This is a genomic window from Streptomyces sp. P17 (assembly GCF_032436805.1).
In the GTDB taxonomy this organism is placed as follows: domain Bacteria; phylum Actinomycetota; class Actinomycetes; order Streptomycetales; family Streptomycetaceae; genus Streptomyces.
In genome coordinates, this window is the sequence record NZ_JAVRBF010000038.1 from 1 (window position 1) to 56,495 (window position 56,495).

The following is a 56,495-nucleotide window of genomic DNA, read 5'->3' on the forward strand; positions in this document are numbered from 1 at the left end:
ATGTTCTTGCCCGCGGTCAGCCACGGGAACAGGGCGTGCTCCTGGAACATCAGCGCCGGGCGCCCGTCGGTCGTGATCGCGCCGGCGCTGGGCCTGTCCAGGCCCGCGACCAGGTTGAGCAGCGTCGACTTGCCGCAGCCCGAGGCTCCCAGAAGGGTGACGAACTCGCCGGGCGCGACATCGAGGGTGATGTCGTCGAGGACGAGTTGCTGTCCGGCCGGGCCGGCGAAGGACTTCGACACGTGGTCGATGCGCGCGGCGTGCTCCACGGACGTATCCGTGTCGGCGGCCTTGGCGAGGGCGGTTGCCATGGTCGTCACCTCCTGGGAACTCATCTGGACTCGTGGCTCACTTGACGCCGAGGCCGGCGTCGTCGGCCTCGGGTGCGCCCTCGGCTTTGAGGACCCTGTTCAGCGGTGTCAGGTCGTAGATGCCGGTCAGGTCCGGCTTCTCCAGCAGGCCCGCCTTGAGCGCGTGCTTCGCCTGCGCGTCGAGCGTGGCCGCCAGCGGATCGTCGGTGAACCGGATGGACGGCCAGGCCTGGTCGATGACCTCGGCGGGCAGCGCCTTGCCGGTGTCCGCCGCCAACTGGGCATTGGCCGCGGCCTTCGCCCTCTCCGGATCGGCGTTGATCCACTGGTTGGCCTCGACGGAGGCCTTGAGCACCGCCTCGACGGCCTTCGGGTGCTCCTTGAGGAACTCCTGCCGGACGATGACGTTCGTGATCACGAACTTCTTGTCCGGCCACAGGGAGGCCTCGTCCAGCAGTACCTTTCCGCCCTCGGCGACCAGCTTCGAGGCGGTCGGCTCCGGCACCCAGGCGCCGTCGATCGAGCCGGACCGGTAGAGGTCGGGTGTGACCTTGTTGTCGGAGCGGACGACGGACACATCGCCCTCGCCGCTCTGCGCGTCGACCTTCCAGCCCTGCCCGGCGGCCCAGTTCAGGAACGCCACGTCCTGCGTGTTGCCGAGCTGCGGAGTGGCGATCCGCTTGCCCTTGACGTCCTTCAGGGACTTGATCTTCTCCGGGTTCACGACCAGCTTCACCCCGCCGGACGCCGAACCGGAGACGATCCGCAGGTTCTTGCCGTTCGCCTTGATGTACCCGTTGATCGCGGGCGAGGGCCCGATCCACCCGATGTCGATGGACCCCGAGTTCAGCGCCTCGATCTCGGACGGACCGGCGTTGAACTCGGCGTACTTGGCCGTCGTACCGCCCAGCTGCTTCTGGAAGATCCCCTGGTGCCGGCCCACCAGCGCGGTGGCGTGGGTGAGGTTCCCGAAGTAGCCGATGCGCACCGAGTCCAGCCCGTCGACCTTCGCCGCCCCCGGTATCGCGCGCTCGGTGTTCTCCACGGCCTGGGAGCCGTAACCGCACGCGGCCGCGAGCGCCAGCAGCGGCAGCACGGTCAGTACCGCGAGGGTACGGCGCAGGGCGGGGGTGGCAGGCACGGGAGGTGTTCCTCTCGGTGGCCCGGCTCTGACGCCCTTACCGAGCGTGGCCGGGAGTACGGCAGATGTACGAGTACGGGGTCAGCGCGGACATCGCCGCACCCCGGCCTCCGAGGCCGAGTTCATGGTCAGAAGTCCCAACCGTCGTCCTCGGCCTCGTCCTTGACGGGCTCCGGGGAGGCGAACGACTCGCCGACCATGCCGGCGGTGAGCGTCGTACCGTCGCTCGGGTCGATCAGGATGAACGAACCCGTGCGCCGCGAGTCGGCGTAGGAGTCGACGGGCAGCGGCTCGGCGGTACGGATCTTCACCCGGCCGATGTCGTTGGCGACGAGCTGTCCCGGGTGCGGGTGCAGGGACAGGTCGTCCAGCGTGAGCCGGGACGGGATGTCCTTCACGATCGCCTTGACCGTGCGGGTGCCGTGCTTGAGCAGCACCCGGTGGCCGACGGTGAGCGGGGCGTCGGCGACGTGGCAGACGGTCGCCTCGATGTCCTGGGTGGTCGGCGGCGCGTCCTTGCTGGGCACGATCAGGTCGCCGCGCGAGATGTCGATGTCGTCCTCCAGCAGGAGGGTCACCGACTGCGTCGTCCAGGCGACATCGACCGGCTCGCCGAGCAGGTCGATACCGGAGATCTTCGTGGAGCGGCCGGACGGCAGCACGGTGATCTGCTCGCCGACGCGGAACGAACCGGCGGCGATCTGACCGGCGTAACCGCGGTAGTCGGGGTGCTCGGCGGTCTGCGGGCGGATCACGTACTGCACGGGCAGGCGCGCGTGGCAGTGGCTCAGGTCGTGGGTGACGGGCACGGTCTCCAGGTGCTCCAGCACCGTCGGGCCGCCGTACCAGTCCATGGTGGCGGACGGTTCCACGACGTTGTCACCGGCGAGCGCCGAGATCGGGATCGCGGTGACCTCCGGGACGCCCAGTTCGAGCGCGTACGCCGTGAACTCCTCGGCGATGGCGGCGAACACGGACTCCTGGTAGTCGACGAGGTCCATCTTGTTGACGGCGAGGACGACATGCGGGACACGCAGCAGCGCGGCCAGCGCGGCATGCCGGCGGGTCTGCTCGACGACGCCGTTGCGGGCGTCGATCAGGATCACCGTCAGCTCGGCCGTGGAGGCGCCGGTGACCATGTTCCGGGTGTACTGCACATGGCCCGGGGTGTCGGCGAGGATGAACCGGCGCCGGGCCGTCGCGAAGTAGCGGTACGCCACGTCGATCGTGATGCCCTGCTCCCGCTCGGCCCGCAGACCGTCGGTGAGCAGCGCGAGGTCCGGGCCCTCCTGGCCACGGTTCGCCGAGGCGCGCTCCACGGCCTCCATCTGGTCGGTGAGGACCGACTTGGAGTCGTGCAGCAGCCGGCCCACGAGGGTGGACTTGCCGTCGTCGACGGAACCGGCGGTGGCGAACCGCAGCAGGGTCGTCTCGGGGAGTTCCGTGGTCGTGCTCATGGTTAGAAGTACCCCTCGCGCTTGCGGTCTTCCATCGCGGCCTCGGACATCTTGTCGTCGGCGCGGGTCGCGCCCCGCTCGGTGAGCCGGGAGGCGGCGATCTCGGTGATCACGGCGTCCAGCGTGGTGGCGTCGGAGTCGACGGCACCCGTGCAGGACATGTCACCGACGGTCCGGTAGCGCACGAGCCGCTTCTCCACGGTCTCGCCGTCCTTCGGGCCGCCCCACTCGCCCGCCGTCAGCCACATGCCGTTGCGGGCGAACACCTCACGCTCGTGCGCGAAGTAGATCTCCGGCAGCTCGATGCCCTCCCGGGCGATGTACTGCCAGACGTCCAGCTCCGTCCAGTTGGACAGCGGGAACACGCGGACGTGCTCACCGGGAGCGTGCCGCCCGTTGTAGAGGTTCCACAGCTCGGGCCGCTGGCGGCGCGGGTCCCACTGCGAGAACTCGTCGCGCAGCGAGAACACCCGCTCCTTGGCGCGCGCCTTCTCCTCGTCCCGGCGCCCGCCGCCGAAGACCGCGTCGAACTTCTCCGCCTGGATCTTCTCCGTCAGCGGCAGCGTCTGCAGCGGGTTACGGGTGCCGTCCGGCCGCTCCTTGAGCACCCCGCGGTCGATGTAGTCCTGCACGGAGGCGACATGCAGCCGCAGCCCGTGCCTGGCCACCGCGCGGTCCCGGTAGTCGAGCACCTCGGGGAAGTTGTGCCCGGTATCCACATGCAGCAGCGAGAACGGCACCGGCGCCGGCGCGAACGCCTTCAGCGCCAGATGCAGCATGACGATCGAGTCCTTGCCACCGGAGAAAAGGATCACCGGCCGCTCGAACTCGCCCGCCACCTCGCGGAAGATGTGCACCGCCTCGGACTCCAGGGCGTCCAGGTGGGAGAGGGCGTACGGAGTCTCCGTGCCCTCCTCGACCGAGGAGACGGTCGTCGTCATGCCAGGCCCCTTTCGCTGAGCAGGGCGTACACGGCCGCCGCGGACTCCCCCACGGTCTGGTTCTGCGACTCGATGCGCAGGTCGGGCGAGTCGGGCTCCTCGTAGGGGTCGTCGACCCCGGTGAGCCCGGACAGCTCGCCAGCCGCCTGCTTGGCGTACAGGCCCTTGACATCGCGTACGGAGCACACCTCGACCGGAGTGGCCACGTGGATCTCCAGGTACGCCGCCCCGCTCTCCTGGTGGCGCTTGCGCACCGCCTCACGGCTGTCGGCGTACGGCGCGATCACCGGCACCAGCGCCTTGACGCCGTTACGGGCGAGCAGGTCGGCGAGGAAGCCGATGCGCTGGACGTTGGTGTGCCGGTCCTCGCGGCTGAAGCCGAGGCCCGCGGAGATGAACTCGCGGATCTCGTCGCCGTCGAGCACCTCGACACGGTGGCCCTCCTCGCGCAGCCGGCCGGCCAGCTCGTACGCGATGGTGGTCTTGCCGGCACTCGGCAGACCCGTGAGCCAGACGGTGGCTCCGGTCGTCACGTGGTTCTCCTTGTTCTCCGGGGCGGTCTCCGGAAACGGGTTCGTGGTCACAGGTGCAGCCCGCACTCGGTCTTGGCGCGGCCCGCCCAGCGGCCGGCGCGCGCGTCCTCGCCCTCCAGGACACGGCGGGTGCAGGGGGCGCAGCCGACGGAGGTGTAGCCGTCCATCAGCAGCGGGTTGGTGAGGACACCGTGCTCGGCGACGTAGGCGTCCACGTCCTGCTGGGTCCACTTGGCGATGGGCGAGATCTTGACCTTCTGCCGCTTCTCGTCCCAGCCGACCACGGCAGTGTCCGCCCGGGTCTCGGACTCGTCGCGGCGCAGGCCCGTCGCCCAGGCCAGATAGCCCTTGAGGCCCTCCTCCAACGGCTGGACCTTGCGCAGCTTGCAGCACAGGTCCGGGTCGCGGTCGTGCAGCTTGGGGCCGTACTCCGCGTCCTGCTCGGCGACCGTCTGACGCGGGGTGAGGGTGATGACGTTGACGTCCATCACCGCCTCCACCGCATCACGTGTACCAATGGTCTCGGGAAAGTGGTAGCCGGTGTCGAGGAACACCACGTCAACACCGGGCAACGCGCGGGAGGCGAGATGGGCGACGACCGCGTCCTCCATGGAGGAGGTCACACAGAAGCGCCGGCCGAAGGTGTCGGCTGCCCACTGGAGGATCTCCAGCGCGGAGGCGTCCTCCAGATCACGGCCCGCCTGCTCGGCGAGCGCCTTCAAGTCCTCGGTGGTGCGGTCTTCCTGAGTGGTCGTCATATCTCGTCTCCCCCTGCTTCGGTCGGCTGAAGACCCCGGGCCAGCAGCCCGAGGAACTTCAGCTGGAAGGCCCGGTTGCACGCCGCGCATTCCCACGCGCCGTGTCCCTGCTCACTCGGACGCAAGTCCTCGTCGCCGCAGTAGGGGCAGTAGAAGGGGGCGGCCCGCTCGCTCATACCGCGTCCTCTGTTTCGTTCGCTGCGCTCACGAAAGGGCCTCCTCGGAAGCACGCGCGGCCCAGGCGGCGAAGCGCTCGCCGTCCTCGCGCTCGGCCTGGAACCGCTTGAGGACCCGCTCGACGTAGTCGGGCAGTTCCTCCGAGGTCACCTTCAGACCGCGTACCTTGCGGCCGAAGCCGGCCTCCAGGCCGAGCGCGCCGCCCAGGTGCACCTGGAAGCCCTCGACCTGCTCGCCGCGGTCGTTGACGACCAGCTGGCCCTTGAGACCGATGTCCGCGACCTGGATACGGGCGCAGGCGTTCGGGCAGCCGTTGATGTTGATGGTGATCGGCTCGTCGAACTGCGGGATCCGGCGCTCCAGCTCGTCGATCAGCGAGGATCCGCGCGCCTTGGTCTCGACGATGGCGAGCTTGCAGTACTCGATGCCGGTGCAGGCCATGGTGCCGCGCCGGAAGGGGGAGGGCTTGACCGTCAGGTCCAGCGCCTCCAGGCCCTCGACGAGCGAGTCGACCTGGTCCGGCTCGACGTCGAGCACGAGCATCTTCTGCTCGGCGGTGGTGCGCACCCGGCCCGAGCCGTGTGCCTCGGCCAGCTCGGCGATCTTCGTCAGGGTGGTGCCGTCCACGCGGCCCACGCGCGGGGCGAAGCCGACGTAGAAGCGGCCGTCCTTCTGCGGGTGCACACCGACGTGGTCGCGCCAGCGCTCGACGGGCTGCGCGGGGGCGGGACCGTCGATGAGCTTGCGCTTGAGGTACTCGTTCTCCAGCACCTCGCGGAACTTCTCCACGCCCCAGTCGGCGAGCAGGAACTTCAGGCGGGCACGCGTACGAAGGCGCCGGTAGCCGTAGTCGCGGAAGATCGAGATGACGCCCTCGTAGACATCCGGGACCTCGTCGAGGGGGACCCAGGCGCCGAGGCGCTGGCCGATCTTCGGGTTGGTGGACAGGCCGCCGCCGACCCAGACGTCGAAGCCCGGGCCGTGCTCGGGGTGGTCGACCCCGACGAAGGCGATGTCGTTGATCTCGTGCGCCACGTCCAGCAGCGGCGAGCCGGAGATCGCGGACTTGAACTTGCGGGGCAGGTTCGAGAAGTCCTTGTTGCCGATGATCCGGCGCTGGATCTCGTCGATGGCCGGGGTGCCGTCGATGATCTCGTCGGCGGCGATACCGGCGACGGGCGAGCCGAGGATCACTCGCGGGGTGTCACCGCAGGCCTCGGTGGTGGACAGGCCGACCGCCTCCAGGCGGTTCCAGATCTCGGGCACGTCCTCGATCCGGATCCAGTGGTACTGGACGTTCTGCCGGTCGGTGATGTCGGCGGTGCCGCGCGCGAACTCCTGCGAGATCTCGCCGATGACACGCAGCTGCTCGGTGCTGAGCCGGCCGCCGTCGATGCGGACGCGCAGCATGAAGTACTCGTCGTCCAGCTCCTCCGGCTCCAGGATCGCGGTCTTGCCGCCGTCGATCCCGGGCTTGCGCTGGGTGTACAGACCCCACCAGCGCATCCGGCCGCGCAGGTCGTTGGGGTCGATCGAGTCGAAGCCGCGCTTGGAGTAGATCGTCTCAATGCGTGTCCGCACATTGAGACCGTCGTCGTCCTTCTTGAACTGTTCGTTGCCGTTCAGCGGGGTGAAGTGCCCCGCGGCCCACTGGCCCTCGCCGCGGTGACGGCTCGCCTTGCGGCGGACAGGCGCGGCAGCGGGGTTCTCAGGGGTGGCGGCCATGGTTCTACGTCCTTCGGGACAGGCGGGAAAGCGGCTCTGGCCTGCGCGTGCGCGCACGGCAGCGGTGCGCGTCCTTGCGCGGGAAAGCAGGCAAAGGGGGAGGCGTCGGGCGGTGCTGGAGTGCTCTCAGCGCGCCGGACAGATGGCGCTGGACATGCGGCCGAGGTCGACGTGCCGCCGACTCACCAAGGCAATTCCAGTTCCAGACATGACGGAAGCGTGGCACGGCGATCTGGACACAGTCCAGCTTCGTCCGACATGTGGACACCCTTGTCCCGAGGAGCGAGACAAGGGTGTCCTTGGTCACATGGCGGAGAAATGCCGCCTTGTGCAGGTCAAACGGCGTATGCCCCCGGCCACGGTCCCGGAGCTGTCACTTCCGCCCGCTCCTCGGCCTTGGTGTCGAACAGCTTGAAGCCACGACGCTGGTAGTTGTCCATCGCGTGCTCGCCGTCCAGGCTGCAGGTGTGCAGCCACACCCGCTTGGTTTGCGCCCGTCCGGGCCAGCGGTCGGCGAGGTCCCAGGCCCGGGCGGCGCCGTACGAGAGCAGGTGACCGCCGATGCGGCGGCCCCGGAAGGCCGGGATCAGGCCGAAGTACTCGATCTCCACGACCCCGTCGTCCTGCGGGCCCAGCTCCACGTACCCGGCGGGCGTGCCGCGGTCGTAGGCGACCCAGGTCTCCGCGCCCGGCCGGTCCAGGTGCTCCTGCCACTGGGCGTAGCTCCAGCCCAGCCGGTCGATCCAGCAAATGTCGCCGCCGACGGAGGCGTACAGGAAGCGGCTGAACTCGGGGGAGGGGACCTCGGAGCGGACGATCCGCACGTCCCCTTCGGGGGCGGCGGCCGGCAGCAGGTCGGAGGGGTCCGTCTGCTCCAGGGACCAGGTGGTCACGGGGATGTTGGGCATGTCGCCCAGGGAATCATCTACCCCAGCGATCTGTCGATCGTGTTCAGTGGCAGCGAAAACAGCGTCCGCCCCGACTGCGACCAGACCTCGCCGGTCTCCTGCCAGTAGGAGAGGGAGGCCGTCTTCCTGCTCCAGCACAGCCGCGTCTCGTCGGACCCGCACCGCGTGGCCTCGGCCCCGCTCGTGCTCTGCCGCCACAGCAGGCCGCGCTGCTCGCCCGGCTGTGTCAGGTACCAGCGGGAGCCGTACGACAGCACTCCGCCGGGCCCCTCCGCCTTCGTCGCGTACGCCTCGGTCGCGTCCCCGGTGGCGAGCAGCCCGGTGCGGCCCGGGTCCGTGCTGAACGCGTACCGCCACAGCCGGTCACCGCCGCGCGCCACCAGGCTGTCCGGCGAGGTGCCGCGGTCCAGCGAGAGGCCCACGGGGCGCTCTCCGGCCGTCCGGTACGCGCCGACGGCCGGCATCACGAAGCGGGGACCGTCCGCACCGGTCGCGCGAAGCACGCGGTGCATGTCGTAGACGTACAGCCCGTCCCGCGCGGTGACCAGCAGCTTGTCCTGGTACCAGACCATGCCCGAGACCGCCGAGCGCAGCGCGCGCCAGTCACGGCCGTCGTCCGTGGGGACGGCGAGCCGCACCCAGGTGTAGCGGAGGCGGTCGAGGTCGTTCGCGTCGACGAAGGCGACCCGGGAGCCCTTGCCGCCGGACCAGGCCGACAGCACCACACGGTTCTCGCCCCAGCGGCCGTCGTCGTCGGCGTCCCCGGAGGTGGTGACCGCGCCGGACCGCAGGCCGCGGGTGTCGGCGGTGTCCCAGCAGTACGCGTGCGTGGCCGCGGGCGCCACGGGCAGCGCCGCGCGCTCGGTGGCCGTGCAGTCGGCCGGGTCGCGCAGGGTGCCCTCGGCGTCGTCGAGCACCGCGCCGACGCCGACGGGCCGGCCCAGCTCGGCGGGCAGCCGGTCCAGGGTCCGCTCCGGCACCAGGTCCTCGTGCAGCCGCAGAGTGTTCAGCTCGGCGCGGGAGGTGAGGGGCTTCAGCGCCCCGGGGTCGCGGTCGGCCGTGGCCTGGGAGGCGCTGATCATGGTGGCGGCCGCGGTGAGCGCGAGGGCGGTTGCGGCCAGCACTCCGCGCAGCGCACGGCCCCGCTTGCGCCGGCGGTGTCTGCCGCGATGCTGTTTCATGACGTCCTCCCGAGGCGGGCCAACTGCGCCTGTTGATCCGTGCGTTGACCAAGGAGCAGGTGGGGTGGCCCGTAGGGGATGCTACGGCAGTGGGAGGGGGCGTGGACGAAGACCTCGCAAATATGCGGAAGATGACACCTTGGGGGCTTCAGCCGGTACGTCCGTCCGCCACCCCCGGCGCCGTCGAGTGCGGCAGCAGATCCAGTGGGTCCTCGGGGAGCAGCAGCTCGACCCCGGCGTCCTCGCAGAAACGATACGGCCGGTGTTCCAGCAGGCCTCCGAGATAGCGCCGTACCCGTGACATCTCGGCCCTGACCGTCACCGTGCGGGCCGCGTCGCCGAACATCTCCTCGGCCAGGCCCGCCGCACTCAGACCGCCCCGGTGCAGGGCCAGCAGATAGAGCAACTCGGCGTGCCGGGGGCTCAGTTCATGGCTCCAGGTGCCCGCAGCGCCGGTCACCGCCACCGACCAGCGGCGCGGCTGCGACAGATCCAGCACGATCCGGGTGTCCCCGCGCGGCACCGGCTCGTCGGCGGGCCTGAGCAGCCAGCCGCCCGCCAGCGGCTCCACCGCGCACAGCCCGAGCGGCGGCAGCCACCGACGCCCCGCCGCAAGCGACTTGGGCAGCGCGACCCGGTTCGTGTACGGCATCCCCGACACCGCCGCGCACCAGCCGTCCCGGTCCACCACCAGCGCCCGCCCGGCGAGCCGGGACAACACCGGCGAGACCACCGCGCGCAGCCCCTCCAGCGAGGTCAGATGCAGCTCCCGCAACCGGGCCTCGGCGAGCTTGGCGACCGTGTCCACCCAGGCCAGGGTGGCCGGATGCATGGTCTCCAGCGGTCCGCTGACGTCCACCACACCGATCAGCCGGCCGTCCCGCGGATCCGTGATGGGGGCACCGGCACAGGTCCAGGTGGCGTGCGTGCGCACGAAGTGCTCGGAGGCGAAGACCTGAACCGGTCTGCGCACCACGGCCGGGGTGCCCACGCCGTTGGTGCCGACCACGTCCTCCCGCCAGTCCGCGCCGAGTTCGAAGCCGAGCCCGTCGGCCTTGCGCAGCACCGGCGAGCTGCCCTCCCGCCACAGCACCCGGCCGTCCTCGTCGGCGACGACCATGATGTGGTGGGCGACGTCCGCGACCGACAGCAACCCCTCGCGCAGCACCGGCAGCACATGCCGCAGCGCGCTGCTCTCCCGGCGCCGCTGCACCTCCTCGCGGGTCAGCAGCCCGGACCGGAAGTCATGGTCGGGATCGACCCCGCTGCGCAGCATCCGGCCCCAGGACTGCTCGATCACCGGTCGTGGCGCGACAGGCGCGCGCTGTCCGGAGAGCGTGGCGTTGCGCACCTCGTTCAGCACCCGCGCCGCGCGCACCGTGTCGACGGCGGCCAGCTGCGTCACGTCGTGCGGTGACAGCGCCACGAGTCCCTCCCCGGGGGTGCGTCGGTCGATTCCTGACTGTTCATCTCATAGTGACGTCCATCCTCGGCGGAGGGGCCCGCTCCGTCCACAGTGATTGACAAGTTGCAACCCCTTGCAACCCTGGTGGTCCGCGTTGGCCTGATTGAAACTTGAGCAACGCCGTCCCGAGCGGCGTTCGCGGCCTCGAACGGGCCAGTGCGGGGGTGGTGCCGTGTCGGCGCAGCACCACCCCCGTCATCTGTTGCGTCGGCGGCCGCGGGTTCGTCGTGGCTGCTCGCGCCCACGCGGCGGAGCCGCACATCGATACAGCCCCGCGCCCCTGAGGTCTCAGGCCTGCGGCCTGGACCTGTCCACTACCGCCCCCAGGTTCAAGGTTGACGGAAGTGTGCCGAACGTTGCGCCGCCGTCCTCGCCCAGCCGGGACGCACAGAAGGCGTCTGCCACCTCCGGTGGCGCGAAACGTACTAGCAGCGCTCCCTGCAGTACCCGCGCCAGGCGCTCCGTCACGCGCCTTGCCCGGCCCTCCACCCCCTCCAAATCGGCCAGTTCGGTCAGCAGGTCCTTGATCGCGGCGTCCAGGCGGTGGTCGGCGCCGCGGGCTCGGCCGATTTCCTGGAGGTAGGCGTCGAGGGCGTCCGGTTCTCGGCGCAGTGCCCGAAGGACGTCCAGGGCCTGGACGTTGCCCGCGCCCTCCCAGATGGAGTTGAGGGGTGACTCCCGTACCAGGCGGGGCATTCCGGACTCCTCGACGTAGCCGTTGCCGCCCAGGCACTCGGCCGCCTCGACCGTCACCGGTGCACAGCGTTTGGTCACCCAGTACTTGGCGGCGGGCACCGCGATCCGCAGCAGCGCCTTCTCCTGCTCGCCGCCGTCGTCGTAGGCCGCCGCGAGCCGCAGTGCGAGGGTGGTCGCGGCCTCGGACTCCAGGGCGAGGTCGGCCAGGACGTTGCGCATCAGCGGCTTGTCGACGAGCCGGCCGCCGAAGGCCTCGCGGTGGTCGCAGTGGTGGATCGCCTGGACGACGGCCTGCCGCATCAGTCCCGCCGAGCCCAGCACACAGTCGAGGCGGGTGGCCGCCACCATCTCGATGATGGTCCGCACCCCGCGCCCCTCCTCACCGACCCGGCGCGCCCAGGTCCCCGCGAACTCGACCTCCGCGGAGGCGTTGGACCGGTTGCCCAGCTTGTCCTTGAGCCGCTGGAGGTGGAACGGGTTGCGGGTGCCGTCCTCCAGGACCCGGGGGACCAGGAAGCAGGTCAGACCGCCCGGAGCCCGGGCGAGGGCCAGGAAGCCGTCCGACATCGGCGCCGAGCAGAACCACTTGTGCCCGGTCAGCTCGTAGGACTCCCCGTCGGGCAGCGGACGCGCGGCCGTCGTGTTCGCGCGTACGTCGCTGCCGCCCTGCTTCTCCGTCATGGCCATCCCGAACAGCGCCCCGGCCTTCTGGCGGGCCGGCCGCAGCTCCCGCTCGTAGATCATGGAGGTCAGCCGGGGCTCCCACTCGGCGGCCAGGTCCGGGTCGGTGCGCAGCGCGGGCACGGCGGCGTGGGTCATCGACAGCGGACAGCCGTTGCCGGCCTCGACCTGCGTCCACACCAGGAACCCGGCGGCCCGCCGCACCTGCCCGCCCGGGCGGTTCCAGGCCGCGGTCAGCCCCGCCGCCACGCCCTTGCCGAGCAGCCGGTGCCAGGCCGGATGGAACTCGACCTCGTCGACGCGGTTGCCGTAGCGGTCGTGGGTGCGCAGCCGCGGCGGGTTCTCATTGGCCTCCACCGCCCACTGCTGCAGCTGCGCCGAACCGGCCGAGCGCCCCAGCGCCGACAGGTCGCCGCGCGCCTCGTCGAGCAGGGCGGGGTCGAGGTGCCGTTCGACCGCGGAGGTCAGCGCCCGGTCGGCGGTGTAGACGTCGTACCCGACCAGGGGCGGGGGCTGGTTCGTCACGGTGTGGGTGGTGCCGTCCATGGGTGTGAACCTACCTCTCCGTATCGGGGCGGTCACCACACCGACGCGGCGGCCCCCGGGGCGGCACGGGAGCGGGCCTGACGGCGGATACCGTTAGGTCGTGCAGCCAGCAAGTGAACCCCCCCAGAGGCCCTCCGGCCGTCTCCACCGGGCGCGTGCCCTCTACCGGAACGTCTCGAAGCGCAGGACCGCCTGGCTGTTGCTCAAGGACACGGTCAACTCGTGCATCGAGTACCGGATCCTGGGGCTCGCGGCGGAGGCGGCCTTCTTCACGCTGCTCTCCGTCCCGCCGCTGCTGCTGAGCATGATCGGACTGCTCGGTTACGTCGACGACTGGACCGGCACCGACACCATCAGCAGCCTGGAGGCGAACCTCCTGGAGGCCTCGCGCACGGTCCTGTCGGACAAGGGCGTCCGCCAGATCGCCCAGCCGATCCTGGACGACGTGATGAAGGGCGGCCGCCCCGACGTCATCTCCATCGGCTTCCTGTTCGCCCTGTGGTCGGGCTCCCGCGCCGTGAACGTCTTCATCGACACCATCACCGTCATGTACGGCCTCGACGGCGTCCGCGGCATCGTGAAGACGCGGCTGGTCGCCTTCGTGCTCTTCCTGGTGGCCCTGGTGATCGGCTCGATCGCGCTGCCGCTGATGGTGGCCGGGCCGGACGCCGTACTGAACGTGCTGCCGTGGTCGGAGACGCTGGTCCAGGTTCTGTACTGGCCGGTGGTCATCCTGCTGTCCATCGCCTTCCTCACGACGCTGTACCACGTCTCCGTACCCGTCCGCTCCCCGTGGATCGAGGACGTCCCCGGCGCCCTGGTGGCCCTCGGCATGTGGGTCCTCGGCAGCTTCCTGCTGCGGATCTACCTCACCAACACGGTGGAGGGCGCCACGATCTACGGTTCCCTCGCCGCCGCCGTCGCCGTGCTGCTGTGGATCGGTGTGTCCGCGTTCGCGGTGCTCGTCGGGGCCGCGGTCAACGCCGCGATCGACCGGGTCTGGCCGGCCGCCGCGACGGCCGCGGCCCGTGCCGCCAACGAGCGGCTGCGCGAGGCCCAGGTCGCCGAGTACGTGGCCCGCGCCGCCGCCCACCGCGAGGCCGTCCATGACGACCCGGAGGACCCCGACATGCCCTCGGAGTTCCCGGAACGCTGGTCCCGCTTCCTGCCCCCGGACGACGTCTCGTCCCGCCTGCGCACCCATGTGAAGAGCACGCACACCCACCCGCCGCACAAGCCGGACGATTCCTGACCGGCGCGCTCACGCCTTCCAGGCACCGGCCGCCGCGGCCTCGCCGGCGAAGTCCGCGAAGTCGCGGGGGCCGCGCCCCAGGACCTGGTGGACGCCGTCGGTGAGACGGGCGTTGCGGCCGTCCAGGAGCGTCTCGAAGAGCTCCACCAGGAAGTCCGCCTCCTCCCGCGGGACCCCGAAGCCGATCAGATGCTCCCCGTACGCCCGCACCGGCACCGGGATGTACGTCAGCTCGGTGCCGGTGGCCGCGGAGACCTCCGCGACGGCCCGCCGGAAGGACAGCAGACGGGGACCGGTGAGCTCCAGGGTCTGCCCCACGTACCTGTCCCCGGACGTCAGCACGGTCGCCACCACGTCCGCGATGTCCCGTACGTCGATGAACGGCTCCTCGACCTCGCCCGCCGGGAAGACCAGCTCCCCGCCCTCGCGCAGCCCGTCCGCCAGCGGGCCCTCGCTGAAGTTCTGGGCGAACCACGCGGCCCGTACGATCGTCCAGTCCGCGCCCGACGCCTTCAGCGCCTCCTCGGTCGGCAGCGCCTGGTCCTCGCCGCGCGCCGACAGCAGCACCAGCCGCCGTACGCCGAGCCCGACCGCCTCCCGGGCCAGCGCCCCGACGCCCTCGGCCGCGGCCGGGGAGCCGACGTCGGTCGGGTACATCAGGTACGCGGCGTCGGCGCCGCGAAGGGTGTCCGCCCAGGTCGTCGGGTCCTCCCAGTCGAAGCCCCGGGACCGGGTCGCCTCCCGCACCTGTGAGCCGGCCGCCCGCACGGCCTGTGCCACCCGGCTTCCGGTACGGCCCGAGGCGCCGGTCACCATCACTGTCGTGTTCCGCGTGTTCGTCGTCATGTGACCAGTCAACGGCCGCGGGCTCCGACAACCCATCGCTGAACGGCTCATTCCCATGCGCGCGCGTCTACGCTGGCGCCATGGATGCCCTTGCCGGCCTTCTGGAGGGCCCACGCGCGCGTGGCGCCTTCATGATCCGCGCCTGCTTCGACCCGCCCTGGGCCGTGCGTATCGAGGACCGCGCCCCGCTGACCGTGATGCTGATGGTCCGCGGCGAGGCGTTGATCATGCCGGACACGGGGGAGCGGGTGCTGCTGCGCCCCGGTGATCTCGCGATCGCCCGCGGCCCCGACCCGTACACCTGCGCCGACGACCCGGACACGCCCCCGCAGGCGCTGATCCTGCCGGGCGGCGAGTGCCGTTATCCCGACGGCCGCTCGCTCAACGGCGTGATGGACCTCGGCGTGCGGACGTGGGGCGACCGGCTCGACGGCTCGGCCGTGATGCTGATCGGCACCTATCTGTGGCAGGGGGAGGTCAGCGGGCGGCTGCTGGACGCGTTGCCGCCGCTGCTGACGCTCACGGCCGAGGTGTGGGACTGCCCGCTCACGCCGTACCTGATGGAGGAGATCGTCCGCGACGAACCGGGCCAGGAGGTGGTCCTGGACCGGCTGCTGGATCTCCTGGTCATCGCGGCGCTGCGGGCCTGGTTCTCCCGGCCCGAGGCGGCGGCGCCCGCCTGGTACCGGGCGCTGGCGGATCCTGTGGTGGGGCGGGTACTGCGCCTCGTGCAGGACGATCCGGCGCATCCCTGGACGGTGGCGTCACTGGCGGCGAAGGCGGGGGTGTCCAGGGCCGCGCTCGCCCGGCGGTTCACCGAACTCGTGGGGGAGCCGCCGATGACGTATCTCACCGGCTGGCGCCTGGCCCTCGCCGCGGACGCGCTGCGGGACACCGAGGACACCCTCGACGCGATCGCCCGGCGGGTGGGGTACGGCAGCGCGTTCGCGCTGTCCAGCGCCTTCAAGAGGGTCTACGGGGTGAGTCCGCAGGAGCATCGAAGCCGTGTATAGCGAACGGCCGTCCCGGCTTTCGGGTGCCGTCGTATGGGCGAACACGGCGTCCGGCGGCGGGCTCGTCCTCCCCGACGGCTGCATGGACCTGCTCTGGCACGAAGGGCGGCTGATCGTCGCCGGTGCCGATACCCGGGCCTACGCCACCGACGCCGAGGAAGGCACCTGGTACGGCGTGCGCTTCTACCCCGGCTCCGCGCCCGCGTTCCTGGGCGTGCCCGCACACGAACTGCGTGACCGGCGCGTCGACCTCGCCGAACTGTGGCCGGCCTCGGAGGTACGGCGGCTGTCCCGCCGCGTCGAGGGCGCGGCCGATCTCCCGGCCGCCCTGGAGGAGGTCGTGCTGGAGCGCGCCGAGGCGCCCGACCCCTTGCTGCGACGGCTGGTGGGCGCCCTGGACGCGGGCCGGGCCGTCGGCGCCACCGCCGATGAACTCGGGCTCGGGACCCGGCAGTTGCACCGGCGGGCACTGGACGCGTTCGGGTACGGGCCCAAGACGCTGGCCCGGGTGCTGCGCTTCCGGCGCGCGCTCGGCCTGGCCCGCGCCGGGGTGCCGTTCGCTCAGGCGGCGGCCGGCGCCGGGTTCGCCGACCAGGCCCATCTGGCGCGGGACGTCAAGGAGTTGGCCGGGGTGCCGCTGGGCGAGCTACTCGGACGCGGGTAGCGGCGCGAACAGGTCGACGCCGTTGCCGTCCGGGTCGTGCAGGACCGCGTACCGCTGGCCCCAGAAGGCGTCCCAGGGCTTGAGCTCACCGTGGTAGCCGGCGCCGACCAGCTCCTCGTACACCGTGTCGACCTCGCCCGGATTGTCGCAGAGCAGGGCCAGCGAGTGCCGGGCGCCGGAGGGCGGTTGCCATCCGGGGTGGATGGAGCGGGCCATTTCCTCGGTGTCGAGCATCAGCCGCAGTCCGCCGGGCAGCCCGGCCTCCGCGTGCGGCTCGTTCTCCGCGCCTTCGGGGAAGGCGAAACCGAGGCGGCGGTAGAAGGTGACAGCGGCGGCCATGTCGGAGACGACCAGTCCGAAGGCATCGAATCGTGGAGTCATACGGCCACCGTAGGCAGCCGTCGAGCGGCCGGTCTTGAAGGAAACGGACATGATCCGGGGATCAGCCGAAGGTCACCGGCCCCTTCGGGGTGTCCAGCGTGAACGAGATCGACCTCGTTCACCGGCTCCCGGTCCAGCCGGGTCACCGCGGCCAGCAGTTCTCGGCGTACGGACGGATCGTCGGTGCCGTCCTTCTCCGTGAACCACAGATGGGAGTTGAGGCCGTCCCGGGCCACCTGCGGCATGGGGTCCACCACCGGCTTCAGCAGCCGCCACCGTGGCCCCGCCGCCGGGTCCAGCACGGCCACCCCGGACACCGGTCCCCGCAGGGCGAGATGGGGACAGCGCATCGAGGCGTCCACCGCGTCGGCCTCCCGCACCCAGGCGGTGGGGTCGGCGCGGCGGATCAACTCCTCCTGGAGCGCGTCGGTCCGCTGCCGCCAGTCATCGGTCATGCACGCATTGTCGTGGGCGCCCGCCGAACGAGAGGCCCGAACCAACCCAACCACCGGGCTTGTCGACGCGCAGGCCCTAGGCTCGTCGGCCATGGACCCACGACTCCTCGTTCACACCCGCACCACCGACTACCGGCACGACTCCATCCCGGCCGCCGTCGCCGCGCTGCGCACCCTCGGGGACTTCGCGATCGACCACACCGAGGACCCTGCCGCGCTCGCCGGGTCCTTGGAGCCGTACGCCGCCGTCGTCTTCCTCTCCACCAGCGGCGAGGTGCTGACCGCGGCCGGACGGGAGCGGCTGGCCGCGTATGTCGAGACGGGCGGCGGGTTCGTCGGGGTGCACGCGGCGGCCTGCACCGAGTACACGTGGCCCTACTACGGCGAACTGCTGGGCGCCCGCTTCGCCCGCCACCCCCGCTTCCAGCCGGGCCGCGCCCTGGTCGAGGACCACGACCACCCGGCGACCCGCCATCTGCCGCCCGTGTGGGACTTCACCGACGAGTGGTACGACTTCGACACCAACCCCCGGGACACGGCACGGGTGTTGCTGACCGCCGACGAGACGTCGTACGAAGGCGGTGGCATGGGCGCCGACCACCCGCTCGCCTGGTGCCGCGAACAGGGCGCCGGACGCGTCTTCTACACCGCCCTCGGCCATGCGGCTCAGGCCTACGACGACCCCGGCTTCCGCGCCCACCTGCGGGGCGGCCTCACCTGGGCGGCGCGAGCCTGAGCATCATCCCGCGCCAGGTCCACCCCGCGCCGAGGGCCACCTCCCGCAAGGGGTCCCTGACCTCCCGGGAGTCGAAGCGGAACGTCTCGACCTTCTGCCGCCGTCCGTCGGCCCCCTGCTCGTACGCCCACTGCCGCTCCACCCAGTTCACCTGCCCGACGGAGTGCTGGCGTGACACCACCCAACGCGGCGGGTTCCCGGCCCGCTTCACCTCCCACTGCTCGTCGACGCTGCGCACCTCGTGCCGCTCCGGGACCAGCAGCATCCGTGTCTTCACGGTCCGTTCCAGCCGACGGGAGGCGGATGGCGGGATCCGCCACTCCGCCACCAGGTCGGCCTTCTCCGCGGCCAGCGCGTTGCGTATGCGGTACGGCGCGTCCGGGCCGTTGAGCGCGAGCAGCGCGGTCCGGACGTCCGGCGCCGACAGCGGTACGACCCCGTCCTCGGGGTAGCGGGTGCCGGTCAGCTTGTCGATGAGGCCCATCGGGTCAACCTATGAACGGCTCACAGGACATGACAAACTTGGCGCCGCCGTGCTCGCCCGCTCCACCAGCCGTGTCGACAGTTCCGTGCGCGTGCTCTCCGGCCGGTCCCCGGCCATCATCCGCACCAGCAGCCGCAGGGCCGTCGCCGCCATCTCGGACAGCGGCTGGCGGACCGTGGTGAGCGGCGGGGTGATCCACCGGGACTCCGGCAGATCGTCGAAGCCCACCACGCTGATGCTGTCCGGGACGCTCAACTGCCGTTCGGCCAGCGCGGTGTAGACGCCGCGCGCCATCGGGTCCGAGCAGACGAAGAACGCCGTCGGCGGCTCGGGCAGATCCAGCAGCTCCAGCGTGCGGCGGCGGGCCAGGCTGTCGTCCGAACCCGCGTACCGGACGTACTCGGGCCGGTGCCGCACCCCCGCCGAGGCGAGGGCCGAGCGGTAGCCGGCGATCCTGGCGTCGCCGGCCATCGTGCGCTGGTGCCCCGCGACCACGGCGATCCGCTCATGCCCCAGGGCCAGCAGATGCTCGGTCGCCGTGACCCCGCCCTGCCAGTTCGCCGCGCCCACCGACACCACGCCCGGCGGCGGTTCGAGCACCGGGTCGATCATCACGAACGGAATGCGGTGCTGCTCCAGCCAGCCGTACTGGACGGTGGTCAGCTCGGTCAGGTTGAACAGCACCCCGGCGGAGCCGCGCGCCGTGAGCTTGTCCAGCCAGCCGCGCTCCGGACGGCCGCCGCCCGCCCGGGGCAGCCCGGACGAGACGACCACCTCCAGACCGGCGTCGTGCGCCGCCGCCTCCACCCCGTGCAGGACCGCGCCGGACCACGAGGTGTCCAGCGAGTGCACCACCAGATCGATGAACCCGGGTGTTCTGACCCCGTCGAAGCGGGGTCTGCGGACGTAGCCGAGCCGGTCCAGCGCCTCGGTGACCCGCCGCCGCGTCTCGGGCGCGACGTCCTCGCGGCCGTTGACGACCTTGGAGGCGGTGGGCACGGAGACCCCCGCCTCACGGGCGACGACCGCCAGGGTCGGCCCGGCCGCCACGTGCGCACTCCCCGTACGGACCATCGGGAACCACCTCTCCGGCCCGCCCGAGGGCCATCGAAAGTTTGGACCAGCGCGATAGTAAGCGCTTCCTACCCTAGGTTCGCCGCAAGTTGTCGGGAAGAGGCCGGAGTTCGCAGGACCCACGAGCTCCGGCTTTCGAGACCTTGAACGGGCTATCCGCAAGTGAGGCGGAACCCCGTGAAGCCGGCCGTGAATGCGGCGTCGACGAGGTCCACGGCGTGGATGCCGGCCATCGCCTCGGTGAACCGCAGCTTGGACCCGTGGTCGTCGGAGAGCCTGGAGATGTCCAGGGCGGGCCCGGCCGGTGTCCGGGCACCGTCGTGGACGTACCAGAACCGCGCCTCGGGGCCGTCGACCGTCACCCGAGAGTCAGCGGCCCCGCCGCGTCGACGTCGACCACGGCCGCCTGCCGGGTGCCGACCCGGAGGCGTCGGGACGTCGACCTCGACCGCCGGACGCGGACCCCCGTGCCGCATCCTCGGCCAGCCCTCCGTGTCCCAGGTCACCGGCTGGATCGCCGTCTCCCGCCCGAGCGTGCAGCGCGGGCCGTCCGGCGTCGCCACGGGCCGGGACGCCAGGTGGCTGAGCACCCAATCCCGTCCGGGGTTCGGACCAGCTCGCCATGACCTGCCTTCTGCAACGCCAGCGACGGATCGTCCCGGGAGGTCAGCAACGGCCGGTCGTCGACCTCGTACGGCTCGGTGAGCTCGCGGCTGCGTGCCACCAGCTGGGCTTCGGCACGTTGATGTACGCCAAGTAGCCCAGTGTTCACGCCCTGCACCGGAATACATCCGGGCGATGTGATGCTCTGATGTGAACGGTGCAGGAGCGTGGCGAAGGGCTGGTGGCCGGATGCCGACGGACTCGACGAACCCCGTGGTCAGCACCCTTTACGGGGCTGTACGCGGCAGATACGAGCAGGGAGTCGCCGTGTTCCGCGGCATCCCGTACGCGGCGCCCCCCTTCGGGCCCCGCCGGTTCCGGCCGCCGCTGCCGCCGGAGCCCTGGGACGGTGTGCGCGACGCCGGCGCCTTCGGGCCCACGGCGCCGAAACCGCCGTACTCCGAAGCCTTCGCCCAGTATCTGTCCGACCCGGTGGTGGCGGGGGACGACTGTCTGAACCTGAATGTGTGGACGCCCGAGCCCGGCCCGAGCGCCCGGCTGCCGGTCATGGTGTGGCTGCACGGTGGGGCTCTGACCCGGGGATCCTCAGGTGTGCCCGTGTACGACGGGCGGCACTTCGCCCGTGACGGAGTCGTCCTGGTGTCGGTCAATTACCGGCTGGGCGTCGAGGGGTACGGCCTGTTCCCGGACGCGCCCGCCAACCCCGGTCTGCGCGACCAGCTCGCCGCCCTGGAGTGGGTGCACGCCTCGATCGCCGCCTTCGGTGGTGACCCCGACCGGATCACCCTGTCCGGGCAGTCCGCCGGAGCCATCAGCGCCGGGGCCCTGCTGGCCGCCCCGCAGGCCCAGGGCCTGGTGCGGCGGGCGATTCTGCAGAGCGGGCCGCCGGAGGCCTCCGAGCGGGACAAGGTACGCAAGATGGTGCGCCGTATGGCCACCCGGCTGAAGATCCCCGCCACCGCAGCGGCCTTCGCCGAGGTCGACCGTGAGCTGCTGCTGCGCACCCAGGGCGAGGTCGGAAAGCTCAGCAGCCCGGTGCTCGGCGGGCCCGCCTTCGGGATCGTCGTCGACGGCGATCTCGTGCCGCGCGATCCCCTGGAAGCGCTGGTCGAGGGCGAGGCGGCGCGGGGCGTCGAGCTGATGACGGGCTGGACCCGTGAGGAATACCGGCTGTGGCTGGTGCCCGGCGGTCTGGTGGAGCGCGTCGACCGGCTCGGCCCTGTCGCACTGGCCGGTGCCATGGCCCGCTGCCGCTGCGGCGCCGAGGTGCCCCGCGGCTATCGCACCCTGCACCCCGAGGCCGGCACCGCCGAGATCGTCGGCCAGATGGTCACCGACCACCTGCTGCGGATCCCGCTGCACCAGCTGGCCGACGCCCGCCCGGACACCTCGTACGTGTACGAGTTCGCCTGGCCGTCCAACCGGCCGGGCCTCGGCGCCTGCCACGCCCTGGAGCTCGGATTCGTGTTCGACACCGGCGATGCCCCCGAGTCCGCGAAACTCGCGGGTGAGGGGGCTCCGGCCGAGCTCTCCGAGGCCATGCACCGCGCCTGGGTGCGGTTCGCCGAGGACGGGAACCCCGGCTGGCAGCACTGGGACGACACGCACCCGGTGCGGATCTTCGGCGACGGCGAGCCGCACACCGCGTACGGCCCCCGGGACCGCGAGCTGGCCCTGTGGACCGCCGACGTCACTCCCGAGGTACCCACACCCGCATCGCCCCCGGCCGACGGTTCGCCCATACGTGGTACGGAACTGCGGTCAGTCGTACGACGCCTTCGGCTCCCCGGCGCCGTCCGGCGGCAGTGACCACGCTCACCCCGCCCAGCAGCCCGGGCTCGTGCCGGACCGACAGCGCGGCGCCGTCGGGCAGGGTGAGCTCGTCGAAGGGCACGCCCGGCTCCTGGTCCACGCTCTCCAGACAGTGGACCAGCGGGCCGCGCTCGATCGCCAGGCAGCCCCGAACGGCGTCCACGCGCGGGTCGGGGCCGGTCAGGCGGGGGCCGAGGTCCAGGTCGACGGTGAACGTGTCCCCGGGCCTCCAGCGGCGGCGCAGCCGCAGCCAGCCCGGGTCATCCCCGGTGGGCGCGTCGCTGTTCGGCGCCGATGCCGTGAAGCCGGTGCACCAGGACGGGATCCGCACGGACAGCGTCCAGTCCCGGTCCGGCGCCTCCTCCACCGTGATCTCGATCCGCCCGTGCCAGGGGTACTCGGTCGCCACCCGGACCCGGCCGCCGGCCGCCTCGTACACGCCGGTCGCGTACTGGTGCAGTTGCAGCCCTTCCGCGTCGCCGCTCACCAGGTAGTGGGGGAGCGAGGCCAGCAGGCGCATCACGTTCGGCGGGCAGCAGGCGCAGCGGAACCACGGGGTGCGGCGAGCGGCCTTGTCGGCCTCGTTCGCCCCCTCGTACTCCTCGCGCACCTGGAGCGGGTTGACATACAGCCAGCTGTCCCCGTCCAGGCCCACGCCGGACAGGAAGCCGTTGTAGAGGGTGCGCTCGATGAGGTCGGAGTACTTCGCCTCGCCGGTCAGCAGGGCCATCCGCCAGGACCACTGGATCGAGGCGATGGCCGCGCAGGTCTCGGCATACGCCCGGTCCGGCGGCAGTTCGTAGGGCTCCCCGAAGGCCTCGCCCTCGTGGCGTGCCCCGACTCCACCCGTGAGATACGTCTTGGTGGCCACCATGTGGTCCCACAGCCGTTCGGCGGTCGCGCGCAGCTCCGGGTCACCGGTCTCGGCGGCCAGATCCGTGACGCCCGCCAGCAGATACAGCTGCCGGACGGCGTGCCCGGCGACCGACGCCGCCTCGCGCACCGGCGTGTGGTCCTGCCAATAGGCCCGGCCCAGATGGGGGTTGAGGTCGGCGTCCAGCGCGCCGTGGCCGCGCCGGTCCACGAAGGCGGCGGCCAGCTCAAGCCAGCGGCGCTCACCGGTCTCCCGGTACAGCTCCACCAGCGCGGTCTCGATCTCGGGGTGCCCGCAGACGCCGTCCGCCCGCTGCGCGAGGACCTCGTGGATGTGGCGGGCGAACCGCTCGGCCACGTCGAGGAGTTGACGGTTGCCGGTGGTGCGGTGGAGGGCGATCGCCGCCTGGATCAGATGGCCCGCGCAGTACAGCTCATGGCCCCAGCCCAGCTCCCGCCAGCGCCGGTCCGGGCGGGCGACCTGGTAGTACGTCTGGAGGTAGCCGTCGGTGCCCTGGGCGGCGGCGAGCAGCGCGGTCAACTTCTCGATGTGCGGGGTCAGTCCGCTGTCCGCGGGCTCCTCCGCGAGCTGCCAGGCCGCCGCCTCCAGCCACTTGTGCACATCCGAGTCCTGGAAGGGGAAGTCCCCGGCGAACTCTCCCGAACCGGCCGCGGCGGCACGGAGGTTGGCGAAGTTCCCGGACTTCTCCAGCTGTTCCGGACCCCGCGAGATGCTCACCTCCGCGTTGGTCCGGCGGCGGCCGGCCCAGAAGCCGCCGGTGAGACGGGCTGCCGTGGCCGGGCGCAGGGCGGTGTGCGCGCGGTCGGTGAGTCGGATCGGGCCGCTGCGCATGCTGGACGCTCCAGGGAAAGCCTTGGCGGAGAAACCGCTTGCTGACCCCGCGAGCATAAGAAGGGGACGCGGTCCAGGACAAGATCCGTTCAGGACAGGAACGACGGTCCGGTGAGGTCCTCCAGCACGAACGCCAGCGTGGGCGTGCCCACCCCGGCGATCGCCTTGGCGCGCGCGTCGGCGACGTAGTCCAGCTCGTGCACCGCCCGCATCACCCGCGTACGGGTCGCCGAGCTCACCGGGTACACCCCGCCCAGCACCCGGGACACCGTCGACGCGGACACCCCCGCACGGACGGCCACGTCCCGGATGGTGCTGCGGCCCGCGTCCTCGCTCTTCCTCGTCACCGCCGCCCTGCCCCTCTCACCCGAAGGGAACCGCGGCAACGATGATGGCAACCGGTTCCCGGTGTGCGGAGGCTAGGGGGTGTTTTGAAAGTCCCGCACAGCACCCACGGCGCCCGGCACGCACCCTCGCCGCACCGGCCAAAGACCCAAGTACGTCCAGTACGAGGGCCTTCGTCCGGCACGCCGAGGGCACGCACCGAACACCGCGGGCACCGCACAGGACTTTCAAAACACCCCCTAGCAGTGCGGCCGGGCGGTCCAGGAACTCCGCAGCGCCCCCGAGATCCCCGAGATCGCCTTCGGCCCCACCCGGCAGCATCCCCCGATCAGCCGCGCCCCGGCCTCCCCCCATGTGCGCACCTGGGCCGGCGCGAAGCTGGACTGCCCGTGCCAGGCGCGCGCCTGGGCGTCCCAGGCCTCCCCGCTGTTCGGATACACCACCACCGGCTTGCCGGTGACGCGCGCCGCCGTCTCGATCGCCGCGTCCACATCCTCGGGCGCGCAGCAGTTCACGCCGACCGCGATCACCTCGTCCGCGTCGGCGGCGAGCGCGAACGCCTCCTGAAGCGGCTGGCCCGCGCGGGTGCGGTCGCCGGCCACGGAGTACGACAGCCAGGCCGGGACGCCGAGTCCGCGCACCGCCCGCAGCAGCGCCCGCGCCTCGTCGGCGTCCGGGACGGTCTCCAGGGCCAGGACATCGGGGCCCGCGGCGGCCAGGACCTCAATCCGGGGCCGGTGGAAGCGTTCGAGTTCGTCGACGCTCAGGCCGTAGCGGCCGCGGTACTCGGAGCCGTCGGCGAGCATCGCGCCGTAAGGGCCGGCCGACGCCGCCACCCACAGCGGCCGCTGCGCCTTCGCGCGCCGCGCGGCCTCCCGGGCCAGTTCCACGCTCAGTGCGAGCAGCTCGGCCGCCCGCTCCCGCCCGATCCCCCGCCCCGCGAACCCCTCGAACGTGGCCTGGTAGCTGGCGGTGATCGCCACGTCCGCGCCGGCCTCGAAGTAGGCGAGGTGCGCCTCGGTGATCGCCTCGGGTAGCTCGGCGAGCAGCCGGGCCGACCACAGCTCGTCGCTCAGATCGTGCCCGGCGGACTCCAGCTGGTTGGACATCCCGCCGTCGAGGACGACGGGACCGGCGGCCAGGGCCTGGGCGAGAGTGGTGTCGCTGGTCATGTCATGACGCTAGTCGAACAGCGGTCGAGCGGCCGATTGTGTCCAGTCCGTGGGCGGGGTGCCCATCATGTGGGATCACATCGCGGTGATCGCCTTGAGAGCCTCGCTGAGGACCCGGTCACCGGGCGGGCCGTGGTGCCAGCGGGCGGCGACATGACCGTCGGGCCGGACGAGCAGCGCTCCGTGCGGGCCGAGGCCGCAGAACTCGGTGTGTTCCTCGGGCAGGGTCTCGATGTGCAGCGGCCAGGGTCCGGTGGCGTGCCCTTCCCAGGCGGCGGGGTCGGGGGTGAGCAGGGTGAACCACTCGCCCAGGATGTCGAGCGTGGAGCGGTCCGGGGCCAGCCACAGGTGCGGCATACGGTGGCCGGGCCGTGTGGAGGGCACGTAGTCCGTGCCCGGCTCGGACGGCTCGTGCGGTGCGCTGCCGTCGGTGAGCACCGCGTCGGAGTCGTAGGCGATGCCGAGCACGAGACCGAGCTGCGCGAAGTACTCCTCCGACCACGGCAGTTCGATCTGCTCGTCGGCCGCCCCACCGGACTGGAGCTGCTCGCGGCGCCGGGCCTGCACCTGGAACATCAGCTCGGCGTTGGCCACCGCCTGCCGGAGCGTCCGGTGGGCGACGGGATGCCGTTCCTTCTCGTAGCTGTCGAGCAGGCTCGGCCCGGCCCAGCCCTGGAGGACGCCCGCCAGTTTCCAGCAGAGGTTGTGCGCGTCGGCGATCCCGGCGTTCATGCCCAGGCCGCCGACCACGGGCACCGCGTGCGCCGCGTCGCCGGCCAGCAGGATCCTGCCGTGCCGGAAGTGTTCGGCGACGAACGCCTTCATCACCCAGTGCTGCACCCGCCGTACGTCCACCGCCACCTCGGAGCCGGTGCCGAGGGTGTGGGCGATGAGGTCGGCCCAGTCGGTGCGCTCGGCGTCTTTCCCGGGGGTGGGGCCGAACCAGGCCCAGCCCCCTTCGGGGTAGAGCGGGATGATCGAGCCGTGGGCGGTCACATAGACCCCGGCGGGCTGACTCGCGCTCCAGCGGTCGAGGTCGGCGTCGAACACCACGGTGGTGACGTCGGCGATCGCCCCGGGGCCCACGGCCCCGATGCCCAGCAACTGCCGGACGGTGGAGTTCGCGCCGTCGGCGGCGAGCAGACACCGGGCGCGCACGTGGATGGTCGTACCGCGCTCGTGGTCGAGGAGCCGGGCCACGACTCCGTCGGCCTCCTCGGTCAGGTCGGTCAGCTCGACACCGAACCGCAGCGGACCGGACGCCGCGGCCAGCAGATGGGGTTCGAGCCGGTCCTGCGAGGTCACCACGCCGAGCGCCGGGCTCTCGGCCACCGGCGCGTGGACCCCGACCATCGCCGCCGACGCGAAGTCGGGGCCGGGCAGGGACTCCCGGAAGCGGATGCGGCCGTACTCCGGGGCGAACCCGGCCGCCGTGATCTTCTCGTCGATCGCGAGCCGGCGGAAGATCTCCATCGACCGCACGTTCACCAGCCGGGACCGCGGAAAGGGGGACAGTTGGCGGTACTTCTCGACCAGCAGGACCGACACCCCCCAGCGCTCCAGTAACGCCCGGGCGGTGAGCCCGACGGGCCCACCGCCGACGACCAACACCTCGACCTCGTCGTCCACGACGACGTTCTGATCCGTCATGAGATCAATCTTCCGCACCTGGCGCGCGCTGCCGCAATGGTCCGTTCCGGCCTACGCCGCGTGCCGGCCGCCCCGGCGCCGGCCCCCGCCGCCCCGCACGCGGCGGGTCGCCGGCACCATCATTGTCCCGTCCGACCCGTTGACCTCCTCAAGACGCGCCTTTACCTTTCAGCCGTTCGTAATCACAGATGACGTTCGTTATTTCGAACAGCTCCCCCTCTGAGAGGCAGGCCGCATGAGCCGCGATCACGATCTGCCCCAAGTCCCCAGCCGCAGACTGCTGCTGAAGGGCGCCGCAGCCGCCGGTGGCCTCACCGCGGTCCCCGGCCTCGCCCACGCCGCATCCCCGAAGGCAGCCCCGTACGTGAACCCGCTCGTCCCCCACCGCGCCGACCCGCACATCCACCGCCACTCCGACGGCACCTACTACTTCACCGCCACCGCCCCGGAGTACGACCGCATCATCCTGCGCCGCTCGCGCACCCTGGGCGGCCTGACCACCGCCGCCGAGTCCGTCATCTGGCGCAAGCACGCCACCGGGAACATGGGCGCCCACATCTGGGCGCCGGAGATCCACCGCATCGGCGGCAAGTGGTACATCTACTTCGCCGCCGCGCCCGCCGAAGATGTGTGGGCCATCCGTATCTGGGTGCTGGAGAACGCCAACGCCGACCCCTTCAAGGGAACTTGGGTGGAGCGCGGTCAGCTGAAGACGCAGTGGGAGACCTTCTCCCTGGACGCCACCACCTTCACCCACCGCGGCACCCGCTATCTCTCCTGGGCCCAGCACGAGCCCGGCATGGCCAACAACACCGCCCTGTGGCTGTCGAGGATGGCCGACCCCTGGACCCTGACGGGCCCTCAAGTGCGCCTGTCCACCCCCGAGTACGACTGGGAGTGCATCGGCTACAAGGTCAACGAGGGCCCCTCGGTCATCGCCCGCAACGGACGGCTTTTCATGACGTACTCGGCCAGCGCCACCGACGCCAACTACTGCATGGGCCTGCTCACCATCGCCGCGGACGCCGACCCGATGAACCCCGCGAACTGGACCAAGTCCCCGACCCCGGTCTTCACCAGCAACGACACCACCAAGCAGTACGGCCCCGGCCACAACAGCTTCACCGTCGCCGAGGACGGCCGTACCGACGTCCTCCTCTACCACGCCCGCCCGTACAAGGAGATCGTCGGCGACCCGCTGAACGACCCCAACCGGCACACCCGGATCCAGACCCTCGGCTGGCACCCGGACGGCACCCCGGACTTCGGCATCCCCGTGGCGGACACGGCCAAGGAGAGTGTGTGAGATGAGACGTGCGTACGCGGTCCTGCTCGCCCTCTGTCTGGCGCTCGCCGGAGCCCTGGCGACCGCGGGGCCCGCCCAGGCCGCACCGCAGACGATCACCAACGGCACCCGGTTCACCGACACTTCGGGGAATCCGGTGCAAGCCCACGGCGGCGGAGTCATCAAGGTCGGCGCGTACTACTACTGGTTCGGCGAGAACCGCAACGCCGACAACACCTTCCGGTATGTCTCCGCCTACCGTTCCACGGACCTGAAGAACTGGGAGTTCCGCAACCACGTCCTGACCGAGGCGAGCGACCCCGAACTCGCCACCGCCAACATCGAGCGGCCCAAGGTCATGTACAACGCGGCCACCGGCCAGTTCGTGATGTGGATGCACAAGGAGAACGGCACCGACTACAGCGAGGCCCGTGCGGCGGTCGCCGTCTCCGACACCGTGGACGGCGACTACACCTGGCAGGGCAGCTTCCGCCCGCTCGGCCAGCACATGTCCCGGGACATCACGGTCTTCGTCGACACCGACGGCACCGGCTACATGGTCTCGGCCGCCCGGGAGAACTACGACCTGCACATCTACCGCCTGACCAGTGACTACACCGGCATCGCCGCGCTGGTCGCCAACCCCTGGCCCGGCGGCCACCGCGAGGCACCGGCGCTGTTCAAGCGTAACGGCGTCTACTTCATGCTCACTTCGGGCGCCACCGGCTGGAACCCCAACCAGCAGCAGTACGCCACCGCGACCTCTCTCGCCGGCCCCTGGACCGCCATGAAGAACATCGGCGACTCCACGACGTACGGCTCCCAGACCGCGTACGTCCTTCCCGTGCAGGGGAGTTCGGCCACCTCCTACCTCTACCTCGGCGACCGCTGGGGCAACTCGTTCGGCGGGACCGTCAACGACTCCCGCTATGTCTGGCTCCCGCTGACCTTCCCGAGCTCCACCACCATGTCCATGTCCTGGACTCCGGAGGTCACGATCGACACGGCGACCGGGACGGTCAGCGGCACGAGCGCCCCGTACAACACGCTGATCGCCCGCCACTCCGGCCGGTGCGCCGATGTGACCAGCCAGTCGCAGTGGCAGGGCGCCCAGCTCAAGCAGTACGACTGCAACGGCGGCGCCAACCAGAAGTACTGGTTCAAGTCCCTCGGCGGCGGCTCCTACCAGCTGATGGCCCGGCACAGCTCCCTGTGCGTGCAGGAGAACGCGAACACGGTGACGCAGGAGAACTGCAACGCCTCGGCGACGAGCCAGCAGTGGTCGCTGACCCCCGCCGGCTCCTACGTCAACGTCGTCTCCCGCGCGACCGGCGAGTGCCTGGACGTGAACGGCGCGTCCACCGCCAACTCCGCCGCGATCATCACGTACACCTGCAACGGAGGTACGAACCAGCAGTGGACGCGGGGCAGTTGACCGCCTCAGGCCAGCAGGTCGATCGCGTCGATCGAGGTGCCGGCACTGAGATAGGACGTCGTCCCCGAACCGCTCACCACATTGATCCTCAGCCTGTTGTAGGCGCCGGCGTCCGTCAGCCAGGCGGACGCCGGGACGCTGTAGGTGAAGGTGTGGTTGTTGCCGCGGTACGAGCCGTTGGTCAGCGACCGGGTGTTCGGCTGCGTGGGCGGGGAGGGGATGGCGGACGTCCAGGTGTCGTTGACGACGACCTGCGGGCGGCCGTTGGCGTAGGCCGTCGTCACACCGATGCGCAGGGTGTGCGCGGCGGCGGCCTGGGCGGCGGTGAGCTTGAAGTGCACGACGATCCCGCTGTTGACGTCCTTCCAGAGGTAGCAGGGGAAGGCGGACGTCTCGGTCCCGCTGCCGATCACCACGTTGCCGGTCCACGCGGCGGCGCGGACGTCCGACGGATGCGCGTACGTCATCAGATCGGCGTTCTTGAAGCCCCTGGGCGTGCCGTTCCAGTCGCCGATGCGCCAGATCGCGGCCGCGTTGGAGGGGTCGTTGGAGGAGGGGATCGCGATCGTGTTCAGGGTGGTCGTCGCGCCCGCAGTGACCGTCACCGAGCCGGTGTACACGGCGAGTTCGTCTTTGAAGACGGTGAGCGTGTACGTCCCCGGCAGCACGCCGGAGAGGGAGAAGTAACCGTCCGAGGCGCGCGCCGAACCCCAGTACTGCGCCGTGGGGTTGGCGAGGCCCACGGTGTAGGCGTACGCCGTGTTCCGCCCGCTGATCCCGACGCCGGCCACCCGGCCCCGGCCGCTCGCGCCGACGTAGCCGGACATACCGAGGGAGTCCGCCCAGGAGGTGGTGAGGGTTCCGGGGAAGAGGGCGGAGGAGGGCGCGCCGCCGTCCGTGAGCGCGATGACGTACGGGCCCTGGAGGCCGAAGCGCTCCGGCTCGGTCTGGTTCTGGCCGTAGTGCAGGATCTCGTACAGGCCGCCGCCGTCGGCGCTCTGGTGGCGCAGCAGCGAGCGGTAGAAGGGGCCGCCGGAGGCCTTCTCGTGGTTGCTGCGCACGATCCACAGGCCGACGCCGCCCGCCGACCAGCCGACGTGGGTGTAGTCCATCACCCGCAGCTTGGAGTAGTGCTTGGAGCGGGTCTGGCCGTCGGACTTCGCGAAGACGTCGGAGGACTCGATGGTGGTGGGGGCGTAGGTGTAGGAGTCGGGCTCGTCGTTGAGGAAGAGCCCCGCCTTGACGCGCAGGATGAAGCGGGTCGCGGAGACGGACGTGTCGGCCTTGTTGGTCCACACGTAGATGTTGTTCTCGCCGCTGCGGGCCGCGTAGTAGTGCCTGAGCGTGCCGTAGCTGACCGAGACCAGGATCGTCGGGCCGGACTGGCTGATCGTCACGGTGGAGCTGCCGAGGCCGGACTCGATGTGTGAGTTCTTGCCGCCGTAGCCCTGGTACTCCACGCCCCGGTAGACCAGCGAGGACAGGTCGCCGTTGGACTTGCTGACCTTGAAGACCAGGTTGGCGCCGGTGTCGATGACGTAGTTCGAGCCGTCGTCGCTCCAGCCGAAGGCGGCGGCGGAGGCGGTGCCGGTGAGGGCCGCGGTGCCTACGGCGGCCGCGGTGCCGAGGACGAAGGTGCGGCGGCCGACCGTGCCGGATTCGGACATGGGGGACCTCCTTCGGGAGGTGTGGGGGTTGCGGGTGTGACCGAGGTTGACAGTTGAATCGTTTTTGCGAAAGGGCTTTCGCGCGGCCGGTGTTGGGAATCTTATGAATTCGAGCCAAGGTCTAGAAAGCGCTTGTGGCTAGCGGTACGGTCCAGCGCCAGGCCTTGTTCACCGTGACGGAGGAGCCGCGAGTGAGACGTTCGAGCATCGCTGTACTGGCGGCGGTGACCCTGAGCACCGCGCTGAGCGCCGCGCCCGCGCAGGCGGGGGAGTCGGCGCCGGGCATGGCGAACTGCACCGCCACCGCCTGTCATTTCGACCTTCCGCCCGGCACGTACGACGTGAAGGTGCTGCTCGGCGGCTCCGTCGAGTCGAGTACCGCCATCACCGGCGAGACCCGGCGCGCCCTGCTCCCCGAGACCGCCGCCCCGGCCGGTGAGCGCGTCGCCCGCAGCTTCACCGTCAACGTCCGCACCCCCGAGGGCGAGCCCACCGGCGCCGCCGGAACCCCCGGCCTGGACCTGACCCTCGGCGGCTCGGCCCCCGCTCTGGCCGACATCCGCGTGTCCCCCGCCCGGCACGCCCGCCAGATCTTCCTCGTCGGTGACTCCACGGTCTGCGACCAGCCCGGCGACCCCTACTACGGCTGGGGCCAGCAGCTCCCGCAGTACCTCCGCAAGGGCGTCTCGGTCGCCAACTACGCCGATTCCGGCGAGAGTACGGTCACCTATCTGGGGAACCCGCAGCTGTGGGCCACCGTCCAGCCGCAGATCCGCCGCGGCGACCTCGTCCTGATCCAGCTCGCGCACAACGACAAGACGACCGACGAGGCGACGTACCGCGCCAACCTGGAGACCCTGGTGGCGGGCGTGCGGGAGCAGGGCGGCGAACCCGTGCTCGTCACCCCCATCGTGCGGCGCTGGTTCAACTCCGACGGCACCCTCGACAACGGCACCGCGCTGCTGGTGAACGGCCTGGGCGTGGACCATCCGGCGGTCATCCGTTCGGTCGCCGCGGCCGAGGGCGTGCCGCTGATCGACCTCACGGCGAAGAGCAAGGCGCTGGTCGAGTCGCTCGGCGTCGAGGGCTCCAAGTCCCTGTACCTGTACAACGAGAAGCGCGACAACACCCACACCTCGGTGCGCGGCGCCACGGCGTACGCGGAACTGGTCCGTGACGAACTACGGGCCCAGGGTCTGGTGCCCGAGGGCCTGGTGAGGGTGGGATGAGTCCCTGGGGCGTCCCGACCGGAACCGGGGCGCCCCAGGTCTGTGTCACGAAGCCGTCTGGAGAAACGATGCAGCTGCCTCCCGAGGACCGCACCCTCAGCCCCCGCACCGGCTACACCCGCGCCCACTGGGAGGCGGCCGCCGACGCCCTGCTGGCCGCGGTGGAGCCGTACACGACCGAGGACCGCGCCCTCTGCCACCTCCCCGGCGACCGGGAGAGCTGGTCCGGCCGTCTCTCCGACGGCCTGGAGGGCTACGCCCGCACGCTCCTGCTGGCGGCCTTCCGCCGGGACGAAACGGCCCTGGAGCGCTACGCCGAAGGACTGGCGGCCGGCGTCTCGGGGGCCTGGCCCCGCGTCGAGCACCGCAGCCAGCCCCTGGTGGAGGCGGCGTCCATCGCGCTCGCCCTGCGCCTGACCCGACCGCTGCTGTGGGACCGCCTGTCCGACGGCGTGCAACAGCGGGCGGCGGCCTGGCTGGGCGACGCGCTGAGCGCCGAACCCTGGCCGTGCAACTGGGAGTTGTTCCCTGTGACGGTGGGCGGCTTCCTGGGCTCGATCGGCCATGAGCCGGAGGCGTCGGCCAAGGCGATCGACCGAGGCCTCTCGCGCATCGAGCAGTGGTACGTGGGGCACGGCTGGTACACCGACGGCGACGGCCGCAAGTTCGACTACTACAACGGCTGGGCGATGCACCTGTACCCGGTGCTGCACGCGTGGCTGGCGGACGACGCCGAGCTGCTGTCCCTGTACGGAGGCAGGCTGGCCCGCCACCTGGAGGACTACGCCCACCTGTTCGCCGCCGACGGCGCCCCCCTGCACCAGGGCCGCTCCCTGACGTACCGCTTCGCGACGACGGCTCCCCTGTGGCTCGGTGCCCTGACGGGCCACACCCCCCTGCCGCCGGGCGAGACCCGCCGCCTCGCCTCGGGCGCCCTGCGCTACTTCCTGGACCGGGGCGCGGTGGACGAACGGGGCTTGCTCACCCTGGGCTGGCACGGCCCGAACCCCGCCCTGCTGCAGAACTATTCGGGCCCGGCGTCCCCGTACTGGGCGAGCAAGGGCTTCGTGGGCCTGCTGCTGCCGGCGGACCACGAGGTGTGGACGGCGACGGAGGAACCGGGCCCGGCGGAACGCTCGGACGCCGCTCACCCGGTGTCCCCGCCCAACTGGCTCCTCCAGTCCACGCGTTCGGACGGCCTGGTCCGCCTCCACAACCACGGCAGCGAGGACGTCCGCTACGACCCGTACTACACGCGGCTCGCGTACTCGACATCGACGGAGCCGTCTCCGTCGTACGACAACTGCGTGTTCGTCGGGGAGGACCCGAGCCGCACGGGCATCGAGCCGCTGGGCGTGGGAGCCGACTGGGCGGCCTCGCGGCACACGGTGTCCTCGGGCGCGCGGGTGACGAGCGTGGTGCTCGTGCGCGGGGCGGTCGAGGTGCGGGTGCATCTGGTGGCGGGGACGGAGCCCGGGACGGCGGTGCGGGTGAGCGGATGGGCGGGGCGAGAGGGGGTACTGGCGGAACTGGTGCCGGCGTTCGGCCTGGACGAGGACCTCAGCGGGGTCACGGGGGACGGGCCCACGCTGTTCGCCGCTCTCGCCCGGCTCACGGCGGAACCGGATCCCGCGGTGCTGGCGGGGATGGCCGCGGTGAGTGTGGTGGAAGGCCAAGAGGTCGTCGTTCGTTGGGCGAGCGGTGGGCAGACGCGGGTGCGGGTGCGGGACGGTGAGCTGAACATGCTGTAGCGCCCGGACAGTTGCCCGGTTTCCATGGCCCCGCCACACAGGGCGACCGCGCCGCTACGGTCTTGACCGAAGGCTGCGGGGGGACGGGGTGGACTGCAGGTGGGCCGGAGATTCTTCGTGGCGCTGGGTATCGGGCGTTACTGCCACCTCCCGGCGGACGAACAGCTCCAGAAGGTGCCGTCCGATGTCCGGGCGACGCGTGACCTCTTCGAGGGCTTCGGGTACCGGTCGGTGCTGCCGGGGCTCGGCGAGTACGACGGCGCGGAGCAGATCCGGCAGAAACTGCGGCACTGGTCGGCCGACGCCCGGCTGACGCACGAGGACGTGGTGGTCGTCCTGCGCCGAAGCAAGCCCCGCCTACCGTCGTCGTATGACCCACGGCGCTCTCAGCACCCCCTTCGCCCGCCTCCACCGCCGCGACGAACCCCTGCTGCTGCGCAACGCCTGGGACCACGCCTCCGCCATGGCGCTCGCGGCGCAGGGGTTCCCGGCCGTCGGGACCACGAGTCGAGGGGTGGCCGCGGCCCTGGAGACGGCCGCCGATATCCGGGCCGGCCGGACACCTCGCGGTGAGACACCGATGTACGACCACATCCAGGGGCTGGTGGGCGGCAGCTGACGCGCGGAGTGTGTCTGCGAGTTGGTCGGCGAACTCCCTGGCCGTACGTCGTAGTGGTTCGTGGTCCGGTTCAGCCCTCGGTCCTCTCCTGTTTCGGCCAGTGCTCCAGCGCCACATGCAGCGCCTCGACCGCCCGGTCCCAGGAGCGGCGTACGTCCCTGGGCGCGCCGAAGGCGCCCGCGGACTCCAGGGCGCAGTAACCGTGGAAGGTGCTGCGCAGCAGGCGTACCGCATCGGTCAGGTCGGGTTCCTCCAGGCCGTAGGCGCGCAGCATGCCGTAGGTGATCTCGGCGGTGCGGCGCAGCGCGGGGGAGTCCGTCACCAGGGCCTGGTCCATGCGGATCTGGGTCGCCGCGTATCTGCCCGGGTGGTCCAGGGCGTACTCCCGGTACGCGTCCGCGAAGGCCGCCAGTGCGTCCTTGCCGGCCCGGCCCGCGACCGCCAGGGCGATCCGGTCGGTCATCTCCGCGCCCGCCAGCAGCGCGATCCGGGCCCTCAGGTCCTGGAGGTTCTTCACATGCGAGTACAGGCTCGCGTCCTTCACGCCGAAGTGCCGGGCCAGCGCCGAAAGACTGACGTTCTCGAAGCCGGATTCGTCGGCGAGGTCGGCGGCGGCCGCCGTGATGCGGTCGGCGGTGAGACCCGCTCGGGGCATGGGTGCCTCCATTCCTGTGGTTACTGGCCTACAACCTAGGGCCTCTAGGCCCGTACTTCGCAGGTCGCCGAAAAGGTTCTCCGCATCGGCCTCACGGCGTCCGATCTCGACCGGGCCGGACCGAGACGGCCATCGCTGCTGCGGTTCCGACCGGCGAGCGATCAGCTACGACCGCTTGGTCTTCACGATCGGGTGACCTGCGAAGTACGGGTCTAGGGAACGGGCCTTCATCGCATCAGCTGCGGCAGTCCGGTCAGTACGCCCCAGCCCGCCGCGCCGGCCGCCAGCAGGGCTGTGGGCCAGCCCGCACCGGCGGTGAGTGTCAGAGCGCCGACGACAGCGGCGGCGAGCAGGGCGAGGGTGAGGACGACCAGGGTGCGGACGTCGAAGAGGGGCATGCTGACTCCATCCCGTACGTCCCGGGGCGGTTGGCCCGAGGATCCGTACGGCCAGCCTCCGGCCCACGGGCCCTTCCGGCGGCGACGGCGAACGACTCCGAACGACCACGAACGATCGACGAGATCCCCGAACGTCCCTGCCTGGCTACGCTGATGACGGATCGTCGGAACCGCCGGGCCGGAGGAGACGTATGGCCACTCCACAGGGCACCCCCGAACCGCTTCTCCGCTTCTGCGGCAGTCTGCGGGAACTGAAGTTCGTCTCGGGCGCGCCCTCACTCGGCGACCTGAAACGGCGGATGCCCTCACGCCCGGCCGCCAGCACGCTCAGCCCCCTGCTGGCCGGGAAGATCCGGCGTGCCCCGCGCTGGGAACTCGTGCGCGAACTCGTCACCGCCTGCCAGGAACACGCGACAGCGGTCGGCATCGACCTCCCCGAGGACCTCGGCTCCGTGCCGGTCTGGCGCCGGCGCCACGACGAACTGGTCCGTGCCCTCGACGGTACGGCACCCCGCCAGTCGCCCGGCGAACTCGGCGAGCTGCTGCGCCTCACCGCGTCCGGACAGCCACCCCTCCTCGGCGAACTCACCGACGCCGACCTGGGGGTGGCCCCGCCGCTGCCCGGCGCGGACGCCGGATACATAGCCCGCGGAGACTTCGACGAGGAGATGCGCAGCATGCTCTCCCTGGAAGGCCCGCCCCACCCGTTCGTCCTCGCGTACGGGGAGGACCGGGCGGGCAAGACCCGGTCGGCCGTCGAGGCGCTGCGCGCGGAGTTCGCCGTCGGCACACCGGTGCTGATCCCGCACACGGCCGCCGCGGTGTCCCGGCTGCGCCCACACGCGGAGACGCTCGACCGCCTCCCGGCACCGGTCGTGCTCTGGCTGGGCGATCTGGCGGAAGCCGACCTGGAGCTGCTGACGCCGGAGTTGCTGGAGTGGCTCTCCGGATGGGCGGTGACCGCCGGAACCGTCTCCGCGCGCCGGTGCGGGGCGATCCTGGAGGCGACCGGACCCGAGGGCGCCGTTGCCCGGGCCGCGCTGAGCACCGCATGCCTGGTGCATCTGCCGCTCGAACTCGACGAGGCCGAACGCGCGGAGGCCGCCTGGCACTTCGAGGGCGGTGCCGTGCCGAGGAGCTTCGCCGAGGTGGCGGAAGCCTCGCAGCCCCGCGAGATGCTGTTGCGGCTCAACACCGCCCGGTCCGCCAACCCGGTCGGCGTGGCCGTGGTCCGTGCCGCCGTGGACTGTCAGCGGGCGGGCCTGGACCGGGGGCTGACACGCGACGAACTGCTCCGGCTGCTCCCGCCGTATCTGACCGCGCTCGGCGCTCGCATGGCCCCCGGGGACGGGTTCGAGCAAGGCCTGACCTGGGCCCGGGACCCGGTCGTGGGCGGCCGTGCCCTGCTGCAGCCCTCGGCATCCGAGACGGCCACGGACGGCTGGCAGGCCGCGCCGGAGCTGGTCCGCGAGGCTGACTCCGGGCCTGTGCCCGGCTTCCTCTGGCCGGAGCTGCTGGACCTGGCCACGCCCGAGGAGGCCTTGGACATCGGCTACCAGGCCGGGAAGCGAGACGCACCCGTGTACGCGGCCGCCGCCTTCACCAAGGCCATGGAGGACGAGGAGAACCGGCCGGTCGCCCTGCTGTGGCTCGGGAAGGCGAAGCGGCTGCTCGGTGCCAATACCGGCGCCAAGGACGCCTTCCGGCGGCTCATCGAGACCGGGGACGCCGAGCATCGGGCCCAGGCCGCCCTGGAACTCGGCGCGTTGCTGAAGGACGAAGGGGACATCGAGGGTGCCGAGGAGGCATGGTGGCTGGCGGCCGCGGACGGGGACGTGAAGCGCGTCGCACCACGGGCCCGCTACCAGCTGGCCACGATGCTGGTGACCGAACGCCCGCACCGGGAGGCGGACTTCGAGGCACTCTTCCGCGAGGTTGCCACCAGCGGACACACCGATCTCGCCCCGAGGTCGTGGACCCTGCTCGCGGGGCTGTACCAGGACCGCGGTGATCTGCCGGCTGCCCTGGAGGCCTGGGAGCGGGCCGCGGAGTGGGACCACGCGGAGGTGACGGAGCTGAGGGAGGCGATGGTCCCCGGTCTGCACCAGCGCATCGTGGAGCTTGCGGAGGTGCACCACGGCGGGCCCGCGCGCCGGACCGCCGGGGAACTGCTGGCGCAGGCCGACCGGCTCGTGGAGCTGGGGGACTGGACGGGGGCGCTGACCGCCTTCCGCGCCGCCGCGGACTGCGAGGATCCGGACCTGCGGGCCCGCGCGCTGCTCGGCGCGGCCCGGATCCTGCGGGGGCCGGGACACCTCGGTCAGGCATGTGAGGCCTGCGAGGCTGTCGCCGAGTGCGGTGTGCCCCACCACACGGCCAAGGCGCTGCTGGAACTCGGGGTGATGCGGGACGAGGAAGGAGACGTGCCGGGGGCGTACCGGGCATGGTCGAGGGCCGTGGAGACGGGTGCGGCCGAGGAGGCGGACATCGCCGCGCTCAACCTCGGCCTGCTGGAGGTGGGCCGCGGGCGCGACGACGCGGCGGAGCCGGCCTTCCGCCGAGCGGTGCGGTCACACAACCAGCGGATCCGGGCGAAGGCCGCACTGAACCTCGCCGTGCTGCACGAGGAGCACGGGGCCGAGGCCGACACGGTGGACGCCTGGTACCGCACGTCCATCGAGACCGAGGACCCGGAGTTCATGCCGCAGGCCGCGATCGCCCTGGGCGGGCGCCTGATCGGCCGGGGCCTGCGGGCCGAACCGAAGCGGCTGCTGGAGATGGCGATCGGGGCGGGCGACCCCGGCGAGAAGGCACGGGCGACCATGCTCCTGGGGGCGGTCCACGATCTGGACGACGACGTGGACCGCGCGGCGGCCCTCTACCGCCAGGCCATCGAGCTGAGGCACCCGGACCATTCCGTCGAGGCCCAGCTGTACCTCGGGAAGCTGTGCCTTCGCACCCATCGCGACGACGCGGCCCGCTGGCACCTGCGGGCGGCCCTGGACGCGGGGCACGCCGAGCACTCACCCGAGGCGGGGCTGCTGCTCGCGCAGATCCACCAGGGATACGGCGAGCTCGACGAGGCCGAACTGCTGCTGGCGCAGCTCGTGGAGACAGGCCATGAGGAGGTGGCCCCCGAGGCCGGGGAACTGCTCGGCGATGTACTGGCGGGCAGCGGCCGTACCGACGAGGCTCGGCGGGTGTGGGCCTGGGTGGCCGCACAGGGCCGGGAGCCGAACGCGGGAACCGCCCGCGCCCGGCTCGCGGAACCGGGCGACTGACGCGGCGGGGCTCAGGCCGCCCCCGGCTTCACCAGCCCCGTCTCGTACGCCGGTTGCGCACACCACCGCCTGCGCCCGGGCGCAGGCTTCGCGAAGATGCGCGCCCCATGCGACTTCACCGTCGCCTCGCTCAGGGTCAGATGCGCGGCCAGTTCCGTGTGGGACAGTCCGCCAGACCGTCGTGATCGCGCTGGTCACGCCGACGTCGACGGCGGCGACGGTGGTGGCCCTCGGCCTCGTCGACGCCGCCTCCGCCCCCTTCGACCGCGCATGGCGGACGCCGTCGACATCACGCTGCCCGCCTGCATGACGGACGTCTGGCAGGCCCCGGCGCCGGCCGGCCTCGCCCTCGCCGGGGTTGCCATCGCGGTCCTGGGTGCGCTCGTCCCGGCCCGGCGTGCGGCGAGGCTGACCGTCGCGGAGGTGCTGCGCAACGAGTGAGAGGGCCGAAGCCCTGCGTCAGCCGATCGGCGCGTACAGCACGCCCAGCTTGTCGATCTCGGTGCCGGACCGTCCCGTGAAGCCGACGATCTGCCAGCCCGACGGCGCCGTGAAGGTCTTCGTGTCGGAGGTCGCCGTCCCGGCTGACAGGCTCCGGCCCTTGTCCGTGGTGAAGGCCGCGGAGAAGATCCTGGTACGGCCGTCCTTCTGACCCTGTGTCAGCTTCGCCGAGGTGAGGTGCTCGCCGGCGGCCAGGGTCAGCGAGGTCGCGGTGCCGCCCGTGCCACCGTGGGTCAGGGCCGTACCGCCGTCGTGCGTGAGCGAGACGGCGTCCAGGCGGGAGGCGCCGCGCAGGGTCAGGGTGCGGGGGGAGACGGTGGCCGGCAGGTTGTCGGCGTCGTTGAAGGCCGTGCCGTGCGGGCCGCCGAAGAAGTCGCTCGCCTTGAGGGACGGGTTCAGGGTGTACGAGAAGCCGACCGAGTGCGGGAAGTGGTCGGAGAGGTGCTTGCCGTCACTGCGCAGGAAGGACGCCCACTCGGTGTTGTAGCGGGTGGCGTTCAGTGACAGGAGGTCGCTGCCCCGGTAGAGGACCTTGTCGACGACCTCGCAGTCGTTCGTCGGCGCCGCCGCGTCGCAGAGCAGGGCGTCACTGCCCTGCGCGGGCGCGGTGCCGCCCTTGACCAGGTCGACCCAGGGGTCCTTGAGACCGTTCTCCGACAGCAGCGTGCGGATGTTGTCGCCAGCGCGCGTGTAGCGGGTGTTGGTGTCGCCCATGACGATCACGGCGTTGCCGGCGGAGTTGGCCTGGATGAAGTCCGACAGCTGCTCGATGTTGGCGCGGCGGGCGGCGAGGGCGGCGTCGTCGGAGTCGGCGTTGGTGTGGACGTTGTACAGGTCCACGAAGACGCCTTCGGCGATCCGCACCCGGGCCAGCGAGAAGCCCTTCGGGGTGAGGCAGTTGGTGCCGGTGCAGTTGTTCCACTTCACCCGCTGGAAGTCCTCGAAGGCGTAGTCCGAGAGGGTGTTCAGGCCGTCGCCGATGGCCGCGCCGCCGCTGGTCGCGGTGCGGTACGGGTGGGTGTCGTTGGCGTACAGCGAGGCGTGGTAGTTGAAGTCCTCCTGCACGTTGACGATGTCGTACGCGCCGAGCCGCTGACCGATCAGCGGGGTGTTCGTCTCCGGGTCGCTGTCGCCGAGGCCGAGGGGCAGGCCGGCGATGTTGTAGGTCAGTACGTCGAAGGAGCCGGAGGTGGCGGCCGTGGCGGGGGCGGCGCCGGTGGTGGCGAGGCCGGTGAGGGCCAGCGCGGCGGCCGCGAGGGTGCCGAGGACTCGTCTCATGGTGGGGGTGTCTCCGTCGGGTGGGGGGAGAGGCCGAAAGGCGAACGAAGCTCAGGTTCGGTGGCAACTAGTGTGACGCGCAAGGCCGGTTGAGGAAACGGCGAGGGACGTGGCGTTCCGCCGTGTGGGAGGCACCGGCCGTCCACGCATCGCTTGTTCAACGTTCATGTTTCGCCTCGATCCTCCCCACGCGGCGTGGCCGCGCCGCGGACGGCAGCCGCGGGAAGGAAGCGGCAACCGGGAGCATGGGACGCGGGCATCACCGCCATCACCGCGGACGCGATCACGACCACACGGAGGCGACGGCGCTGCCCGCCGCCTTCGACATCACCGTCCCCGACGAGGCGCTCACCCCCGAGCAGTCGCGCCGCTCCCTGATGCGCCGTGCGGGTCTGCTCGGCGCGGAACTCGTCACGACATGACGCCGCACCCCGTAGGACGAGCGAGGGGACGCCGGCCGGACCGGACCGGCGTCCCCGTCCGCTCAATGAGCCTGAGAGAACACGAACGAGAACTCCGTCGGCGCCGCCGGCAGGAAGTACCGCGGCAACGGGCCCGGGCCGCACGACTGGGAGCCGATGCCGTGCTGGCCGTGGTCGAGGTTGACCCACACCGTCTCGCCCGCCGCGAGGTCCGTCAGATGCCGGGCCGCGTCCAGGTGCTCGCTCGTCCAGCGGCGCGCGGTGAACCAGAACTCCGGGTCGCCCTCGATCCGCAGACCGCCGAGCTCCACCCAGCGGACATCGGCGCGGGCGCCGTTCTCCTGCGGGCGGACGTACGGCGTCTGGAGCTCGTCCACGGTGGAGTGCCAACGGCCCAGCCTCGACGCCGACTTGGTGTCGGGGTACGCCTCACCCGGTCCGCCCCCGAACCAGCTCACGGTGTCCGCCTCGGGGAGCCCGAACCGGATGCCGAGCCGGGGCAGCGGCACCGTCCAGTCGCCCTCCGGGGTCACCGACACGGTCAGCCGCAGCCGTTCGCCGTCGGCACTCCAGCGGTACACCGTGTCCAGGCCGATCTCCCAGGCGGCGGGTGCCACGCGGGTGCGTACGGTCAGTGAGTCGACGCCCAACTCGATCCCGTCCAGGCGGTGTTGCATGCGGTGCAGGCCGAACTTGCGCCACAGCAGCCCGTAACGGCTGTCCTGCTGCCACTCGGCGCCCTCGTCGTTGTCGGTGGGCGCCCGCCACACATCCAGCCGGGGTGCGGTCACCTCGACTCCGCCGATCCTCAGCAGTGCCCCGGTGCGGGCGTCGAAGGACGCCGGACCGAGGTGGATCACCCGCTCGGCGGTCACGGGCGCGGCGCTCGCCGCGACCGTCGGCTTCACCGGCTCGGTGACCGGGAGTTGCGCCCACGCCACCTCATGCCCGCGCGGCGCCCAGGCGGTGTCCTCGGCCAGTACCGCCCGCAGGGTCCACTGCGCCTCGCCGCCCCGGGCCGCGACGGGCGGCTCGGGCAGCTTCACATCGGCCGAGGCGCCCGGCGCCAGCCGCGGCACCGGCAGGTTGCCCGCCTCCACCGTCTCACCGTCCAGCTGGTAGGCCCACTCCAGCGCGAGCGCCGACAGATCGGCGAAGTCGTATTTGTTGATCACCCGTACGGTGCCGTCGGCGCCGTCGCCCTCGAAGCGGACCGGCTCGATGACCTTCTTGTACTCGACGAGTCCCGGCGACGGCGTCCGGTCCGGGAAGACCAGCCCGTCGCAGACGAAGTTGCCGTCGTGCAGCTCCTCCCCGAAGTCACCGCCGTAGGCATAGCCGAGCTCGGGGTGCTTGATGCCGTGGTCGATCCACTCCCAGACGAAGCCGCCCTGGAGCCGGTCGTACCGCTCGAACAGCTCCTGGTAGTCGGTGAGTCCACCGGGCCCGTTGCCCATGGCGTGGGCGTACTCGCACTGGATGAAGGGGAGTTCACGCCGCTTGTGGGTGCCGCCGTCGAGGCCACGCCCGATCCGCTCGACCTCGTCGTGGAAGGCGTACATCCGCGAGTACACGTCGGTGTCCCGGCAGTCCCAGTCACCCTCGTAGTGGATCAGACGGTCGGGGTCGCGGTCGCGGATCCACTCGGCCATCGCGGTCAGACCGCGCCCGGTGCCGGCCTCGTTGCCCAGCGACCAGAAGACGACCGAGGGGTGGTTCTTGTCCCGCTCGACCATCCGGGCCGCGCGGTCGATCAGCGCCGGGGTCCAGCGGTCGTCGTCGACGGGGTTGTCGCGCCAGTTCTGCTCGGTGAAGCCGTGGGTCTCCAGATCGCACTCGTCGATGACCCACAGGCCCAGCTCGTCGCAGAGGTCGAGGAAGGCGGGGTGCGGCGGGTAGTGGGAGGTGCGGACCGCGTTGAGGTTGTGCCGCTTCATCAGCAGCACGTCCTCGCGCATGGTCGCCAGGTCCAGCGCGCGGCCCTTCTCCGGGTGCCATTCGTGCCGGTTGACGCCCTTGAAGAGGATCGCCCTGCCGTTGACCTTGATCAGGCCGTCCTCCAGGGCGACCGTGCGGAAGCCGATGCGCAGCGGGACCCGCTCGCCGGGCGTGGCCAGCTCACCGTCGTACAGCCGAGGCGTCTCGGCGGTCCACGGCTCGACCGGGACCGTCACCGACTCGCCCGTCGCCGCGTCGATACCGAGCGCGGGGACCGTCACCCGACCGGCGGCCTCGGAGTCGACCCGCAGCGTGCCCTCGCCGGTCACGTGGTCATAGGACGCGTGCACGAAGAAGTCGCCCACGGCGTCCGCCGGGCGGTGCAGCAGGGTGACATCACGGAAGATGCCGGGCAGCCACCACTGGTCCTGGTCCTCCAGGTAGGAGCCCGCGGACCACTGGTGGACGCGGACCGCGAGCATGTTGCCGCTCGGCTTGAGCAGGTGCCCGACCGCGAACTCGTGCGGCAGGCGGGAGCCCTTGAACTCCCCGAGCTCGGTGCCGTTCAGCCAGACTCGGGCGCAGGACTCGACGCCGTCGAAGCGGAGGACGGCCCCGCCTCCCGAGGGAGCGGGCCAGTCCTCGGGGAGGTCGAAGACGCGGAGGTGGTCGCCGGTGGGGTTGTCCGTCGGGACGTACGGCGGGTCCACCGGGAAGGGGTAGAGATGGTTGGTGTAGATCGGAGCGCCGTGTCCTTGAAGGACCCAGTGGCCGGGGACCGTGACCGACGCCCAGTCTCCGGCGTCGTACCCCTCGGCGGCGAAGGAGTCGTCCTCGGCATCCGCGGTCGCCGACAGCCGGAAGCGCCAACTGCCGTTCAGGGAGAGGGACATGGCGTCGGAGGACGCGTACCAGGCGCGGGGCGGCAGCACCCCGCGGCCCGGTGCGACGTCCTCGACGAAGGTGGTGGTGCGGAAAGACATCTGACTCCTAGCTCAGCCCTTGATGCCGGTCTGCGCGATCCCCTGCACCAGCCAGCGCTGGAGGAAGAGGAACACGAACACCAGGGGCAGGATGGAAATGGCGGTGGCCATGAAGATCAGGTGGAAGTTGACGGTCTGGTTGGTCATGTACGAGGAGAGGGCCACCTGAACCGTCCAGGCGCTGGGATCCTGGCCGATGACCAGCGGCCACAGGAAGGAGTTCCAGCCGCTGATGAAGGTGATCGTGGCCATGGCCGCGAAGAAGTTCAGCGAGTTCGGCACCACGACACGCCAGTACGCGCCCCAGTAGCCGAGCCCGTCCACCCGCGCCGCCTCCTCCAGTTCCTTGGGGAATCCCAGGAAGTACTGCCGGAACAGGAAGCAGGTGAAACCACTGAACAGGCCGGGGATGATCAGGCCCCGGTAGGTGTCCACCCAGCCCAGCGACGAGACCAGCACAAAGCTGGGCACGAAGGTGACCGCGGTCGGCACCATCAGGGTCACCAGAACGGCGTAGAAGACCTTGTTCGCGTGCCGGTAGGGGATCCTGGCCAGGCCGTATCCGGCGAGCGAGCAGACCAGGAGGGTGCCGACCGTGTGCAGGACGCCGACGATCGCCGAGTTCCACAGGGAGCGGGCGAAGTCGACGGTCGGGTCGTCGAAGGGCTCGGTGATGTTGCCCCACTGGATGTCGGTGGGGAAGAACTTCCAGTCCTCGCCGGTGATCTCCGGGTCGCTCATCAGAGCGTTGCGGACGATCAGATAGAAGGGGACGAGGAAGAGGAAGGCGGCGATGCCCGTGGCGATCCAGAGGCCGGTGGAGCCGAGGACGCCGCCTCGTTTGACCTTGCTCACTTGGACTCCTCCCCCCTTCCGAAGCCCAAGAACTTGCCCTGGAGCAGCGTGACGACACAGATCAGCAGCGTGAGGATCATCGCGCCCGCGCTGCCGGCGCCGTAGTCCTGGTTCTCGCCGAGGGCGATGTAGTACAGCTCGACCAGGGGCGGGCGGCCCCACGTGGAGTTGGCGAGCAGATTGAAGAACTCGTCGAAGGCCTGGTACGCCTGCACCAGAAGCAGCAGGATCACGGCCGTCGAGGTGGCCCTCAGCTGGGGCAGTGTGATGTACCAGAAGGTCTGCCGGCCGGGCTTGGCGCCGTCGATGGCGGCGGCCTCGTACAGCTCCTGCGGGATGTTCTGCAGGGCCGCCAGGAACAGGATCATGAAGAACCCGGCCTGGAGCCAGAGTCGTACGGTGATGATGACCAGCCAGTACCAGGGCGGGTCGGGGCTGGCCAGCCAGGCGATGTTGTCGATGCCGAACCAGCCGAGCACGGTGTTCATGAGCCCGAAGCGGACTCCGCTGAAGATCGACATCTTCCAGATCAGTGAGGCGGCGACATAACTCACCGCCGTCGGCAGGAAGAACACCGACCGGAAGAACGCCCGCATGAACCGCAGCCGGTTCACCATCAGGGCGAGGCCGAGCGAGAACGCCCAGGTGGTGGGCACGATGAACGCGGCGAACACGGTGAAGACGACGAGCGATCCGGTGAAGTCGTCGTTCGACAGCATGTAGCTGTAGTTGTCGAAGCCGATGAACTCGCTCGGCGTGACCGTGAAGCGGGCGTCGAAGAAGGAGAGCCAGAGGCTCCAGCCGATCGGGACGTAGACGAAGAGCCCGAGGCCGATCAGGAACGGACCGGTGAAGAGCCAGAAGTTGACGGTGGGGTTGCCGCGCGGCCCGCGCCGCGGCCGGGTCCCGGAGGACTTGGCCGGGGCGGGGCGCGAGACACCGCTCTCGGTGAGGGTCGACATGTCGTGAATACCTGTCCGGCGGCCTATCCGAAGAGCTTCTTGAGCTCGCGGTTGACCTTGCCGTCGGCCTTGTCGAGGGCGCGTTCCGGGTCACCGTCCTGACGGACACAGTCGGCGAGGACGTCCTCGATGGCGTCGAGCATGGCCTGGGTGAAGCCGATGTTGTCGAAGTGTCCGAACTCGTTGAAGAGCTTGACGCCCTCGGCGGGCAGCCCCGACTTGAGCTTGTCGGCGGACTGGGCGAGCGAGGTGCGCGGCGGGATGTGGAAGCCGTAGGAGAGCGACCAGTCCTCCTGGTACTCCTTCTGGTCGATCCACAGCCACTTCACGTACTCCTTGGCCGCCTCGACGTTCTTGCTCTTGGCGTTGACGAACATCGACCAACCGCCGTTGTAGACGGAGGGCTTGCCCGTGTCCCCGACCTTCGGGAAGGGGAAGATCCCGAGGTCGTCGCCGAGCGCCGCCTGCATCTGCGGCATCGCCCACATACCGCACCACTGGATGGCCGTCAGACCCTGGTTGAGCGGGGACGGGTCCCAGAAGTCGGTCGGGGCGCCGAGCAGCAGATCACCGCTCTTGAAGAGCCCGCGGAGCTGCGTCAGCCCGCCCTTGACCGCGTCGGTGTGGTAGGCGATCTCGTTCTTCTCGTCGAGGGTGTCGGCCCCGGCCGCCCAGATCAACGGCCGCATGATCGGGTCGAGTTCATTACCGAGGAAGAGTCCCTTGACCTTGTCCGTGGTCAGCTTGGCGGCGGCCTCGATCAGCTCCTCAAGGGTCTCGGGCACCCCGACGCCCGCCTTCTCCAGCAGCGACTTGCGGTAGAAGAAGAACTGCGGGTCGTCGATCATCCGGACGCCGTATATCTTCCCGTCGACCGTGTGCGAGGCGATGTCTGCCTGGTTGAAGTCGTCCTTGACCGGGTCGATGATGTCGGTCAGATCGGCCACCTGTCCGCTGCGGATGAGCTGGATCTGCGGGTGGAACTCGAACAGGTCCGGGGCCTTGTCGGTGAGCAGCGCCGAGAAGAGCTTGCTCTCGAAGTTGTCGCCGGTGATCCACTGCGTGGTGACGTTGGCGCCCTCGTAGGCCTTCGCGTACCTCTTGATGGCCTGCTCGGTCCCGGCCTCGCCGTAGGCGTGGAAGTACTGCACCAGGTCGGTGCCCGAACCCGACCCGCCCCCACGGCCGTTGTTGCCGCCGCACGCGGCAAGGCCGCCCGCGGCGGCCAGGCCCATGGCGGCGCGCAGAACGGTACGACGGTCCCAGTTGCTGGTGCTCATTGCCGACATGCTGACGTCCTTGTCTCTCGTGCGGCTGCGGCTTGCGGTGCGGGACGTTAACCTTCGGCTAAGGCTTCGGCAAGGGGTTGGACGAAGTCTGTTCGAAGCGTTGTGCAGCGTTCGGAATTCCGGACGTGACGGAGTCGCGGGCCGCCGCACCAGCGGCCCGCAACTCCCTTTCAGGCGTGACTGGTTACTGCCGCGACCACGCTTGGTTGGTCCCGCCGTTGCAGGTCCACAGACCCACCTTGCTGCCGTCCGCCGTGGCTTGTCCGCCGACGTCCAGGCACTGGCCCGAAGCCTCGCTGACGATCTGCCCGTTGGAGTTCAGCAGCCAGCGCTGCGAGGCGTCACCCGTGAAGTCGGCGCTCGTGGTGAGCCCTGAACTCCCGGCCGTCAGATAGCCGTTCGCGCCCTTCAGCGCGCCCGTCCCGTCGTACGACCAGTCCTGGTCCCCGGAGCCCGTGCAGGTGCTGATCGTCACCGCCGCCGTCAGGCACTTCCCGGACTGCTCGCCCTGCCAGGCCCCCGTGACGGCCGAACTGCCCTCGCCCTTCTGGTCGAGGACGTACGTCGTGATGGACCGCGCCGGCAGCGAGGCCGAGACCGTGCCGCCGCTGACCTTCGGCTTGGCGACGTGCGCCCAGTCCTCGGTGGCCGACGTCCGCACGGCCTGGGTCGCCCTCAGCGGGGTGTCGCTGTTGAAGCGCAGGTCCAGCGAAGTGTCCGTCGCGTTCTGGTTGTTGACCACCACGACCCACTTGCCCTTTCGGTCGTAGGCGCTGACCTCGACGCCGTCCGGTACCCCGGTCACGTTGTGCGCGACCGAGCCCGGCTTGACGAACTTGCTGTACTGGCCGAGCGCGTAGTACCGCTTGGTGAAGTACAGGGTCTGGTTGCCGTTGGTGGCGTAGTCGGGGTCGTAGTAGATCAGGCCGTCGTTCCAGCCCGCGTCGTTTTTCGCGTACGGGTCGGTGCCGGTCATCTCCGACAGGGCCACCCACCACTGGAACGCGGAGTCATGGGAGACCGCGAAGTCCTTGTAGATGATCCGGGACAGGTTCAGACCGCCGTCGATGCCCGGGTCGTACTCCTGCGCCCAGCCCGTGCCGCCCTTGCCGAAGCAGCAGATCTCCGTGGACCAGGACTCGATGTCGACCTTCTTCGAGGTCTCGTAGACCTTCGCCCGGTTGGCGTCGCTGGGGTTGTCGTAGGTGTGGTGGGCCAGCTTGTCGACGTACTGAGCCGTGCCCGGCTGCGAGATCCACTGCGGGACCTCGTCGTTGAACTTCACCGTGCTGGTGGACTCGTCGGCGATGATGCCGGTCCGCTGCCCGCGCGCCTCCTGCTCGGCGCCGAGGGCCCGCACGATGTCGTCGCGCTGCGGGACATCGACGAGCATGCCCTCCTGGCCGCAGGAGTCGAAGCTGTTGGTGGGCTCGTTGAAGGGGCTGATGTAGTCGAACCGCGCGCCCTGCCGGGCGAAGTGGTCGGTGACGTCGGCGATGTACTTGGCGAAGTCCTGCTCGTTCTCCGCCTTCAGATGGCCGCCGCAGCTCTTGCCGTTGGTCTTCCACTCGGCCGGGGCGCTGTTGACGAAGGCGACCAGGTCCTCGACGCCGTACTTCGCGGCGTAGGCGAGGAAGGTACGGCCGCCCTTGTCCTTGGTCCAGTCGTAACTGCCGTCGTCGTTACGGAAGTCCTCCGGAGCGCGGGACGGGGTCGTGACCGCCGTACCGCCACCGCCGATGTTGTAGCGGTAGTTGCTGAGGTCCAGGCCCTCCGAGGAGAAGAGCAGCTTGGCGACCCTGGCCTGGACCTTGGGGTCGAAGTTCTTCAGGTCGTTGACCCACCAGGCGCCGGAGGCACCGATGTTGTCGATGGTCTGGGCGGCGTAGGGGGAGACCTCGGCCGCCATGGGGGGTGCGGCCGAAGCGGTGGGGGCGGATATGAGAGGGCCCGAGACAGCGAGGGCGGCTGCTGCTGTCAGCAGGATCGATCTCCGGGGGTGAGTCACGTGCATCCCTTCCGTCGTCATGAAGGTGGTGCGGTACGGCTCCTCTTGGGCTGCCTCTGCCCGACGGACTGCAGTGCGCCTTCCAGCGCGAACGTCGCCGCGCCCAGGCACACCGGGTCGGTGGGGATCGGGGAGAGGACGATCTCGGTGGCGGCCATGGGACGCGGCAGCGCGTGCCGGGCGACGGCCTCGCGCACTTCCGCGACCAGCGGCTCGCCGAGGGCGGTCGCGACCCAGCTGCTGAGCACGACCACTTCGGGGTTGAACAGATTGACCAGGTCGGCGATGCCGGCACCCAGATAGCGGACGGTGTCGCGGACCGCCTTGAGCGCCACCGGATCGCGCGCCTCGACCCCCCGGCCCAGCGCGGCGATCGTGGCCGTCTGGTCCTCCGGGTGCAGCAGCGGGCTGTCGGCGCTCAGCTCCCGCAGGGTCAGCATGATCCCGGAGGCTCCGACGTACGCCTCCACACAGCCGTGCTTGCCGCAGCGGCACAGCCGGCCGTCCAGCACGATCGTGGTGTGGCCCCACTCGCCCGCGCTGTTGCTGACACCCCGGTGCAGCGCTCCGCCGAGGACGAGCCCGGCGCCCACCCCGGTCCCCAGGTTGACGACCACGGCGTCCCCGCGCCCGCGCGCGGCCCCGAACCACAGCTCGGCCACCGCGCTGGCGCGCAGCGGGTTGTCCAGGTACAGGGGGTAGGCGATGTGCTCGGTGAGCAGGTCGAGCAGCGGCACCTCGTGCCAGTCCCAGTTGGGGGCGTACTCGGAGGTGCCGGTGGCGCGGTCCACCTGCCCCGGCACGCTCACCCCGACGCCGAGTACCCGGGAGCCGTCGACCCCGGCCTGCGCGACCACCGAGCCGACGGCGGAGGCGACATGGCCGACCACCTGCTCCGGCAGGCTCTCGCCGGGCCGGACGTCCTCCTCGGCGCGGGCCAGGACGTTCAGCGCGAGGTCGAACAGCTCGACATGGACGTAGGTTTCCGCGATGTCGACGCCGATCAACGCGCCCCCCGACGCGTTGACCGCCACGAGTCCGCGGGGCCGCCCGCCCGCGGAGTCCTCGAAGCCGACCTCGGTGATCATCCGGAGGTCGAGCAGCTCCCCGACGAGCGTGGCGACCGTGGCGAGGCTCAGCCCGGTGGCGGCCGCCAGCTCCTGCCGGGAGGTGGGCGAGGCGGCGATGATCTGGCGCAGCACCTCGTAGCGGTTCGCGGTGCGGATGTCACGTGATGTGCGCTTCACCGGAGTTGCCCCCGTCCCTTCTCGCAGGCCGGGTCGACGTCGGCACCGGCGCGGCGCAAGGCTATGGGCTGCGGGGGACTTTCGACAAGGGGTTAGGAAAGGGGGTATAGAAAGTCCCGTTCTCAGCCGCTCAGGACGTCCCGCACAAACGCGTTGGCGAACTTGCCGCCCGGGTCCAGCGACCGCGCCAGCTCCCGGAAGTCAGCGATCCGCGGATACCGCGCGCACAGCACCTCGGCCGGCATGGTGAACACCTTCCCCCAGTGCGGCCGGGCCTCCAGACCCTCCAGCGCCTCCTCCAGCCGCCGCACCACGGGCAGTACGGCCGCCGTGTCCTCGACCCAGGTGAAGTGCAGCGCCACGGTCTCACGGCCGTACGACGGACTCAGCCACTGCTCGTCGGCGGCCACCGTCCGCACCTCGCAGGTCTGCAGCACCGGCGCCAGCGTCGTACGGATGGCATCCAGCGCGCGCAGCGCGTCCATGGCGTACGGCCGGGGCAGCAGGTACTCGGACTGGAGCTCGGCGCCGCTGCTCGGGGTGAACTCCGCCCGGAAGTGCGGCAGTCGCTCGTGCCAGGGCCCCGGGACCCCGAACTGCTCGGTGCAGTTGACCGCGGGCATGCCCGGCACCGGGTGCATCTTCTCGGTCGCGGGCGCGGCCCAGGGAAAGTCGGGCAGCGGCTGGTCGGTACGCCGCTTCAGCCACACCTGACGGAAGCCCGGCGCGGCCCAGTCGGTGAAGAGGCTGACGCTGTACGCCGCCTTCGCCACCGTCTCGAACTCCAGCCGCTCCAGCGGGAGTTCGGTGAAGACTTGCTGCTCCACCTCGAACGCCGGCTCCAGGTCCAGGGTGAGCGCGGTGACCACACCGAGTGCGCCGAGCGAAGTCACGGCCCCGCCGAAACGGGCGTCCGCACGCCCGATCCGGGGCATCGACCCGTCCGCCGTCACGAGCTCCACCTCGCGCACGGGCGCCGCCAGCGACCCGTTGGCCACGCCCGAGCCATGGGTGCCGGTGGCGACGGACCCGGCCACCGAGATGTGCGGCAGCGACGCCATGTTGGGCAGCGCAAGACCGCGCCCGTGCACCACCCGGGCCAGCTCCGCGTACCGCACCCCGCCGCCGACCCGCACGGTGCGGGCCGCCGTGTCGACATCGATCTCGGCCGGCAGCTCGGCGAGCGACAGCAGCGCGCCCTCGGCCCCCGGCTCGGCGATCTCGTTGAAGGAGTGCCCGCTGCCCAGCACCCGTACCCGGGCACTCCCGGCCACCAGGGACCTGAGCGCGTCGAGCGAGTGCGGGCGGTGCAGTTCCTTGGCGGTGTAGGTGATGTTGCCGGCCCAGTTGGTGACCGTCTCCGTCATCCGTCGTCCCTCCCGGAGAGTGTGCGTGCGCCGAGCCTCTCATCCGGTCGGCCGAACCGTAGAACATAGGGGGCATTCAGTGCGGATCCGCGGCGCGAGGGGACCCGGCCCCGTTCACGCGCAGGCAGGGGCATACCGTGAGGAGTCGAACGCCTGAGCCGGGAGGAGACACGGATGGGCAGCCGTACCGCGCTGGTCGAGGATCTGATGGAGCGCTTTCCGCATGTGCCGCGGGAGGCCGTCTTCAAGGAGGACCTGCTCCGGGGCGGTGTCGCCTTCGACCCGTCCGCGCTGAGCGACAACGAGTCCGGCGAGGTCAAGCCGAAGTCGTACTTCATCTTCTCCTTCGACCACGGCACCCTGCCGGAGCTCGGCGAGGCCGCGCTGCGACGGCCCCCGGAGGAGATCATCCTCACCGGCGGTCCGTACGACCTGCGCCGGACCGTGGTGTCCGTGCGCGTGAACCCGTCCTCGCCCTACCGGGTGGCCGCCGACGAGGACGGCATGCTCGGCCTCTACCTGGACGGCAAGCGGATCTCCGACGTCGGTGTCCCGCCGATGCCCGAGTACTACCGGCACACCCTCGCGAGCGGGAAGTCCGTCATGGAGGTCGCCCCGACCATCCAGTGGGGCTATCTGATCTACCTCACCGTCTTCCGGGTCTGCCAGTACTTCGGCGCCAAGGAGGAGTGCCAGTACTGCGACATCAACCACAACTGGCGCCAGCACAAGGCGGCCGGGCGGCCGTACACGGGAGTCAAGGACGTCGAGGAGGTCCTCGAAGCCCTGGAGATCATCGACCGCTACGACACGCAGAAGACGTCCACCGCGTACACGCTGACGGGCGGTGCGATCACGTCGAAGGTGGCCGGCCGCGACGAGGCCGACTTCTACGGCCGCTATGCCAAGGCCATCGAGGAGCGCTTCCCCGGACGGTGGATCGGCAAGGTCGTCGCCCAGGCGCTGCCGCGTGACGACGTGCAGCGGTTCAAGGACTACGGCGTGCAGATCTACCACCCCAACTACGAGGTGTGGGACGAGTACCTCTTCAAGATGTACTGCCCGGGCAAGGAGCGGTACGTCGGCCGTGACGAGTGGCACAAGCGGATCCTGGACTCGGCCGAGGTGTTCGGCGCGCGCAATGTGATCCCCAACTTCGTCGCCGGCGTGGAGATGGCCGAGCCCTTCGGCTTCACGACGGTCGACGAGGCCATCGCCTCCACCACCGAGGGCCTGCGCTTCTTCATGTCGCACGGCATCACGCCCCGCTTCACCACCTGGTGTCCCGAGCCCACGACCCCGCTCGGCAAGGCCAACCCGCAGGGCGCGCCCCTGGAGTACCACATCCGGCTGCTCCAGGCCTATCGTCGGACGATGGAGGAGTTCGGGCTGGCCTCGCCTCCCGGCTACGGCCCGCCGGGACCCGGCCGCGCCGTGTTCTCGGTCAGCTCCTTCATGGACAGCCTGCCCGCGGAGCACCCGACCACCGTGTGACGGGAGTTGAGCAAGGGGCGCCCGGGATCCGTACAACTCGTCGGAGGCGAGGGGGCGGACGGGCGCCCGTGACATTTGAATAGCGCGCTTGTCAGTTGTGTCGAAGACGTGAAAGGCTCGTGTTCTGCCGCGAGGTTCCCCCCAACTCCATTGCCAATATGGTGAGTTGACCTCGCTCGTGGATGCAGGAGACCCATGCCCGACCTGCCGACCCCCCAGGACGCCACCGAGGCCGCGCTGTTCTCCGAGTGCTGGGACGCCGTGCTCTCGTACGCCGACCTGTGCACGGCCGGCTCCACCGCGGCCACCGACCTGGCCAAGGAGGCGTTCTCGACCGGCATGCGCGAGGTCCGCGCCGCCGATGCGCACGGCACCCGGTACGCCGGCCGCCGCTCCCCCCGACTGCCCCGGATACCCCTGCTGTTGACCGCCGTACGCACCACGGCCGCCGACTGGGAGGTCACCGGCCGGGGCAACCGCCTCGCCCCCGATCTGCGGCTGTGGCTCAACTCCGACGAGGCCGCACGCTACGCCGGACCGCCCCAGGGCCGCCCGCTCGCGCTGCGCGGACTGCGCGACATGCAGCAGCCCGACGCCGAACTGCTGTGGCTGGCCGAGGTGGAGGCGCTGCCGCTTGCCGGGGTGGCCCGTCGGCTCGGCCTCGACCCGGCCACCGTCTCCGACGAACTCGCCCAGGTGCGAGGCCTGTTCCGGGACCGCTGCCACCGCAACCATCTCGACGCGCCGAAGGCCCGCGAGTGCCGTGGCTACGTCCGGCTGCTCGACGCCGTGACCCGCTCACCCGTCGCCGACACCCCCGACGACCTCACCCGCCACCTCGCCCGCTGTGTGGACTGCGCCGAGGCCGCCGCCTGTCTGCGGCTGCACGGTGTCGGACTGCCGGCCGCCCTCGTCGGCGGAGTCATCGGCTGGGGCGGTCTCGCCTACCTGGAGCGCCGCCGTCGCGCCGCCGAGGTCCGCCTCGGCGCCGGCCGCCCCGACGCACCGGGCCCGGACGGCGTGGACGCCGACCCCGCGGCGCAGAAGGCGAAGGCGGTGCGGAGCGGTCTGCTCGTGGCGGCCGTGCTGGTGTCGCTGCTGGCGCTCGCCGTGTCGATGATGCCGTTCGGAGGCTCCGGCGACGACCCCGTGGCGGGCGACTCCGGCGACCGTCAGCCGGTGGCGGACAACCCCGGCCCGACACTCGAACCGTCGGGGGAGGAGGTGTCCGTACGCCCGTCCTCGGCGAAGCCGTCCGCCGCCGAGCGCACCCCGGAGAGCAAGGACCCCGACCCGGAGCCGCAGGGCACGTCCTCCACCACCGCGGGCACCGGTGGCCAAGCGGGCCCGCAGACCTCCGCCCCCGCGTCCTGCCGGGTCCGTTACGACCTGGTCAACCAGTGGCCCGACGGCTTCCAGGCCACCGTCACCGTCACCACCGAACGGCCCCTGGACACCTGGCGCGTGGCCTGGTCCTTCCGCGACGGCCAGCGCGTCGGCCAGATGTGGGACGCGAGCTTCGCCCAGAACGGCTCCCGGGTCACGGCGACCGCCGCCGACTACAACAAGGCGGTCCCCGCCGAGGGCACCCTGAGCTTCGGCTTCATCGCGTCCTGGCAGGGCAAGAACTCCCCGGCGCACGACTTCGCGCTGAACGGGCGGGAGTGCCGTACGAGCTGACGTAATTCGGTTGAGGGCCCGAGGGGGCCCCGGATACCGTGTGGTCGTTCGTTCCGAGCGTGCTGTGGAGGAGGTGTCGACCGATGGCTGTCATTGCGATGAGCGCTGCCCGCAAGCAGGAATCCATCAAGTCCACCTCCGTGGCCGCCGGCTGAACCCGACTTCCGTCGCCGGGGCCGCCCTTGTGAAGGGTCACCCTTGACTTCCACTTCTGTGTTCTCCGCTCTCGCTCCCTACGGCTGGGACGATGCCTGGGCGGAGGAGTTCCTCCCCTACGACGCCGAAGGACTGCTCGCCGGGCGCGTCATCCGTGTCGACCGCGGGCAGTGCGACGTCGTCACCGCCGACGGGGTGCTGCGCGCCGACACCGCCTTCGTCACCCCCAACGACCCGATGCGGGTCGTGTGCACCGGGGACTGGGTCGCGGTCGAACCCGCGGGCAACCCACGCTACGTACGGACGTATCTGCCGCGCCGTACCGCCTTCGTACGCTCCACCTCCTCCCAGCGGTCCGAGGGGCAGATCCTCGCGGCCAACGTCGACTACGTGGTCGTCGCCGTGTCGCTCGCCGTCGAGCTCGACCTCGGCCGGATCGAACGGTTCCTGGCGCTCGCCTGGGAATCGGGGGCGCAACCCGTGGTCGTGCTCACCAAGGCGGACCTGGTGCCGGACGCGGTGACGCTCTCGCATCTCGTGGCGGACGTCGAGACGACGGCGCCGGGCGTGCCGGTGCTGACCGTCAGCGCCCATCTCGACGAGGGGCTCGATGTCCTCGCCGCCGTCGTCGGAGGCGGCACGTCCGTGCTGCTCGGGCAGTCCGGCGCGGGCAAGTCGACCCTCGCGAACGCGCTGCTCGGCGCGGAGGTCATGGACGTACAGGCCACGCGTGACGTCGACGGCAAGGGGCGGCACACGACGACCACGCGGAATCTGCTGGCGCTGCCGGGCGGGGGTGTCCTCATCGACACACCCGGTCTGCGGGGCGTCGGACTGTGGGACGCGCAGACCGGCGTCGGGCAGGTCTTCTCGGAGATCGAGGAGCTGGCCGCGCGCTGCCGCTTCCACGACTGCGCCCACGAGGCGGAGCCGGGGTGCGCCGTCCTCGCCGCGATCGACTCCGGGGAACTGCCCGAGCGGCGGCTCGACAGCTATCGCAAGCTGATGCGCGAGAACCAGCGGATCGTCGCCAAGACCGACGCACGGCTGCGGGCCGAGATCCGACGGGACTGGAAGCGCAAGGGCGCGCAGGGGAGGGCGGCGATGGAGGCCAAGCGGAACCGGTGGCGGTAGGGCTCGGTGTCCGAATCCCGCTAGCACCGGTCCCGCACGTCGTCGAGACTTGACGGCGTGATGGACGAAGACACCAGGTATGAAGCCGTACGCAGCCGGGACGCCCG

The 56,495-nt window shown here is 71.0% G+C and carries 50 protein-coding genes and 2 pseudogenes (1 of these 52 running past the window's edge); 18 read left to right on the forward strand and 34 right to left on the reverse strand.

From position 1 onward, the window contains the following. From RMT89_RS24030 to RMT89_RS24085, 13 genes are all read right to left on the reverse strand, one after another. Positions 1-311: ATP-binding cassette domain-containing protein (locus RMT89_RS24030; RefSeq protein ID WP_315885851.1), on the reverse strand; the 311-nt coding region annotated here is incomplete at its 3' end. A gap of 37 nt (positions 312-348) precedes the next feature. Beyond that, complete coding sequence (locus RMT89_RS24035; RefSeq protein WP_315885852.1) at positions 349-1,452, reverse strand: aliphatic sulfonate ABC transporter substrate-binding protein; 1,104 nt, start codon at positions 1,450-1,452, stop codon at positions 349-351. A 128-nt stretch (positions 1,453-1,580) separates the two neighbouring features. After that, on the reverse strand, positions 1,581-2,909 hold the full coding sequence (locus RMT89_RS24040) for a GTP-binding protein (protein ID WP_315885853.1): 1,329 nt from the start codon (positions 2,907-2,909) through the stop codon (positions 1,581-1,583). Positions 2,910-2,911: 2 nt separating this feature from the next. Then, positions 2,912-3,850 (reverse strand): sulfate adenylyltransferase subunit CysD, encoded by a 939-nt coding sequence (gene cysD, locus RMT89_RS24045; RefSeq protein ID WP_315885854.1) that lies wholly within the window; start codon positions 3,848-3,850, stop codon positions 2,912-2,914. After that, a complete protein-coding gene (cysC, locus tag RMT89_RS24050) occupies positions 3,847-4,434 on the reverse strand; it encodes an adenylyl-sulfate kinase (protein ID WP_315885855.1) in 588 nt (195 codons plus the stop codon). Before cysC ends, cysD begins: the two co-directional genes overlap by 4 nt. Further along, a complete protein-coding gene (locus tag RMT89_RS24055) occupies positions 4,431-5,141 on the reverse strand; it encodes a phosphoadenylyl-sulfate reductase (RefSeq protein ID WP_315885856.1) in 711 nt (236 codons plus the stop codon). Before RMT89_RS24055 ends, cysC begins: the two co-directional genes overlap by 4 nt. Then, complete coding sequence (locus RMT89_RS24060) at positions 5,138-5,317, reverse strand: hypothetical protein (RefSeq protein ID WP_315885857.1); 180 nt, start codon at positions 5,315-5,317, stop codon at positions 5,138-5,140. The genes RMT89_RS24055 and RMT89_RS24060 overlap by 4 nt, the downstream gene beginning before the upstream one ends. A gap of 28 nt (positions 5,318-5,345) precedes the next feature. Further along, on the reverse strand, positions 5,346-7,043 hold the full coding sequence (locus RMT89_RS24065) for a nitrite/sulfite reductase (RefSeq protein WP_315885858.1): 1,698 nt from the start codon (positions 7,041-7,043) through the stop codon (positions 5,346-5,348). 126 nt (positions 7,044-7,169) lie between these two features. After that, a complete protein-coding gene (locus tag RMT89_RS46040) occupies positions 7,170-7,253 on the reverse strand; it encodes a putative leader peptide (protein ID WP_310591794.1) in 84 nt (27 codons plus the stop codon). Between the two features lie 125 nt (positions 7,254-7,378). Then, positions 7,379-7,951, reverse strand: a complete 573-nt coding sequence (locus RMT89_RS24070) for a GNAT family N-acetyltransferase (RefSeq protein ID WP_315885859.1) — start codon at positions 7,949-7,951, stop codon at positions 7,379-7,381. A gap of 17 nt (positions 7,952-7,968) precedes the next feature. Beyond that, positions 7,969-9,132: a hypothetical protein gene (locus RMT89_RS24075; protein ID WP_315885860.1), complete on the reverse strand. Its 1,164-nt coding sequence runs from the start codon at positions 9,130-9,132 to the stop codon at positions 7,969-7,971. A gap of 148 nt (positions 9,133-9,280) precedes the next feature. Further along, the gene (locus RMT89_RS24080) at positions 9,281-10,558 is read right to left on the reverse strand and encodes a GAF domain-containing protein (RefSeq protein WP_315885861.1); all 1,278 of its coding nucleotides are present in this window, start codon (positions 10,556-10,558) and stop codon (positions 9,281-9,283) included. A 327-nt stretch (positions 10,559-10,885) separates the two neighbouring features. Beyond that, complete coding sequence (locus RMT89_RS24085; RefSeq protein ID WP_315885862.1) at positions 10,886-12,520, reverse strand: acyl-CoA dehydrogenase family protein; 1,635 nt, start codon at positions 12,518-12,520, stop codon at positions 10,886-10,888. A 100-nt stretch (positions 12,521-12,620) separates the two neighbouring features. Between RMT89_RS24085 and RMT89_RS24090 the strand changes: the two genes are divergently transcribed. Beyond that, positions 12,621-13,772 carry a YihY/virulence factor BrkB family protein gene (locus tag RMT89_RS24090; RefSeq protein WP_315885863.1) on the forward strand — a complete coding sequence of 384 codons (1,152 nt, stop codon included), beginning with the start codon at positions 12,621-12,623 and terminating at the stop codon, positions 13,770-13,772. A gap of 9 nt (positions 13,773-13,781) precedes the next feature. Here the strand turns inward: RMT89_RS24090 and RMT89_RS24095 are convergent, their stop codons facing one another. Next, positions 13,782-14,618 carry an NAD(P)H-binding protein gene (locus RMT89_RS24095; RefSeq protein ID WP_315885864.1) on the reverse strand — a complete coding sequence of 279 codons (837 nt, stop codon included), beginning with the start codon at positions 14,616-14,618 and terminating at the stop codon, positions 13,782-13,784. A gap of 80 nt (positions 14,619-14,698) precedes the next feature. Between RMT89_RS24095 and RMT89_RS24100 the strand changes: the two genes are divergently transcribed. Together RMT89_RS24100 and RMT89_RS24105 are read left to right on the forward strand one after the other, a co-directional pair. Beyond that, on the forward strand, positions 14,699-15,631 hold the full coding sequence (locus tag RMT89_RS24100; RefSeq protein WP_315885865.1) for an AraC family transcriptional regulator: 933 nt from the start codon (positions 14,699-14,701) through the stop codon (positions 15,629-15,631). Next, positions 15,624-16,295 (forward strand): DUF6597 domain-containing transcriptional factor, encoded by a 672-nt coding sequence (locus RMT89_RS24105; RefSeq protein WP_315885866.1) that lies wholly within the window; start codon positions 15,624-15,626, stop codon positions 16,293-16,295. Before RMT89_RS24100 ends, RMT89_RS24105 begins: the two co-directional genes overlap by 8 nt. Here the strand turns inward: RMT89_RS24105 and RMT89_RS24110 are convergent. Both RMT89_RS24110 and RMT89_RS24115 read right to left on the reverse strand, forming a co-directional pair. Continuing rightward, positions 16,278-16,676 (reverse strand): VOC family protein, encoded by a 399-nt coding sequence (locus RMT89_RS24110; RefSeq protein WP_315885867.1) that lies wholly within the window; start codon positions 16,674-16,676, stop codon positions 16,278-16,280. The two genes, RMT89_RS24105 and RMT89_RS24110, sit on opposite strands and share 18 nt — an antisense overlap. Next, the gene (locus tag RMT89_RS24115) at positions 16,673-17,131 is read right to left on the reverse strand and encodes a DUF5954 family protein (protein ID WP_399498473.1); all 459 of its coding nucleotides are present in this window, start codon (positions 17,129-17,131) and stop codon (positions 16,673-16,675) included. Before RMT89_RS24115 ends, RMT89_RS24110 begins: the two co-directional genes overlap by 4 nt. A gap of 91 nt (positions 17,132-17,222) precedes the next feature. Here RMT89_RS24115 and RMT89_RS24120 point away from each other — a divergent pair, with 91 nt between their 5' ends. Next, entirely contained in the window at positions 17,223-17,867 is a 645-nt protein-coding gene (locus RMT89_RS24120; RefSeq protein WP_315885868.1) for a ThuA domain-containing protein, read from the forward strand. Here RMT89_RS24120 and RMT89_RS24125 read toward each other — a convergent pair. The 3 genes from RMT89_RS24125 to RMT89_RS24135 form a co-directional block, all read right to left on the reverse strand. Continuing rightward, positions 17,845-18,351 carry a hypothetical protein gene (locus RMT89_RS24125; protein WP_315885869.1) on the reverse strand — a complete coding sequence of 169 codons (507 nt, stop codon included), beginning with the start codon at positions 18,349-18,351 and terminating at the stop codon, positions 17,845-17,847. The two genes, RMT89_RS24120 and RMT89_RS24125, sit on opposite strands and share 23 nt — an antisense overlap. Before the next feature lie 9 nt (positions 18,352-18,360). Then, on the reverse strand, positions 18,361-19,425 hold the full coding sequence (locus RMT89_RS24130; RefSeq protein WP_315885870.1) for a LacI family DNA-binding transcriptional regulator: 1,065 nt from the start codon (positions 19,423-19,425) through the stop codon (positions 18,361-18,363). Positions 19,426-19,577: 152 nt separating this feature from the next. Next, positions 19,578-20,015, reverse strand: a complete 438-nt coding sequence (locus RMT89_RS24135; protein WP_315885871.1) for a hypothetical protein — start codon at positions 20,013-20,015, stop codon at positions 19,578-19,580. 32 nt (positions 20,016-20,047) lie between these two features. On the opposite strand from RMT89_RS24135, the gene RMT89_RS24140 reads away from it, so the two are divergent. Both RMT89_RS24140 and RMT89_RS24145 read left to right on the forward strand, forming a co-directional pair. After that, positions 20,048-20,185, forward strand: a complete 138-nt coding sequence (locus RMT89_RS24140; protein ID WP_315885872.1) for a hypothetical protein — start codon at positions 20,048-20,050, stop codon at positions 20,183-20,185. A gap of 92 nt (positions 20,186-20,277) precedes the next feature. Beyond that, positions 20,278-21,858, forward strand: coding sequence for a carboxylesterase family protein (locus tag RMT89_RS24145; RefSeq protein ID WP_315885873.1), 1,581 nt, complete (start codon positions 20,278-20,280; stop codon positions 21,856-21,858). Here the strand turns inward: RMT89_RS24145 and RMT89_RS24150 are convergent. The 4 genes and pseudogenes from RMT89_RS24150 to RMT89_RS24165 form a co-directional block, all read right to left on the reverse strand. Next, positions 21,740-23,587, reverse strand: coding sequence for a beta-L-arabinofuranosidase domain-containing protein (locus RMT89_RS24150; RefSeq protein WP_315885874.1), 1,848 nt, complete (start codon positions 23,585-23,587; stop codon positions 21,740-21,742). The two genes, RMT89_RS24145 and RMT89_RS24150, sit on opposite strands and share 119 nt — an antisense overlap. A 98-nt stretch (positions 23,588-23,685) precedes the next feature. Continuing rightward, positions 23,686-23,934 (reverse strand): annotated as a pseudogene (locus RMT89_RS24155) (LacI family DNA-binding transcriptional regulator); the annotation flags it as partial. 237 nt (positions 23,935-24,171) lie between these two features. Beyond that, positions 24,172-25,104 (reverse strand): homocysteine S-methyltransferase, encoded by a 933-nt coding sequence (gene mmuM, locus RMT89_RS24160; RefSeq protein WP_315885875.1) that lies wholly within the window; start codon positions 25,102-25,104, stop codon positions 24,172-24,174. 75 nt (positions 25,105-25,179) lie between these two features. Further along, on the reverse strand, positions 25,180-26,754 hold the full coding sequence (locus tag RMT89_RS24165; protein WP_315885876.1) for an FAD-dependent monooxygenase: 1,575 nt from the start codon (positions 26,752-26,754) through the stop codon (positions 25,180-25,182). Positions 26,755-26,989: 235 nt separating this feature from the next. On the opposite strand from RMT89_RS24165, the gene RMT89_RS24170 reads away from it, so the two are divergent. Both RMT89_RS24170 and RMT89_RS24175 read left to right on the forward strand, forming a co-directional pair. After that, the gene (locus tag RMT89_RS24170; protein ID WP_315885877.1) at positions 26,990-28,060 is read left to right on the forward strand and encodes a glycoside hydrolase family 43 protein; all 1,071 of its coding nucleotides are present in this window, start codon (positions 26,990-26,992) and stop codon (positions 28,058-28,060) included. A 1-nt stretch (position 28,061) separates the two neighbouring features. After that, positions 28,062-29,474 (forward strand): RICIN domain-containing protein, encoded by a 1,413-nt coding sequence (locus RMT89_RS24175; RefSeq protein ID WP_315885878.1) that lies wholly within the window; start codon positions 28,062-28,064, stop codon positions 29,472-29,474. Between the two features lie 5 nt (positions 29,475-29,479). On the opposite strand, the gene RMT89_RS24180 is transcribed toward RMT89_RS24175, so the two are convergent. Then, positions 29,480-31,141, reverse strand: coding sequence for a rhamnogalacturonan lyase B N-terminal domain-containing protein (locus RMT89_RS24180; protein WP_315885879.1), 1,662 nt, complete (start codon positions 31,139-31,141; stop codon positions 29,480-29,482). Between the two features lie 191 nt (positions 31,142-31,332). Here RMT89_RS24180 and RMT89_RS24185 point away from each other — a divergent pair, with 191 nt between their 5' ends. From RMT89_RS24185 to RMT89_RS24195, 3 genes and pseudogenes are all read left to right on the forward strand, one after another. Then, on the forward strand, positions 31,333-32,370 hold the full coding sequence (locus tag RMT89_RS24185; protein WP_315885880.1) for a rhamnogalacturonan acetylesterase: 1,038 nt from the start codon (positions 31,333-31,335) through the stop codon (positions 32,368-32,370). A 68-nt stretch (positions 32,371-32,438) separates the two neighbouring features. Continuing rightward, a complete protein-coding gene (locus RMT89_RS24190) occupies positions 32,439-34,121 on the forward strand; it encodes a DUF2264 domain-containing protein (RefSeq protein ID WP_315885881.1) in 1,683 nt (560 codons plus the stop codon). A gap of 370 nt (positions 34,122-34,491) precedes the next feature. Next, positions 34,492-34,647 (forward strand): annotated as a pseudogene (locus tag RMT89_RS24195) (isocitrate lyase/phosphoenolpyruvate mutase family protein); the annotation flags it as partial. Positions 34,648-34,810: 163 nt separating this feature from the next. On the opposite strand, the gene RMT89_RS24200 reads toward RMT89_RS24195, so the two are convergent. Both RMT89_RS24200 and RMT89_RS24205 read right to left on the reverse strand, forming a co-directional pair. Then, positions 34,811-35,395 (reverse strand): WHG domain-containing protein, encoded by a 585-nt coding sequence (locus tag RMT89_RS24200; protein ID WP_315885882.1) that lies wholly within the window; start codon positions 35,393-35,395, stop codon positions 34,811-34,813. 227 nt (positions 35,396-35,622) lie between these two features. After that, positions 35,623-35,793 carry a hypothetical protein gene (locus tag RMT89_RS24205; protein ID WP_315885883.1) on the reverse strand — a complete coding sequence of 57 codons (171 nt, stop codon included), beginning with the start codon at positions 35,791-35,793 and terminating at the stop codon, positions 35,623-35,625. Positions 35,794-35,984: 191 nt separating this feature from the next. On the opposite strand from RMT89_RS24205, the gene RMT89_RS24210 reads away from it, so the two are divergent. Both RMT89_RS24210 and RMT89_RS24215 read left to right on the forward strand, forming a co-directional pair. Next, a complete protein-coding gene (locus RMT89_RS24210) occupies positions 35,985-39,074 on the forward strand; it encodes a tetratricopeptide repeat protein (RefSeq protein WP_315885884.1) in 3,090 nt (1,029 codons plus the stop codon). A 270-nt stretch (positions 39,075-39,344) separates the two neighbouring features. Continuing rightward, positions 39,345-39,515 (forward strand): hypothetical protein, encoded by a 171-nt coding sequence (locus tag RMT89_RS24215; RefSeq protein ID WP_315885885.1) that lies wholly within the window; start codon positions 39,345-39,347, stop codon positions 39,513-39,515. 18 nt (positions 39,516-39,533) lie between these two features. On the opposite strand, the gene RMT89_RS24220 is transcribed toward RMT89_RS24215, so the two are convergent. Then, positions 39,534-40,853 carry a jacalin-like lectin gene (locus RMT89_RS24220; protein WP_315885886.1) on the reverse strand — a complete coding sequence of 440 codons (1,320 nt, stop codon included), beginning with the start codon at positions 40,851-40,853 and terminating at the stop codon, positions 39,534-39,536. A 245-nt stretch (positions 40,854-41,098) separates the two neighbouring features. Between RMT89_RS24220 and RMT89_RS24225 the strand changes: the two genes are divergently transcribed. Then, entirely contained in the window at positions 41,099-41,275 is a 177-nt protein-coding gene (locus tag RMT89_RS24225; RefSeq protein WP_315885925.1) for a hypothetical protein, read from the forward strand. A 62-nt stretch (positions 41,276-41,337) separates the two neighbouring features. Here the strand turns inward: RMT89_RS24225 and RMT89_RS24230 are convergent, their stop codons facing one another. From RMT89_RS24230 to RMT89_RS24260, 7 genes are all read right to left on the reverse strand, one after another. After that, the gene (locus tag RMT89_RS24230) at positions 41,338-44,196 is read right to left on the reverse strand and encodes a glycoside hydrolase family 2 TIM barrel-domain containing protein (protein ID WP_315885887.1); all 2,859 of its coding nucleotides are present in this window, start codon (positions 44,194-44,196) and stop codon (positions 41,338-41,340) included. 12 nt (positions 44,197-44,208) lie between these two features. Continuing rightward, entirely contained in the window at positions 44,209-45,051 is an 843-nt protein-coding gene (locus tag RMT89_RS24235) for a carbohydrate ABC transporter permease (protein WP_315885888.1), read from the reverse strand. Continuing rightward, entirely contained in the window at positions 45,048-46,013 is a 966-nt protein-coding gene (locus RMT89_RS24240; protein ID WP_315885889.1) for a sugar ABC transporter permease, read from the reverse strand. The genes RMT89_RS24235 and RMT89_RS24240 overlap by 4 nt, the downstream gene beginning before the upstream one ends. A 23-nt stretch (positions 46,014-46,036) precedes the next feature. Further along, entirely contained in the window at positions 46,037-47,302 is a 1,266-nt protein-coding gene (locus RMT89_RS24245) for a sugar ABC transporter substrate-binding protein (protein ID WP_315885890.1), read from the reverse strand. Between the two features lie 184 nt (positions 47,303-47,486). Continuing rightward, positions 47,487-49,316 (reverse strand): glycoside hydrolase, encoded by a 1,830-nt coding sequence (locus RMT89_RS24250; RefSeq protein ID WP_315885891.1) that lies wholly within the window; start codon positions 49,314-49,316, stop codon positions 47,487-47,489. Between the two features lie 11 nt (positions 49,317-49,327). After that, on the reverse strand, positions 49,328-50,557 hold the full coding sequence (locus RMT89_RS24255; protein ID WP_315885892.1) for an ROK family transcriptional regulator: 1,230 nt from the start codon (positions 50,555-50,557) through the stop codon (positions 49,328-49,330). A gap of 122 nt (positions 50,558-50,679) precedes the next feature. Next, the gene (locus RMT89_RS24260; RefSeq protein ID WP_315885893.1) at positions 50,680-51,924 is read right to left on the reverse strand and encodes a D-arabinono-1,4-lactone oxidase; all 1,245 of its coding nucleotides are present in this window, start codon (positions 51,922-51,924) and stop codon (positions 50,680-50,682) included. Between the two features lie 174 nt (positions 51,925-52,098). Here RMT89_RS24260 and RMT89_RS24265 point away from each other — a divergent pair, with 174 nt between their 5' ends. The 4 genes from RMT89_RS24265 to RMT89_RS24280 form a co-directional block, all read left to right on the forward strand. After that, on the forward strand, positions 52,099-53,418 hold the full coding sequence (locus RMT89_RS24265; protein WP_315885894.1) for a radical SAM protein: 1,320 nt from the start codon (positions 52,099-52,101) through the stop codon (positions 53,416-53,418). Positions 53,419-53,613: 195 nt separating this feature from the next. Next, the gene (locus RMT89_RS24270; protein WP_315885895.1) at positions 53,614-55,098 is read left to right on the forward strand and encodes a cellulose binding domain-containing protein; all 1,485 of its coding nucleotides are present in this window, start codon (positions 53,614-53,616) and stop codon (positions 55,096-55,098) included. A gap of 198 nt (positions 55,099-55,296) precedes the next feature. After that, positions 55,297-56,388 carry a ribosome small subunit-dependent GTPase A gene (gene rsgA, locus RMT89_RS24275; protein WP_315885896.1) on the forward strand — a complete coding sequence of 364 codons (1,092 nt, stop codon included), beginning with the start codon at positions 55,297-55,299 and terminating at the stop codon, positions 56,386-56,388. Positions 56,389-56,448: 60 nt separating this feature from the next. Continuing rightward, on the forward strand, positions 56,449-56,495 hold the 5' end (the start) of the coding sequence (locus RMT89_RS24280) for an AlkA N-terminal domain-containing protein (RefSeq protein WP_315885923.1). 1,306 nt of this gene lie beyond the right edge of the window; only the first 47 of its 1,353 coding nucleotides appear in the window; it begins with the start codon at positions 56,449-56,451; the stop codon falls past the right edge of the window.

Coding starts and splice junctions, on each gene's coding strand:
- RMT89_RS24145 (WP_315885873.1), top strand. CDS start 20,278: ATGCCGACGGACTCGACGAACCCCGTGGTCAGCACCCTTTACGGGGCT.
- RMT89_RS24095 (WP_315885864.1), bottom strand. CDS start 14,618: ATGACGACGAACACGCGGAACACGACAGTGATGGTGACCGGCGCCTCG.
- RMT89_RS24110 (WP_315885867.1), bottom strand. CDS start 16,676: ATGACTCCACGATTCGATGCCTTCGGACTGGTCGTCTCCGACATGGCC.
- RMT89_RS24040 (WP_315885853.1), bottom strand. CDS start 2,909: ATGAGCACGACCACGGAACTCCCCGAGACGACCCTGCTGCGGTTCGCC.
- RMT89_RS24220 (WP_315885886.1), bottom strand. CDS start 40,853: ATGAGACGAGTCCTCGGCACCCTCGCGGCCGCCGCGCTGGCCCTCACC.
- RMT89_RS24215 (WP_315885885.1), top strand. CDS start 39,345: ATGGCGGACGCCGTCGACATCACGCTGCCCGCCTGCATGACGGACGTC.
- RMT89_RS24100 (WP_315885865.1), top strand. CDS start 14,699: ATGGATGCCCTTGCCGGCCTTCTGGAGGGCCCACGCGCGCGTGGCGCC.
- RMT89_RS24205 (WP_315885883.1), bottom strand. CDS start 35,793: ATGCCCCTCTTCGACGTCCGCACCCTGGTCGTCCTCACCCTCGCCCTG.
- RMT89_RS24190 (WP_315885881.1), top strand. CDS start 32,439: ATGCAGCTGCCTCCCGAGGACCGCACCCTCAGCCCCCGCACCGGCTAC.
- RMT89_RS24200 (WP_315885882.1), bottom strand. CDS start 35,395: ATGCCCCGAGCGGGTCTCACCGCCGACCGCATCACGGCGGCCGCCGCC.
- RMT89_RS24260 (WP_315885893.1), bottom strand. CDS start 51,924: ATGACGGAGACGGTCACCAACTGGGCCGGCAACATCACCTACACCGCC.
- RMT89_RS24060 (WP_315885857.1), bottom strand. CDS start 5,317: ATGAGCGAGCGGGCCGCCCCCTTCTACTGCCCCTACTGCGGCGACGAG.
- RMT89_RS24230 (WP_315885887.1), bottom strand. CDS start 44,196: ATGTCTTTCCGCACCACCACCTTCGTCGAGGACGTCGCACCGGGCCGC.
- RMT89_RS24120 (WP_315885868.1), top strand. CDS start 17,223: ATGGACCCACGACTCCTCGTTCACACCCGCACCACCGACTACCGGCAC.
- RMT89_RS46040 (WP_310591794.1), bottom strand. CDS start 7,253: ATGTCTGGAACTGGAATTGCCTTGGTGAGTCGGCGGCACGTCGACCTC.
- cysD (WP_315885854.1), bottom strand. CDS start 3,850: ATGACGACGACCGTCTCCTCGGTCGAGGAGGGCACGGAGACTCCGTAC.
- RMT89_RS24130 (WP_315885870.1), bottom strand. CDS start 19,425: ATGGTCCGTACGGGGAGTGCGCACGTGGCGGCCGGGCCGACCCTGGCG.
- mmuM (WP_315885875.1), bottom strand. CDS start 25,104: ATGACCAGCGACACCACTCTCGCCCAGGCCCTGGCCGCCGGTCCCGTC.
- RMT89_RS24055 (WP_315885856.1), bottom strand. CDS start 5,141: ATGACGACCACTCAGGAAGACCGCACCACCGAGGACTTGAAGGCGCTC.
- RMT89_RS24070 (WP_315885859.1), bottom strand. CDS start 7,951: ATGCCCAACATCCCCGTGACCACCTGGTCCCTGGAGCAGACGGACCCC.
- RMT89_RS24085 (WP_315885862.1), bottom strand. CDS start 12,520: ATGGACGGCACCACCCACACCGTGACGAACCAGCCCCCGCCCCTGGTC.
- RMT89_RS24240 (WP_315885889.1), bottom strand. CDS start 46,013: ATGTCGACCCTCACCGAGAGCGGTGTCTCGCGCCCCGCCCCGGCCAAG.
- RMT89_RS24225 (WP_315885925.1), top strand. CDS start 41,099: ATGGGACGCGGGCATCACCGCCATCACCGCGGACGCGATCACGACCAC.
- RMT89_RS24175 (WP_315885878.1), top strand. CDS start 28,062: ATGAGACGTGCGTACGCGGTCCTGCTCGCCCTCTGTCTGGCGCTCGCC.
- RMT89_RS24125 (WP_315885869.1), bottom strand. CDS start 18,351: ATGGGCCTCATCGACAAGCTGACCGGCACCCGCTACCCCGAGGACGGG.
- RMT89_RS24150 (WP_315885874.1), bottom strand. CDS start 23,587: ATGCGCAGCGGCCCGATCCGACTCACCGACCGCGCGCACACCGCCCTG.
- RMT89_RS24115 (WP_399498473.1), bottom strand. CDS start 17,131: ATGACCGATGACTGGCGGCAGCGGACCGACGCGCTCCAGGAGGAGTTG.
- RMT89_RS24265 (WP_315885894.1), top strand. CDS start 52,099: ATGGGCAGCCGTACCGCGCTGGTCGAGGATCTGATGGAGCGCTTTCCG.
- RMT89_RS24140 (WP_315885872.1), top strand. CDS start 20,048: ATGACCTGCCTTCTGCAACGCCAGCGACGGATCGTCCCGGGAGGTCAG.
- RMT89_RS24250 (WP_315885891.1), bottom strand. CDS start 49,316: ATGCACGTGACTCACCCCCGGAGATCGATCCTGCTGACAGCAGCAGCC.
- RMT89_RS24210 (WP_315885884.1), top strand. CDS start 35,985: ATGGCCACTCCACAGGGCACCCCCGAACCGCTTCTCCGCTTCTGCGGC.
- RMT89_RS24065 (WP_315885858.1), bottom strand. CDS start 7,043: ATGGCCGCCACCCCTGAGAACCCCGCTGCCGCGCCTGTCCGCCGCAAG.
- RMT89_RS24180 (WP_315885879.1), bottom strand. CDS start 31,141: ATGTCCGAATCCGGCACGGTCGGCCGCCGCACCTTCGTCCTCGGCACC.
- RMT89_RS24165 (WP_315885876.1), bottom strand. CDS start 26,754: ATGACGGATCAGAACGTCGTCGTGGACGACGAGGTCGAGGTGTTGGTC.
- RMT89_RS24170 (WP_315885877.1), top strand. CDS start 26,990: ATGAGCCGCGATCACGATCTGCCCCAAGTCCCCAGCCGCAGACTGCTG.
- RMT89_RS24245 (WP_315885890.1), bottom strand. CDS start 47,302: ATGTCGGCAATGAGCACCAGCAACTGGGACCGTCGTACCGTTCTGCGC.
- RMT89_RS24075 (WP_315885860.1), bottom strand. CDS start 9,132: ATGAAACAGCATCGCGGCAGACACCGCCGGCGCAAGCGGGGCCGTGCG.
- RMT89_RS24270 (WP_315885895.1), top strand. CDS start 53,614: ATGCCCGACCTGCCGACCCCCCAGGACGCCACCGAGGCCGCGCTGTTC.